Genomic DNA, 57,671 nt, shown 5'->3' on the forward strand with positions numbered 1-57,671 from the left:
GTGCTTCGACGCCATCTCGATCTTGCCACCGAGGTGCATCAGGAACGTACGGTCCGAGACCTTGCCCAGCACCACACCCTCGATACCGCGGAGCTCCTCGACGATCTCCTCGGCGTGGGCGGTGGAGCTCGCGGCGACGGTGACGTCGATCCGCAGCTTCTCGTGGCCGGAAGCGGTGACGTCGAGGCCGGTCACCGATCCGCCGGAGGACTCCACGGCCGTGGTGAGCTGGCTGACCGCGGTCCCGCTCGCGGGGACCTCCAGCCGGACCGTCATCGAGTACGAGACGCTTGGCGCCGTTGCCATGGCCGACTTCCTCTGCTTTCCCTGGTTTCGCTGATGCGCGGCTCGATCGTCCCACCTACCCATCGGTAGGGGTTAACCAGGTCCGGGTTCCGGAAATAAAGTTCCGCAAAAGCCGGCGGGCGCCCCTCCCTGAGGAGGGGCGCCCGTGGCGAACGCCAGGTGACACCGGCCCGCCATGCTCGCCTCGCGGCAAGTGGTCGCTCGTAGCGACGAAGGTTGGGCCCGGGGGCTTGGATCGAGCCGGTGCCACACCCAGGCTAACAAACCGTCCCGGGAAGTCATTCCGCCCCGGCGGATTCACCCTTGGGGCGCATCAACCGGGGGACGGAAGCGCCCAGTCCCGCAGCAGGTCCGGTCAGTCCCGCAGCAGGTCCGGCACGCCGTCGGAGTCCGGGTCGTCCCGCTCGCCGGAGAGCACCGTCAGCCGCTGCGTGGCGCGGGTCAGCGCCACGTACAGCACCCGCAGGCCCGCCGGGGACTCGTCGGCGATCTCGGCGGGCGAGACGACGACCGTCGCGTCGTACTCCAGGCCCTTCGCCTCCAGGCTGCCCAGCACCACGACCCGGTCGCCGAGCCCGGCCAGCCAGCCGCGGGCCTCGGCGCGCCGCCCCATGGGCACGACCACGCCGACGGTGCCCTCGACGTCCGCCAGCAGGTGCTCCGCCTCCGCCCGCACGCTCGGGCCGAGCCCGGCGGTGCCCGCGACGGCGAAGCGCGGCACGACGCCCGTCGAGCGGACGGCCGCGGGCGACTCCATGCCCGGCATCGCCAGCGCCAGCACCTTGGCCGCGAGCTCGGCGATCTCCGCGGGGTTGCGGTAGTTCACGGTGAGCCGGAAGCGGGTGCGGCGACGGGCGCCGAGGGCCTCGTCACGGGCGGCGGCGGCCTCGTCCGGGTCGGACCAGGAGGACTGCGCCGGGTCGCCGACGATCGTCCACGTGGCCGTGCGGCCGCGGCGGCCGACCATCCGCCACTGCATGGGCGTGAGGTCCTGCGCCTCGTCCACGATGACGTGCGCGTAGTCGCGGCGCTCCTCGGCCAGGCGCTCGGCGCGCTCGCGGCGCGACTCCGAGCGCTGGGGCATCAGCTCCTCCAGGCCGGTGAGCTGGTCGAGCGGGTCGTACTCGCGCGGCTTCTTCGGACGGGCCGGGGCGCCGAGGAGCGTCTCCAGCTCGTCCAGCAGGGCCACGTCGTGGACGGACAGCGGGCCGTGGCCACGGGCGTCCAGGCGGCGCAGCGAGCGGGCCAGGAGGCGGTTCTCGCGCGGGTTGAGCACCCGGCGCGAGAAGCGGGCGAGGCGCTTCTCGTCGGCCATGCACGCGAGCACCTGACGCGGCGTCAACTCCGGCCACCAGGCGTCGAGGAAGGCGAGGAAGTCGTCCTCGGTGGTGATGTCCTCGTCGAAGGCGGCGCGGGCCTCGGCGGCGAGCTCGGGGTCGGTGTAGCGCTTGGGGCCGCCGGCCTTGGACCAGAGGGCGTCGAGGATCAGCCGGCGGGCGCGCGGGCGCAGCAGGTTGACGGGCGCGGTGCCGCCGAGGGCGGTGTTGCGGATCCGCTTCAGCTCCTCGGCGCCGAGCTCGATGCGGGCGCCGAAGGCGACGACGCGGAGGCGGTCGGGGACGGGGACGGCGGGGCGTCCGGCGCGGGCGCCGGAGCGGCCGTTCCCACCGGGGCCGCTGAAACCGCCCGAGCCGCCCGAGCCGCCGGCCGGAGCGTCGAACAGGCCGCCGTCGAGCGACAACTGGCCGTCCCGCTCCGCCGGCGCGGTGCTACGGCCGCCCGGTGCGGCGCCGTGGGCCCGGCCGGCCGCCTGGTCCGCGCCGGAGCCCTCCAGCGCGCCCCGTACGGCCTTGCGGAGCACCTTGAGCATGCGGGAGGAGCCCTTGATGCGGGCCACGGCCGGCTCGTCGTACGTGTCGGCCTCGGCGCCGTCGACCAGCGAGCCGACGGCGCGGATGGCGACCTGCCCCTCCTCGCCGAGGGAGGGCAGCACGCCCTCGGTGTAGGCGACGAGGAGCGGGGTCGGGGAGACGACGAGGATGCCGCCCGCGTACCGGCGGCGGTCCTGGTAGAGGAGGTAGGCGGCGCGGTGCAGGGCCACGGCGGTCTTGCCGGTGCCCGGGCCGCCCTCGACCTCGGTCACCGACGCGGCGGGGGCGCGGATGACCATGTCCTGCTCGGCCTGGATGGAGGAGACGATGTCGCGCATCGTGTGGCTGCGGGCCTGGCCGAGCGCGGCCATCAGCGCGCCGTCGCCGACCACCGGCAGGGTGTTCCCGCCGAGGGTGGCGGTCAGCTCCGGGCGCAGCAGGTCGTCCTCGACGCCGAGGACGCGGCGGCCCTTGGAGCGGATGACGCGGCGGCGCACGACGCGGCCGGGCGCGACCGGCGTGGCGCGGTAGAACGGCGCGGCGGCGGGCGCCCGCCAGTCGATGACCAGCGGGGAGTAGTCGGCGTCGAGGACGCCGATGCGACCGATGTGCAGGGTCTCGGCGATCTCGGCCCGGTCGCCGCGGACGGCGTCGTCGGCGGGCTCGACGGAGGTGTAGGCCCCGTCGGGGCCCTTCTTCCCGTCCTTGCCGAGCAGCAGGTCGATGCGGCCGAAGAGGAAGTCCTCGAATTCGCTGTTGAGCCGGTTGAGGTGCACTCCGGCCCGGAAGACCTGGGCGTCCCGCTCGGCGAGCGCGCCGGGCGTGCCGACCTGCCCGCGCTTGGCGGCGTCGTCCATGAGGAACTCGGCCTCGTGGATCTTCTCCTCCAGGCGCCGGTACACCCGGTCCAGATGCTGTTGTTCGGTACCGATCTCGCGGTCGCGGACCCCATCGGGCTCACTCTGCGGTCCGGTCGCCACCTGCGCGTGTGTGGCGTTCTGCGCGGCCACCCAAGCCCCCTTCTGCTGTGCCTAGGGCAGCCGTCAACCGTACGCGAACACAGGTGCTGAGCGCACCTGTCAGGACATGGTTGTTTTTATTGCGTCTGAATGGGTTTTGGTCACACCTTGACGGTCGCGAGGAGCGTGCCGTCGAGGGTCCGCACCTCGAACCGGGAGATGTCATTCCGGTTCAGTGCGGCGCCGCCGTGGGTGTACAGCGGCTCCTTGCCCCACTTGTCGCCCTTGTCGGCCGCGTCCGTCCCGTCGAGGCCGTAGCCGCCCGGCGGGACCGCCCACGTCGTCACCGTCTGCCGCTCCCCGTTCTTGCCCACGGCCACGAGATCGCAGGTCAGCGGGCCCCGGACATGGGCGAGCCGGAGCGCCACGTGGGTCCCCCAGGGCTTCTGCTGCAGCGAGACCGTCGCGTCGACCTTCGTCGTCGGGTCGACGGCGCCGATCTTCTCGCCGTCCTCGTACATCTGCTTGGCCGCGCTCACGCCGCTGTGGTCCGGGGCCTCCTCGGAGAAGACCGCCGCGCCCACCAGCGGGCCGGCGACGATCAGCGCGGCGGCGGCCGCGACCAGGCACAGGCGGCGGGTGCGCTGCGCGCGCCGGGCGGCGGCGACGCGGCCCAGCAGCCGGTCCAGCAGCGCCGGGTCCGGGCGGGGCGCGACGGCCTCCGGGACGGGCGCGGACTCCTTCAGAGCGGCGAGCAGCGGCGTCAGCCCCATCAGCTCGTCGAGCTCGGCGGCGCACTCCGGGCACTCGGCGAGGTGCTCCTCGAACCGGGCCGCGTCCGCCTCGCCGAGGACGCCGAGGGCGTAGGCGCCCACGCCGGTGTGCTGCTCGTGGTCCGGTGCCGGCCGGTTCATGCCGTCACTCCTCGTTCTTCGAGCGAGAGCTTCATCGAGCGCAGTGCGTAGAAGACGCGGGACCGCACGGTCCCCGCCGGCACGCCCAGCACCTCGGCCGCCTCGCTCACGGTACGTCCCCTGAAATAGGTCTCGATCAGCGCCTCCCGGTGGGCGTCCGTCAGGTCGCCGAGCGCGTCGGAGATGGTCATCAGCCGCAGCGCCCGGTCGATCTCGTCCGCCGCGGGGATCAGCTCCAGCGGCCCGGGGTCGACCTCGCGCGGACGCGCCTGCCGGCTGCGGTGGTTGTCGATGACGATGCGCCGGGCGACGGTCACCAGCCAGGGCCGTACGGAGCCGGGGGTCCCGCGCAGCCGGTCGGCGTTGCGCCAGGCGCGCAGCAGCGTCTCCTGGACGACGTCCTCCGCGCGCTGGCGGTCACCGTCGACCAGGCGCAGCACGAAGGCGAGGAGCGGGCCCGCGTGCTCTTCGTAGAGCGCCCGCATCAGGTCCTCGTCGGGGCTCGTCCTGTCAGCCACGGCGGCATCCTTGCGCAAGGCTTCCCCCTGGTCGATAGCGCGCGTCGGCGTTTCGGTCAGTACCCGTGGCCGCCGGTCCCACCGCCCGAGCCGCCGCCCGTGCCTCCGGTGGCCGGGCCGGCCTTCATGCCCGTCGGACTGCTGGCGAACCAGGTGCCGCCGACGCCCTGGCCCTTGGTGTCGCCGGGCCGCGCGTCCTTGGCGAACCGGTACAGCGGCCAGCCGCCCAGGGTGAGCTGCTTGCTGCCGTCGGAGCGGGTGACGGTGCCGACCAGGCTCTTGTCGATGCCCTTGAGCGTCACGCTGCCCGTGGCCGCGGCGGGCGGCCAGGTGATCGCGCACTCGCCGTTGCAGTCCGAGACGGACGGCTTGGGCTTGTCCATGTCGAAGCGGTAGAGCGTGAAGCCTTTCGCGTCGGTGACGAGGGCACCGAGCTTGGGGTCCTCGCTACGGACGAGCGCCGTCTGTCCGCTCCGGGACGGGGTGCTCCCGCCGGACGACGGCGATCCGCCGCCGGAGTCGCAGGCCGTCGCGGTGAGGGCGAGCGCGGCGGCTGCGGGCACCGCGAGGAGGGCCGCCGTCCGTGTGGTTCTGCGCATGGCCATTTCCTCTGTCCCCCCTTTCCGCTGTTCCGGCTGTTCCGGTGGGGGCCGGTGAACCCCTTCGGCCATGAATACGGGCGGGGCGGGCGGACTGTTCAGCGCGCGGCGAGGAATTTCGAGAAGGCCCGGGGGCGGGCGTCAGAGGGACATCCGAGGGAGCCGTGGAGGAAGAGTCCGGCATACGGATCGAATGGCCCGCGCGTTCAGCCGCGGGCCCGTGATGCAGGCCTCAATTCCCGCCTGAACGGGAGCGCGGGCCGGTCCCGTACGACACCCCGAGACCGGTGCAGGGGGCACCGGCTCCGTACGGGGAGGTTCGTCATGAACCGCATCAGCAAGCGCCGGGGCATCGTCGCCGCCACCACCGCTGCCGCCGTCGCCGCGGGGGTCGGCATCGCCTTCGCCGTGGTGCCGGGCGAGGGGGAGGGCGGTGCGGGCAGCGGTTCGCCCGGGGCGGGCAAGGGTTCGCTCGGGGCGGTGAGCAGCCCGAACCGCGCGGGCGCCGTCTTCCTCGCCGGCAGCCTCAACGGCGCGAACGAGGTGCCGGCAGCGGACGGCAAGGCCGTCGGCGACAAGGACGGGCGGGCCCTCGCCTTCCTGCGCGTCCAGGACGACGAAGTGTCCTTCGCGTTCTCCTTCCGCGGCATCGCCCCGCCCACCGCCGCGCACCTCCACCAGGGGGTGCGCGGGAAGAACGGCGATGTACGGATTCCGTTCTTCGCGCAGAAACTGCCCGACGGGCGGAACAGCGCCACCGGCACGGTGAAGGTCACCGACGGCAAACTCCTGGAGGCCCTCAAATCCGGGCCGGACGGCTTCTACCTCAACCTGCACACCGGGGAATTCCCCGGCGGTGCGGTGCGGGGGCAGGTGCACCGGCTGAGCGCGCCGCTCGACATGAACACCGCTGTGAACGCCTTCCGGGCGTCCGTCGTCAAAGGCAGCCAGATCTACGTCTGCACGGAGCGGGACGGCGGCGGGTTCGCCTTCGCCCAGGAGAACGTGTCCGCCACGCTCGACGGCGACATCGTCCACTCGTTCGTCCGGCCCGGAGGCGACCCGCAGTGGGTCGCGCCCGACCGGTCCGCCGTCACCGGCAAGGTCGTCGCCCGGACCCCGAACGGGGACGGGAACGTTCCCGAGCTCGACCTGCGCGCCACGGCGTCCGGCGCGGGAACGGGCGTCCTCGCCGCCACGACCGAGATCCTGCGGCTGAACACGCAGGGCGGCGCGGCCCCCGCCGGGCCCTGCGACCCGCAGCGGCAGCCGAAGGCCGCCGTGCCCTACCGGGCGGACTACGTCTTCATCGGGCGTTGACCGCCCGGCGGCGGTGCCGGGCCACGCGCTCGCGGTTGCCGCAGACCTCGCTGGAGCACCAGCGGCGCCGGCGGCCGCGGGACGTGTCCAGGTAGACCAGGGAACAGGCCTCGCCCTCGCACCGGCGCAGCTGCCCGCGCGCGGCCGGGTCGGTGAGCAGGTCGACGGCGTCGCGGGCGATCTGCCCGAGGAGGGCCCCGCAGTCGGGGTCGCCGACGAGGCTGCGCAGCAGGAGCCCGTCGGCGCCCCTGCCCGCCCTCAGCGCGGGCGGGGCGGTGACGGCGAGGGCGTTCACCCGCTCCAGGTCGGGGTCGGCGGCACGGCCGTCGACCTCGGCGTGGACGACGCGGTGCAGGAGGTCGCGGACGGCGCGGAAGCGGCCCAGCCAGGCGGCGTCCACGGCGGCCAGCGGGGTGCCGTGCGGGACGGCGCCGGAGCCCAGGAGCCAGGCCCGCAGGCGCTCGGGGCTGTCGAGCCGCTCGGCCGGCTCCTCGCCGGGCCGGCCGGCGGCCGTGGCCACCAGATCCAGACAGAGCCGCCCGGCGTCAAACCTCAGTCCGTACGAAGCCCCTGACACCACCCCACCAGAGTGCCTCGCGAGGGGGCGAGGTGTTAACCCCGCGAACGGGTCCGCGCCGCGGGCGACACGGCGGAGGCGGCACCCGCCCCGCCGGCGGGCGCCCGTCACGCCGCCATCAGCGCCGCGTCCCCCGGCGGCAGCCAGGACCGCTCCGGCCGGGTCAGCCAGTCGTGCCGCGCGGCCAGGGTGGACGCCGCGGTGCGGAGGGCGGAGAGGGCCGGGTGGCGCAGGCCCCGGCGCCAGACCATGGAGACCGGCGAGAGCGGCACCGGGCCGGCCAGCGGCCGCAGGACCATCCCCGGCACCTCGATGAAGTCCACGCTCGCCAGGACCGACCACCCCCGCCGCCGCACCACCCGCACGAACTCCCCCTCCCCCTCGATCTCCGGGAACGGCGCGGCGATGCCGATGCCCCGCCCCTCGAAGAGCCGCTCGGCGAGGTCCGTCCACTCGGCGGTGGCCGGGTTCCCGGCGGCGGCGTAGAGCGTCTCGCCCGCGAGCGAGCCCAACGGCACCTCCGGCAGGGCGGCCAGCCGGTGCCCCTCGGGCAGGAGGACGGCCATCGGCTCGTACCGCACGGGGCAGTGCTCCAGCCGCTCCCGCACCGCCGGGCCGAGGCCGGCCACGCGCCCGAAGGAGACGTCCAGCCGGCCCGCGAGGATCTCGGCCGCCGCACCGGTGAGCCCGCTGTGGAAGCGCGCCACCAGCTCGTGCTCCGGCGCCGCACCGCGCGCCGCGGTCAGCACCCGCCACCCCGTGCCGGCCGTGGCCGCGCAGTCCACGATCAGCGGCCGCTCCTCCCGCGCCCAGGCCGCGTCCAGCTCCTCGTGCGCGGCGAGCACCCGCCGCGCGTACGGCAGCAGCCGCTCCCCCTCGGCGGTGAGCGCGACCTGACGCGTCGTCCGGGCGAACAGCTCGCTCCCCAGCCGCCGTTCGAGCCGGCGGATGTCGCGGCTCAGCGCCTGCTGGGCGGTGAACAGCCGGGCCGCGGCCCGGGTGAAGTGCAGTTCCTCGGCGGCCACGGTGAACGCCCGCAGCAACCGCGGCTCTATGTCGTACGGCACGGCCGCAGTCAACAACAGATCCGCGTGAATGGCGACCGTTCAGGTGTTGGACCGCGCACCGGCCCGGCCACGAGGCTTGCCGCATGCCCCCGCACAACCCTTACGCCCGTCTCTTCGCCGTGCCCGGCGCCCGCGCCTTCACCGCCTGGAACCTCCTCGCCCGCCTCCCCATGGGCATGTTCGGCGTCAGCGCCGTCCTGATGATCTCCGCCGCCCGCGGCTCGTACGCCCTCGCCGGCGCCGTCACCGCGACCGGCCTCGCCGCCACGGCGGTCGCCGGCCCGTGGACGGCCCGGCTCGTGGACCGTTACGGGCAGGCCCGCATCACCGTCCCCGCCGCGTCCCTGGCCGCCCTCGGCTCGCTCGCACTGGTGCTGTGCGTGCACGGTGGCGCCCCCGCCTGGACCCTGTTCGCCGCCTACGCGGCGACCGCGACCACCCCCAACACCGGCGGCATGTCCCGCGCCCGCTGGTCGCACCTCCTGCGCGCCGACCCCGCCGCCCTGCACACCGCCAACGCCTTCGAACAGGCCGCGGACGAGGCGTGCTTCATGCTCGGCCCCGTCCTCGCGACGTTCCTGTGCACGTCGTTCTTCCCGGAGGCGGGCACGCTCGCCGCCGCCCTGATGTTCCTCACCGGCGCCGTGCTCTTCTCGGCACAGAAACGCACCGAACCCCCCATATCCGCCACGCCCGTACGCTCCCGCTCCCCCCTCCGCGGAAACCCCGGCCTGATCACGGTCCTCGCGACGTTCCTGTGCACCGGCGCGCTGTTCGGCTCGCTGGAAGTGGTGACCATCGGCTTCGCCGACGCCCAGGGCCACCGCCCGGCCGCGGGAGCCGTCCTGGCCCTGCAGGCCGCGGGCTCCTGCGCGGCGGGCCTGCTCTACGGGCTGGCCCGCCCCTCGGGTCCGGCATCCGCCCGCTTCCCCCGGTGCCTGGCCGCGATGGCCGCCCTCGCCCTGCTACCGCTCCTGACGACGGCCGCGGGCGGCGGCCTGCCCGCCCTCGCCGGCGCACTGCTCCTAGCCGGCATGGCCACGGCACCCACGATGGTCACGGGCATGAACCTCGTCCAGGGCCTGACCCCGCCCGGCAGCCTCAACGAGGGCATGACGCTGGCCGTGACCGGCCTCCTCGCCGGCATAGCCGCCGGTTCGGCGGCGGGCGGCTGGGCCGTCGAGCACCTGGGCGCGGCGGGCTACGCCGTGCCGGCGGCCGCCGCGGCGACCGCGCTGCTCACGGCGACGACGGGCCGCCGGGCGCTCGCCGCGCAGCCCGCCGCCTGAGGAGCACACCGATCCCGGCAGCCGCCAGGACCCCGCCGGTCGTCCCGCCCGCCACGTAGGCCACGGTCATCCCGGAGGCCCCGCCACTCCCGCCCTTGCCGCCGTCCCCGGCAGCCCTGGGCGTCCCGGAGGCCTCCTTAGTCCCTGGGGCCCCTGAGGTCCCGGAAGTACCGGAAGTACCGGAGGAGCTGGACGACGCGGCGGTGGCCGCAGTCACCACCAGGTGCCCCACCTTCGTGACCCGCCCGTGGTGGCTGGCCACCGTGACCGCGTACGTCCCGGGTGCGAGGCCCTGCCGGATCCGCGCGGGCGCGAAGTACCGGGGGTCGTCCCCGTCGCCCGCCTTGCTGTCGTCCCGCCGCAGCCGCACCGGCCGTTCGAACGCCGGGGACGTGGCCGTCAGCCGCTCCTCCTCGCCCGGATCGGGCGAACGGTCCCGCCACAGCACGTTGACGGTGCCGCCGGCCGGGACCCGGTGTCCTTGGTCCCGGGCGCTCTCCGGCGCGGACGCGGGCGACGTCCCGAAGAACGCCGGCCCGCGCGCCCGCCCGACGTAGTCGCGGTCACCGGGCCGCGCCGCCCGCACGGTCAGCGGCTTCTCCCCGACGACCCGACCGCCCGGCCCGTACAGCGTGACCTTGTACGTACCGTCGCGGGTGCCCGGCGGCAGCTCGGCCGCCCCGGAGAAGAGCCGGGGATTGTTCCAGTCGGTGCTCGACGGATCGTGCGCCAGCCGCACCTCCTTGCGGAAGGCGGGCGAGCGCACGGTGAACGATCGCCCGTTCTCCCCCGGGTACAGGTCGTCGTACGCCATCCACAGCCGCTCCCCCGGCCGCAGCACCTCGCCGGGCGAGGCCGCCGTGAAGCTCGGCCGTTGCGAGGGCTTCACCTCGACCCGGTCCTCGGCGACGACCCGGCCGCCCGCCCGGACGGTGAGCGGGTACGTGCCGGGCGCGGTGGTCATCGCGATGGCCGGGCGGGCGTGGTGGGCGTGCTCGCGCACGGCGAGCCGGACGGGGCGCGGGAAGACGGGCGAGGAGACGGTGACGTCGCCCCGCCCCCGGGCACCCTGCACCTCTATGTCGACGAGCTCGCCGGGGCGGTTGCCGAAGGCGCTGTTCAGCAGCAGGTGCACCGCGCCGTGCCCGTCGCGGGCCGGTGCGGCCGCCGCGGGGCCCGCACCGCCCACGAGCAGCAGGGCCCCCGCCACCGCGCTCAGCACGGCGACCGCCGTCCGTGTCCGGTTCACCGGGTCACCACCCCTCGTAGTGGAGCGTCACCTGGAAAGAGGGACGTAAGCGCCTATCGGTTGCCGCGGCACACATGGCAAAAGCCCCTGATCTGCGTTTCCGCAGATCAGGGGCTTTTGCCCACATGGGATGAGTGGAGATGGCGGGAATCGAACCCGCGTCCAACGGTGCAGAATCAGGGCTTCTCCGAGCGCAGTCCGCTGCGATTTTCTCGGCCCCGGAGATCACGCGGACAAGTCTCCGACGGGCTCAGTCACTGTTTGATTTCCCACCAGCCCCCGTGACCGGGGTTAGTGGTTTAGTTCCCTAGCTGATGCCAGGATCCGGGTCGGGAACAGCCCCGGGCTGACACTTCGCAAGTCGCTACTTAGGCAGCGAGGGCGAAGGAATCGCGCTTGGTGTTGGCGATTATTGGTTGCGACATATGGTTTACGAGATCATTGCCGCTTCCTCGGCTCGCTTCCCCTGCTTCGACATCCGCTGTCGAAACCGATCATCCCCATGTTGATTTTTCAAATCGCACACCGGGTACCACCCCGTGTCGTGTGCTACGCCCATCGTACGTGACCGACGGGCGCGCGTGCCAGCGTATTACCGCTGCTGGCCCCGCGCCGCCGTCGCCCGCTGCCTGCGGCGCGCCGCGGCGATGGCGCGGTTCGACTCGCGGGTGTCCTGCTTCTCGCGCAGGGTCTGCCGCTTGTCGTACTCCTTCTTGCCCTTGGCCAGGGCGATCTCGACCTTGGCCCGGCCCTCCTTGAAGTAGATGGCGAGGGGCACGATGGTGTGCCCCGTCTCCTGCGACTTGGAGGCGAGCTTGTCGATCTCGGCCCGGTGCATCAGGAGCTTGCGCTTGCGGCGCGCGCTGTGGTTGGTCCACGTGCCCTGGGTGTACTCGGGGATGTGGGCGTTGTGCAGCCACGCCTCACCGCCGTCGATCTGCACGAAGCCGTCCACCAGCGAGGAGCGCCCCTGGCGCAGCGACTTCACCTCGGTGCCGGTCAGCACCATGCCGCACTCGTAGGTGTCCAGGAGGTGGTAGTCGTGCCGCGCCTTCTTGTTCTGCGCGACGAGCTTGCGCCCCGTCTCTTTCTTGTCCTTAGCCATAGCGCCGCCATTCTCGCACTACGACCCACCCCCGAGGCCACTCAATACCGTGCGGGCCCGCTCCTCCGCATCGCCGCGCACCAGCAGGTCGGGGGCGATGCCCCGGCCGTCGACGGCATGCCCGGCGGGGGTGCGGTAGTGGCCCACGGTGAGCTCGGCGACCGAGCCGTCCGCGAGGCGGCTCGGCATCTGCACGGACCCCTTGCCGAAGGTCCGCGACCCCACGAGGACGGCCCGGCCGCGGTCCTGCAGGGCGCCCGCCAGCAGCTCGGCCGCGCTCATCGTGCCGCCGTCGACCAGGACCACGAGCGGCAAGGGGGTGGCCCCGCCCGGCCGGGCCTCCAGGGTGCGCTGGGCGCCGTCCACGTCGTACGTGGCGACGAGCCCGCCGTCGAGGAAGGCGGAGGCGGCCGTGGCGGCCTCCTCGACCAGACCGCCCGAGTTCCCCCGCAGGTCCAGCAGGATGCCCTCGCCCGGCAGGGCCTGGGCGGCCGCCGCGCGCACCTGCTCGCCGGTGCCTCGCGTGAACGAACCGACCTTGATCCGCACGGCCGCGACGCCGCCCTGGACGAGGTGCTCGGCCGTGACGCTCTCGCTGGTCAGCCGCTCCCGGTACAGCGTGCGCTCCCAGCTGCGGCCGGCGCGCTCCACCCCGACCCGCACGGGCGTGCCCGGGCCGGGCCAGGCGGTGGCGTCCCCCGCGTCGCCGCGCAGCAGGGCGACGACCTCGGTGACGGGGCGGCCGTCGACGGGCGTGCCGTCGACGCTGCGCAGCCGGTCGCCGGAGCGGAGGCCGGCCCGGTCGGCGGGGCTGCCGGGGCGCACGCTGTCGACCTCGGTGCGGCCGCCCGCGGCGCGCCGGGCGGAGAGGCCGACGCCGATGTAGGCGCCGTTCAGGGTGCGCTCCAGGCCCTCGTACTCGCGGGCGCTGTAGACGGCGCTCCAGCGGTCGCCGCTGCGGCCGACCACTTCGGCGGCGGCTTCCGAGCCCGACTTGCCGTCCTGGACGGCGCGGGCCGCGGCGGCCTCGACCTCGCTGTGGTCGACGGGGGCGCCGGTGACGGCGGGGTCCGCGGGTCTGGCCGCCGTGCGGGAGGCGGCGTGGACCTCCGGCGAACGCTTTCGGCCGTCCTGGCCCTCCGGGCTCCAGGAGCCGGCCGCGGCGCCGGTGGCCAGCACGCCCGCGAAGACCAGTGTCAGCGCCGCGCCGCGGCGGGCGCGGCGCTGCGGATGGAACATCGACGGGCCGGGCATGCGCGTGAGTCTAGGACACCAGGGCGCGCCGTACGGGGAGTTGACCGCACAGCCCCCTTGGCTCATCTCACACCTTGAGGTACTTGCGGAGTGCCGCGAACGCCGCCAGGGCGGGCATCAGCAGCCCGATGGCGAGCACCAGCGGCAACTTGGCCAGGACCGCGTCCCAGCCGATGAACTGGATGAGGTCGATCTGGTCGACCAGCCAGTTGTTCACCAGGAAGTAGTGGCCGGCCACGAGCAGCACGCACGCGAGACCCGCGCCGAGCAGCCCCGCGAAGGCGGCCTCCATGATGAACGGGATCTGGATGTAGAAGCTGGACGCACCGACCAGCCGCATGATCCCGGTCTCCCGGCGGCGGCTGAACGCGGAGACGCGGACCGTGTTCACGATCAGCATCAGCGCGACGACGAGCATCAGCGCCATCACGCCGAGCGCCGCGTAGTTCATGCCGTTGACCAGGTTGAAGAGGTTGGACAGGACGTCCTTCTGGTCCTGCACCATCTGCACGCCCGGGCGCTGCGAGAAGGCGGTCGAGATGACCTCGAACTTGGTGGGGTCCTTGAGCTTGACGCGGAAGGACTCCTGCATCTGGTCCGGCGTGACGAAGCCCGCGATCGGCGACTTCTTGTCGAACTGCTCCTTGTAGTGCTTGTACGCCTCGTCGGCCGTCTCGAACTGGACCTTCTGGACGACGCTCATCTTCTCCAGATCGGCGCGGATCTCCTTCTTCTGGTCCTCCGTGGCCGCTCCCTTGGCACAGGAGGGGAAGGACTCCGCGTCGGTCTTGTTGCAGAGGTAGATGGAGACGTTGACCTTGTCGTACCAGTAGCCCTTCATCGTGCTGGCCTGCTCGCGCATGAGCAGGGACCCGCCGAAGAGGGCCAGAGAGAGCGCCACGGAGACGATCACCGCGAAGGTCATCGTGAGATTGCGGCGGAGACCGACGCCGATCTCCGAGAGGACGAACTGGGCGCGCATGGCGTCCTTTCAGTGCTGGTAGCCGTACACGCCGCGCGACTGGTCGCGCACGAGGCGGCCCTTTTCCAATTCGATGACGCGCTTGCGCATCTGGTCCACGATCTGCTGGTCGTGGGTGGCCATGATGACCGTGGTCCCGGTCCGGTTGATCCGGTCGAGGAGCTTCATGATGCCCACCGAGGTCTGCGGGTCGAGGTTGCCCGTCGGCTCGTCCGCGATCAGCAGCATCGGACGGTTGACGAACGCCCGGGCGATGGCCACGCGCTGCTGCTCACCGCCGGAGAGCTCGCCCGGCCGGCGGTCCTCCTTGCCGCCCAGACCCACCAGCTCCAGCACCTGCGGGACGGCCTTCTTGATCTCCCCGCGGGGCTTGCCGATCACCTCCAGCGCGAAGGCGACGTTCTCGCTGACGGTCTTGTTGGGCAGCAGCCGGAAGTCCTGGAAGACCGTGCCCAGCTGGCGGCGCATGTGGGGCACCTTCCAGTTGGACAGCCGGGCCAGGTCCTTGCCCAGCACGTGCACCTGTCCGGTGCTCGCGCGCTCCTCGCGGAGCAGCAGCCTCAGGAAGGTGGACTTGCCCGAGCCCGAGGAACCGACCAGGAAGACGAACTCGCCTTTCTCGATCTCGAGCGAGACGTCGCGGAGCGCCGGACGGTTCTGCTTGGGGTAGGACTTGGAGACGTTGTCGAATCGGATCACGAGTGCACCACGCGTCGACCTGGATAGGGGGCACGGACCGCCGCGCAGGCGGCTCCCGTTCGGTGTGCGTGACCATACGCGAACGAGCCGTGCACGCGCAGGCAGCGACCGGGGTCGGCGCGTTTATTACCGTCATGTTCGGGGACAAAACGAGGACAATCGGCCCGCACGCGCCGTTCGGCGCGGAAGCTGGCACAGTGGTAGGGGGAACCGCTCGGCTCTCCCGCGCGTTGGACGTACCGGAGGAGGAGATCGCATGACATGCGACCGACTGGTGTGCGCCAACTGCGCGGCTCCCGTCAGTGAGGGCCGGTGCCCGGTCTGCCGGGCCAGCAGGGAGCGGCTGCAGCACCAGGAAGGCATCTTCGCCGGCCTGACGCCTGCGGCGCTGATCGTGCTGCTGGCGGCGCTGGTGGCCGTGGCCGTGCTCGCACACGGATTCGCCGGGTAGCCGGGTAGCCGGTCAGCCGGGTACTTGTACCGCCGGGTAGCCGCCGGGCCGCGCAGAGTGATGCGGGTCGTGCGGGTGCCCGCCAAGACGACGCGGGAGGGCCCGGAGCGCTGAGCGCTCCGGGCCCTTTTGTGTGCCTGCTTACGGCGTCGGCCGTGCGGCCTGTGGCTTGTGCGGCCCGCGGCCTATGGCCTGTGACGCTGCGATCAGGCCGCGGCGCCCGCGCTGCGGGTCATGAGGCGGGGCAGCAGCCGGAAGCCGACACCGCCCGCGATCATCGTCGCGGCGCCGATCACCAGGAAGCCGGTCTGCGAGGCACCGGTCTCGGCCAGCTGCTCCTTCGGCTTGGCCTGCTGCACGGGCTTGGAGCCCGCGCTGTCGGTGTCCGTGTTGTTGCCGCAGTTGCTGCTGGTGTCGACGGGGCAGACCTTGCCCTGGTCGCCGGAGTCGCTGCCGCCGGTGGAGCCGGTGGCACCCGTCGAACCGGTGGAGCCGGTCGAACCCGTCGAGCCCGTCGAACCGGTGGTGCCGGAGCCGCCGGTGCCGTTCTGGTCGCCGCTGGTGGAGCCGTGGTCGCCGGTGGAGCCCGTGGAACCGGTGGAGCCGGTCGACCCCGTGCTGCCGGTGGAGCCCGTCGAGCCCGTGCTGCCGGTGGAGCCCGTGGAACCGGTGCTGCCCGTAGACCCGGTGCTGCCGGTGGAGCCCGTCGAGCCGGTGGAACCGGTGGAGCCGGTGGAGCCCGTGGAACCGGTGGAGCCGGTCGACCCCGTGCTGCCGGTGGACCCGGTCGAGCCGGTGGAACCGGTGCTGCCCGTGGAGCCGGTGGAACCGGTGCTGCCGGTCTCGCCCGTGGTGCCGGTGGAGCCGGTCGACCCGGTCGAGCCGGTGGAACCCGTGGAGCCGGTCTCGCCCGTCGTACCGGTGGTACCGGTGCTGCCCGAGCTGCCGGTGGTCTCGCCCGAGCCGCCGACGCCGCCGGTGGAACCCGTCGAGCCGGTGGAACCCGTGGAACCGGTGGAGCCTGTCGACCCGGTGCTGCCGGTCTCACCGGTGGAGCCGGTGGACCCGGTCGAACCAGTGCTGCCCGTGGAACCGGTGCTGCCGGTCTCGCCCGTGGAGCCCGTGCCGCCGGTGCTGCCCGTGTTGCCGCCCGTGGGCGGCTGCGGGATCTGGTCCGGGTCGTCGGGCGAGGCGACTGCGTGAACGCCCGCCTTCACACCGACACCCGCAACCTGGACGTTGACGCCGGCGGCGGATGCCGCGCCGGCGGCAGTCAGCGAAGCGCCTGCGGCGACCACCGCGCCGGCGGCTATCCGCGCGACACGCAGTCGCGTCTTCTTCGTCATATGCCTGCTACCCCCAGTAGCTCACTCGTCATTGGAGCAGCTCCGCACGGGGCGGTGGCGCTACTGGAGGCCGGCACGGCCGGGCGGGCCGGCCGTGTGATGCGGCGGCACTGTCGGCCGGGCCGCGCGCCCCCGCCACACGCGCCCCTGTGCTACGCGTGCCGCTCGCCAGCCTTTCCACTTTTTGACGCAGCGTCAAGCCGGATACGCGGGGGTTGTCCTGCTATAGAGGCCCTTGGGGTTACTTCTCCTGCTGCTTGCGCCAGCGGATTCCGGCCTCCAGGAAGCCGTCGATGTCGCCGTCGAGGACGGAGGTGGGGTTACCGACCTCGAACTCGGTGCGCAGGTCCTTGACCATCTGGTACGGGTGCAGGACGTACGAACGCATCTGGTTGCCCCAGGAGTTGCCGCCGTCGCCCTTGAGGGCGTCCATCTTGGCCTGCTCCTCCTGGCGGCGGCGCTCGAGGAGCTTGGCCTGGAGGACGTTCATGGCGCTCGCCTTGTTCTGGATCTGCGAGCGCTCGTTCTGGCAGGAGACGACGATGCCGGTGGGGATGTGCGTGATGCGCACGGCCGAGTCGGTGGTGTTGACGCCCTGACCGCCGGGGCCGGAGGCGCGGTACACGTCGATGCGCAGCTCGGACTCGTCGATCTCGACGTGGTCGCTCTGCTCGACGACCGGCAGCACCTCGACGCCCGCGAAGGAGGTCTGGCGGCGGCCCTGGTTGTCGAAGGGCGAGATGCGGACGAGCCGGTGCGTGCCCTGCTCGACGGAGAGCGTGCCGTAGGCGTACGGGGCCTTGACGACGAAGGTGGTCGACTTGATGCCGGCCTCTTCGGCGTAGGACGTCTCGTAGATCTCGGTGCTGTAGCCGTGGCGCTCGGCCCAGCGCAGGTACATGCGCTGCAGGCGCTCGGCGAAGTCGGAGGCGTCGACGCCGCCGGCCTCGGCGCGGATGTTGACCAGCGCCTCGCGGGCGTCGTACTCGCCGGAGAGGAGGGTGCGGACCTCCATCTCGTCCAGCGCCTTGCGGACGGAGGCTAGCTCCGCCTCGGCCTCGGCGAGGGTGTCGGCGTCGTCCTCGGCCTCGGCGAGCTCGAAGAGCACCGCGAGGTCGTCGATGCGGCCGCGCAGGGCCTCGGCCTTGCGCAGCTCGGCCTGGAGGTGCGAGAGCTGGCTGGTGATCTTCTGCGCCGCGTCGGGGTCGTCCCACAGGGACGGGGCGGCCGCCTGCTCCTCGAGCACGGCGACGTCGGCCCTCATCCTGTCGAGGTCCAGGACGGCCTCGATCGACCCCATGGTCGAGGAGAGGGACTTCAGCTCTTCGGATACGTCAACGACTGCCACGCACCCAGCCTAACGGCTACGCCGCGCTTCCCGGCCCTCAAGGCCCCGGAGGACCCTCCACAACCCCCGCCCCCTCGGGCCGGGGGCCGGTTCCGGCGGCGCCGGCAACGCCCCGGTGCCGGGCACCCCCGCTCCCGCCGCAGCGGCGACCAGCCACCGCCCTGCAGACCGGCGGTGCCGGACCTGCATCGGCCGGGGGCCGCCCGGCACCGCCGCGGGGGCCGGACGCCGCGGCGGCGGGTCCGAGGTGGACCCGTCCACCTCGACCGTCGCGACCGACCGCACCCCCGCTCCCGCCGCAGACCGGCGGTGCCGAACCCGCACCGGGCCGGGCCGGGCGCCGGGCCCGGGACCGTCAGCGTTGGGGGTCGTGGTGGTGGATGCCCGGTTTGGCGTCGCTCGTGTCGTGGTCGGCCGTGGCGAACCAGCCGCCCACCCCCGCCGCGGCCGCCAGGGCCACCGCCGCCGCGCCGAGGCGGATGCGGCGGCGGCGCTGTTCCGCCGGGGAGCGGTGGCGGGCGGAGCCGGCGCGGCGCTGGCCGGCGGCGCGGGGGGCGCGGGCCGTGCCGTGGGCGCCGCCCGCGAGCTCGGCGGGCGTGGGCACGCGCATGCTGGTGTGGGTGTCCCGGCTGGAGTCCGCGACGCCGCCCGGCACGAGCGGCACCACGCCCCGCCGCCGGGTGGCGGCGGGCACCGCGGGCCCGTCCCCGGGCACGTCCGCGCCGGCGGCGGGCTCCGGCTCGTCGTCCGGCTCGTCGATGTCGAGGGGCGGTATCCCGGCGAGCCCGGGGAGCAGCTCCCGCAGGCGCACGGCGAGCTCGGAGGCGCGCAGCCGGGACGCGGGCCCCTTGGCCAAGCACTGGACGAGGAGCTGCCACAGTTCGTCGGGGATGCCGGGCAGCGGCGCGACGGTCTCGGTGACGTGCCGCCGCAGCACCGCGCCGGGGTGCCCGCCGCCGAAGGGCGTGAAGCCGGCGAGCAGCTCGTAGAGGACGGTGGCGAGGGCGTAGACGTCGACGGAGGCCCGCGGCGGCAGGCCCTCGATGATCTCGGGGGCGAGGTAGTCGGGCGTGCCGATGACGCTGCGGGGGCCGGGCCCGCGGCCGCCCTCCCGGGCGGGCCGGGGGGCGTCCACGAGGCGGGCGATGCCGAAGTCGGTGAGCAGCGCGGGGTGCGCGCCGCCGGGGCCGAGCGGGCCCTGCATGTCGAGCAGGACGTTCTCGGGCTTGACGTCGCGGTGGACGATCCCGGCCGCGTGCGCGGCGGCGAGCCCGTCCGCGACGTCGGCGACGATGGCGACCGCGGCCTCGGGCGCGAGCCGCCGTTCGCGGTCGAGCCGGGTGCGCAGGTCCGTCCCCCGGATCAGGTCCATGACCAGGGCGAGGTCGGCGCCGTCGACGACGAGGTCGCGGACCCCGACCACATGCGGGTGGTCGAGGCCGAGGAGCGCGGCGCGCTCCTGGACGAAGCGGCCGACGAGCTCCTGGTCGGAGGCGAGATCCTCGCGCAGGAGCTTGATGGCGACGGGGCCCTCGGGGCCCTCGCCGAGCCACACCGTGCCGGCACTGCCGCGGCCGAGGACCTGGTGGGCGGTGTACCGGCTACCGATCTTCCGTGCCAAGACTGTTCCCCGACTCCTCGTCTCCGACAGGCGCGCTGGCGACCAAGCTACTGCCAACGGTCACCCCCGAGGCGGAAAACCCCCGCCGGGTGTCGACAAATCGATCACCCGGTCATCTGCTGGAGGCGAGTCCGGAGATCCAGTCCTTGACGTCCGTGACCCAGTCCCAGGCCGCGTCCCAGAAGCTCCTGCCGTCGGCGACCCAGTCCTTCAAGGGAGTGAATTCCCAGATGAGCCACGCACCGATGACCAGGATAACGATCATGAAGAGGCAGCCCTTGAGACAGCCCAGCCCGGGGATCCGCATCGGGTTCGCGCTGCGCTGCCGCGGCGGCCGCGGCTCACGGCGCGGCGCCGGCGGCTCCGGGGCGTACGGCTGCGGCTGGGGCGCCGGGGGCTGCTGATAGCGCGGCTGCCGCTGCTGTCTGCGGGACGCAGGCTGCTGCGGTTGCTGCGGCTGCTGGGGCGCGTACGACTGGGGCGGCGCCGTGTAGTGCTGCGGGGGCGGCGGCCGGTGTCCCTGGGGCGGCTGAGGCGCGTACTGCTGCCCGTACCCCTGGCCCTGCCGGCCGTCGTACCCCTGCTGCCCGTAGCGCTGCTGCCCGTAGCCCGACCCGCCCTGCGGCGGCTGGGGCGGCTGGCCGGACCGCCGCTGGGGGCGGCGGCGCAGCGGGTCCTCGCTCGGGTCGAGGTACTGCACCTGGGTCTGGTCGTTGCGGTCGCGGGCCGCCCGCAGCTGGGTCTGCCACGGGTGCCCGCCGTCGCCCTCCGGGGGCAGCGGCGGCACGGGCGGCATGGCGCGCGTCGGGTCGGCGGAACCGCCGGGGCCGGAGCCGGCCGGCATGACGCGCGTGGCGTCGGCGTCGGGGCCGTTGCCGCCGGGGGACGCGTTCGGCAGGAGGCTGGTCGCGGCGTTCGGGTCGTACCCGCCCGGGGCGTAGCCGCCCGGCGTCGACGGCAGCACCTGCGTGGGGTCGGCGTCGCCCGCCCCCGCGGCGCGGCCGGAGCCCTGGCCCTGGCCGGTGCCCGGCACGACGGCCGGCTCCGGGTCGGGCGCAAGCAGCCCGCCGACCCCGAGGGCGGCCTCGGCCTGCTCCGGGGAAGCGTGCACGCCGACGCCCGCGGCGACGACCCGCAGCGCCCGGGCGAGGTTCTCGGCGCTGGGGCGCTCCTCGGGCCGCTTGCGCAGGCAGCGCTCTATGACCGTCCAGAGGGGCTCCGGGACGGTGGTGGGGCGGCGCGGCTCGGAGCTGAGGTGCTGGTGGAGCACTTCGAGCGCGGTCGCGCCGGCGAACGGCGGGCGGCCGGTGACCAGCTCGTAGAGCAGGATGCCGGCGCCGTAGATGTCGACCGCGGAGGTCTGCGGGCGGCCCTCGGCGGACTCGGGCGCGACGTACGCGGGCGTGCCGACGAACTCGTGGGTACGGGTCAGGCCCGGGGAGTCCGCGAGGCGCGCGATGCCGAAGTCCGTGAGCATCGGGTGCATCCGGCCGCCGTCGCTCTCGAGGAGCACGTTGGCGGGCTTGAGGTCCCGGTGGACGATGCCGTCGGCGTGGCTCGCGGCGAGCGCGTCGGCGATCTGGGCCGTGAGGAGCGAGGCGGCGACCGGCGTGAAGGGGCCGTTGTCGCGCAGGTAGTGGTGCAGGTCCGGGCCGTCGACGAGGTCCATGACCAGGGCGAGCAGATCCCCCTCGACGACGAGGTCGCGGGTGCGGACGATGTTGGGGTGGGTGAGCCGGAGGAGGACGGAGCGCTCGCGCAGGAAGCGCATGACGACGTCCGCGTCGTTGGCCAGCTCTTCCTTGAGCACCTTGATCGCGACGGTCTCGCCCGGCCGGCCGGACACGGCCGCCTCGGCGCCCGCGGCCTCCCGCTGGCGTGCTCGCCAGACGGTGCCGGTCGCTCCGCGTCCGAGCACCTCCTCGAGCAGGTACTTGCTGCCTACCGGCCGCACGTCATGCGCTCCCTGATCGTCATCGTCGTCATGCTTAGCGATGGCCTCTCTCGTGCCCGGCCTTGCGCCCACTGTAGTGCCGTCGTACGGACCTCCGGTTTGCCGAATCCGCGGGGCTGGGAGGAAGACGCGGGCGGGGGGCGGTTGGTTGCCGCGCGGCGCGCGGAAGGCGCGTACGGGCTGCTCGCGCGGGGCGCCCGCGGAATGCCGGTGGGGCGCCTGCGGGGGCTCGCCGGCCGTCCGGAGGCCGTCTGCCGGCCGGTCGGTGGACGATCCGCGGCGCGTCCCGGAGCGAAAGAAAATCTGTACGACGTGTTCGAAAACCGACGGAGATGGCGCCCGAGCGAACCGATCACGAGGTGACCTCGAAAGGTTTCGATCACCTTCCGCTTTCTTCCCACCCTCCCGCGGTCTTTCAAGATCACGAATTGACTGTCGCCGGGCGCGTCGTCCCCGGCAGGTGCGAGGATGCTCGCAGCACGATGCGGAGGGGCGGGGCCGGTGCTTCCGGTACGTTCCGCGCGCCGTGGTGACCTGTACGTGCCGAAGCGCCCGTGCACCGGTGGGGGAAGGCTGCGGAACGCCTCCTGTCCCCGCCCGCGCACCGGGGCAGAAGGGACCGTTGACGGCGATGCAGATCAGGCTGACCGTCCTCGGGCCGCTCAGCGGCCACCACGCCACTGCGTCCACCGCGCCCCTCGCGACGTGCGCCTGCGACGTGCTGGTGACCGCCCCCGCGGGGACCGCCCTGGCCGGGGTGACCAGCGGCCTGGCCGCCGCCGCGGCAGCGGCCGGCTGCGACCTCGGCACCGGGGCCGTCGTGGTCTACGCCGGAGCCGAGCGGCTGGACCCGCAGCGCAGCGCGCTCGGCGAGCCGCCGCTGATCGACGGCGCCGTCCTGTCCCTGTGCGCCCCGGCCGACCCCGAGCGGCACGCCGGCGTGCTCCTCTCCGGCGTCCCGGAGGCCGCGGCCCGGCTGCACGTCGTCTCCGGGCCGGACGCGGGCGGCGTGCACCTGCTGCACGGCGGCGAGGTCCACGTGGGGCGCTCCGCGCAGGCGGACATCCCCCTGGACGACCCCGACGTCTCCCGCCTGCACTGCGCGGTCGCCCTCCACGACGACGGCACGATCACCCTGCGGGACCTGGGCTCCACGAACGGAACGGTCCTCGCGGGCGAGCCGGTCGGCGCGGAGCCGGTGCGGTTCCCCGCCGGGGAGCTGCTGCGGGTGGGCGAGTCGGTCCTGACCCTGCACGCCGCGGACGACGCCTCCCCGCGCGTCCTGCCGGCCGCCCCCGACGGCGAGGGTCACCTGCGCGTGGGCGGCAGCGCCCCCGGGACTCCCCCTGCGGCCACGCCCCCGACGGGCACGGTCGCCCCGCCGGCGCGCGGCGCGTGGCTGGGCGCACCGACGGGCGTGACGGGTCTGACGGCGGGCGCGGACGCCGGCATGCCGGGCGGGGCCGGTGGAAGCAGCGGCCTTGGTGGCGGTGGACTTGCTGACGGTGGACTTGGCAGTGGTGGCCTGGATAGCGGTGGCGGGCTCGGCGGCACCGGTGCGCCCGGCCCCGGGGACGCGGTGACGCACGGAGGCCGCGGCTTCCCGTTGCGGGACGCGGGCCCGGGCGGCCTGTCCGTCCGCGTACCGGCCCAGCCGGGACCGTCCGGAACGGCAGCTCCAGTGGACGCCCGGACGGGCCGGCCGGTCCGGCAGGGCGGCGCGGGACAGGCAGGGCACCCGGACGGCCGGGCCGGTACGGGCCAGGAGGACCCGTACGGCCGGCAGAACCCGCACGGGCAGGCAGGCGGGCCGGATGGTTCCGGGCACTCCGGCGGGGCCTTCGGCTCCGGCCAGCCGGACCGCTCCGGCGAAGACGCCCCCCGCAACCGCGCAGGGCAGGCGGACCAGGAGGGCGCCTCCGGACGGGCTGACGGTTACGCCGGGGCGGGGTACACGAACCAGCCCGGCGAGGCGCGCAACCACGCGGGGCATGCCGGGCAGACGGGCCGACCGGGCAACACCGGACAGGCCGACACCTACACCGGCACGGGGCACACGAACCAGCCCGGCGAGGCACGCCACCACGGGGGACATACCGGGCAGACGGGCCGACCGGGCAACACCGGACAGGCCGACGCGTACGCCCGCACGGGGCACACCCACCAGCCCGGCGAGACACACAGCCACGCCGGGCCGACCGGACCGGCCGGGCAGCCCGGCGGCTCCCGGCACTCCGGTGGTTACTCCGCAGCCGGCCACGCTCCGGGCGGGAACGTGTCCCCCCAGGGCGACGCCCGCCCCGGCCACTCCGGCAACCCGTACGACACCGACCGCCCCGGCAACCCCGACGCCACGGGCTATCCGGACGCCACCGGCTATCCCGGCAAACCCGGCGCCCACCACCCCGGCCGACCGGGCAGCGGCCCCGGTCAACCCGGTCAGCCCGGTCAGCCCGGCCGGTTCGACCCCTTCGGCCGGCCCGCCGACGGCGGCCACGCGCCCGGCGACGCCGCGGCCGGGCACTCCGGCGCGACCGGCCACGGCATCACGGCCGCCCCCGGCTCCTCCGGTGCCTCCCCCTCCCCCGAGCCCCCCGCCGGCGAAGCCGGTAAGCGGTCCCGGGGGCGGGGCATAGGCGCGTGGGCACGGCGGCTTGCGGGCGGGCGTGGCGGGGGGCGCGGGGGCGACGGGGACGCGTGGGGCGATCCCGCGGACGACGCGGGCGTCGTGGAGCGGGCTCGCGCCGAGGCCGCCGCGCTGCGCGAGCGCTGGCCCGACCCCGCGGAGACGCTGCTCACCGTCCTCGGCCCCGGCCCCCGGCTGTGGGAGCGCGGGCCGGGCCACCCCGACCTGCTGACCGTACGGCTGGGCACGGCCGACCGGCACTCGGCCGGGAGCGGCGCGCTGCTGCCCTCGGTGCCGGTGACGGTGGGGCTGCGCGAAGCCGGTTCGCTGGGGCTCGCCGGGCCGCGGGGGCGGCTGTCCGCGCTGGCCCGCTCGGTGCTGGCGCAGCTGGCGGCGCTGCACGCCCCGGGGTCCCTGGAGTTCGTGCTGATCAGCGCGGACCGGGCGCGCCCGGTGGAGGAGCGTCTGGCGGAGTGGTCGTGGCTGGGCTGGCTGCCGCAGCTGCGGCCGGTGCGCGGGCAGGACTGCCGGCTGCTGGTGGCGTACGACCGGGAGCAGGCCGCGGCCCGCACGGCGGAGCTGGTGCGCCGCCTGGACGAGGGCCCGCTGGGCCCGCACTGGGCGTCGGCCGCCCCGCAGGCCGTGGCGGCCGTGGCCGAGCGCCACTCCGGGCCGTACACGGTGGTGATCGTGGACGGCGACCCCGGTTCGGCGGATCTGCGGGAGACGGTGTCCCGGCTGGCCGTGGGCGGCGCGGCGGCGGGCATCCATCTGCTGTGCCTGGCGGACGCGCCCGCGACCACTCCGGCGTCGCCGGTCCCGTCGACGCTGGCCACGGCCCGTACGGCGGCTCCGGCGTTCCCGTACTGCGGCGCGGTGGCGCTGCTGAGCGGTGACGTGGCCACGGTGGTGCAGGTGATCCACCGCTCGCCGGCGCAGGCCGGCGGCCCCGAGGCCGAGGCCTCACCGGTCGCGGCCGGGCCGGCCGTCATCGCGGCCGTGGACGCGGTGTCGCGCGCGTGGGCCGAGCGGTTCGCGCGGGCGCTGGCGCCGCTGCGGATGGCGGACGGCGTGGCGGGCGGGGCGGCCGCGCGGGTGGCGGCGGCGCTGCCGCGCAGCGCGCGCCTGCTGGACGAGCTGGGCCTGGCCCGGGCCACCCCGGCCTCGCTGACGGCGCGCTGGGCGGCGGCGACGGACCGCGGGGCGCGCCCCGGGGGCCGCGCCGTGGCGGTGCTGGGCGCGGGCCCGCACGGGCCGCTGGCCGTGGACCTGGCGGCGGACGGGCCGCACTTGCTGGTGGAGGGCTCCCCCGGCAGCGGCAAGACGGAGCTGCTGCGCTCGCTCGCCGCGTCGCTGGCGGCGGCCGACCGGCCCGACCGGCTCTCGCTGGTGCTGGTGGACGGCGCGGGCGCGGAGCGCGGCGAGGGGCTGCGGCTGTGCACGGACCTGCCGCACGTGTCGACGTATCTGGCGGCCGCGGATCCGGTGCGCATGCGGGAGTTCGCCCAGGCGCTCACGTCGGAGCTCAAGCGGCGCGCGGAGCTGCTGGGGCGGCTGGACTTCACCGCCTGGCACACGCAGCACGCCGCCGCGTCGGCCGCGCAGGTCGTCGCGCCCCGCCGCCCGGTGGACGGCTCGGGCGACCTGGACTCCCTGCCGACGGGGACGCTGAAGCTGCGCACGCAGAAGGACGGCCCGTCGCTCACGGCCCAGACGGCGCTGCCGCGCCTGGTGGTCCTCGTGGACGACTTCGACGCGCTGGTGGCCCCGGCCCTGGGCAGCACGGGCCGCCCCGCGGCGGGCTCGGTCGTCCGGGCGCTGGAGGCGGTGGCGCGGGACGGCGAGCGGCTCGGCGTCCACCTGGTGGCGGCGTCGGGGCGGCCGGACCGTACGGCCGACACGGCGGCGGTCGAGCGGGCCGGGCTGCGGGCGACGCTGGAGATCGCCCCGGCGTCGGCGGACGGCACGCCGGGCGACGGGAGCGGCGCGGGCGAGCCGGCGCCCGGCCGCGGGCGGCTGATGCGGCCGGACGACGATGCGACGACGCCGTTCCAGGCGGGCCGGGTGACGGGCCGCATTCCGCGGACGGCGACGCTCCGCCCGACGGTCGTGCCCGTCGACTGGCAGCGCATGGGCGACCCGCCGACCCGGCGCCCGCTGCGCGAACTGGGCAACGGCCCGACGGACCTGGCGTTGCTGGCGAGCGCCCTGCAGCGCGCCGCGCAGTCGGCGGGAGCGGAGGCCGCGCCACCGCTGCTCTAAGGCGCGGCCGGTGCTCCCGCGCCGCGTGCCCCGCGCAGGTGACTCCTCATCACAGCCCGGTCACGATCGGTGATTTGTGCCGGGTGACGGTATTGCGGCGGCTCCCGGGCGGGCGTAGGACTGTCGCACGGGAGGCGGGCGCGTGCGGGGCCGGCGTGCGGGGCGGTCGCCGACGGGGAGCTCGTACGGGAGGGGCGGCAATGCGGACATCGCTTCGTTCGGTGCGCGGGGCGCGCGGCGCTCTGGCACTCCTCGCGGCCGGGACCCTGGCCCTGTCGGCCGCGGGGTGCAGCGACGGCGGCACGGACGGCGGCGGCCCGCCGGGCGGCGGCAGAGGCACGCCGGACGCGATCCGGCAGACCGTCCGGCTCCCGCAGCTCAGCGGGCAGAGGCTCAAGGTGACGGCGGTCTGGACGGGTGCCGAGCAGAAGGGCTTCACGAAGGTCCTGGACGAGTTCTCCCGGCGGACGGGCGCCGAGGTGGCCTACGTGCCCAGCGGCGACGACATGTCCGCCTTCGTCGGCTCGAAGATCGCGGGTGGTGACCCGCCGGACGTGGCGCTGCTGCAGCAGCCCGGCGCCCTGCGGGAGTTCGCGCAGAAGGGCTGGCTCAAGCCGCTGGGCAGCGAAGCCACGGCCGAGCTGGGCAAGAACTTCAGCAAGGGGTGGCAGGAGCTCGGCTCGTACGAGGGCAAGAGCTACGGGGTCTACTTCAAGGTCAGCAACAAGTCCCTGGTCTGGTACAACACCAAGGTCTTCGAGGGGGCCGGGGCGAAGGAGCCGAAGACCTGGCCGGAGTTCCTGAGGACCGCGCAGCTGATCGCCGACTACGGCATCGGGCCGGTCTCGGTGGGCGGGGCGGACGGCTGGACGCTCACCGACTGGTTCGAGAACGTCTACCTCTCCCAGGCCGGCCCCGAGAAGTACGACCAGCTGGCGCAGCACCGGATCCCGTGGACGGACCCGTCCGTGAAGGACGCGCTGACGACGCTCGGGCAGCTCTTCGGCGGGAAGGGCCTGCTGGCGGACGGCACCGAGGGGGCCATCCAGACGCAGTTCCCCACGTCGGTCACCCAGACCTTCACCGGAGGGGAGGAGCCGAAGGCCGCCATGGTCTTCGAGGGCGACTTCGCGGCGGCCAACGTCACCGGGGCCGGGGCGCGGATCGGCAAGGAGGCCAAGGTCTTCCCCTTCCCCGCGGTGGGGGCGAAGGCGCCGGTGGTGACCGGCGGCGACGTGGGGGTGGCGCTGAAGGACGGGCCGGCGGCGCAGGCCCTGCTGACCTTCCTCGCCTCGCCCGACGCGGCGCAGGTGTGGGCCCGGCAGGGCGGCTTCCTGTCGGCCAACAGGAATCTCGGCCTCGCCGCCTACCCCGACGACGTGCTGCGCTCCATCGCCGGGGCCGTGGTCGCGGCGGGCGACGGCTTCCGCTTCGACATGTCCGACCTGGCGCCCGCCTCCTTCGGCGGCAAGCCGGGCCAGGGCGAATGGAAGGACCTCCAGGATTTCCTGAAGAACCCCGGTGACGTGGCGGGCACCCAGCAGAAGCTGGAGTCCGACGCGGCCAAGGCGTTCAAGAGCTGACGGGAGCCCCGCACCATGTCGACCGCGACCGCGGGCGGCGCTGCGGCCTCCGGGCCGCCCGCCCCGCCCATCCCCCCCTCGAAGAAGATCCGGGGCACGTCGGCCACCCGGCTCTGGGTGGCCGGCCTCTTCCTGCTGCCCGCGCTGGCGCTGCTCGGCGCGCTCGTCGTCTATCCCATCGGCTACTCGGTCTACCGCAGCCTCTTCGACGCGAGCGGCAACGGATTCGTGGGCGTGGACAACTACCACGAGGTGTTCACCGACGACCGGATCCGCACGGCCCTGAAGAACAACGTCATCTGGGTGGTCGTGGCCCCGTCGGTGGCCACGGCGCTGGGCCTGGTCTTCGCGGTGCTCACCGAACGGGTGCGCTGGGGCACGGCGTTCAAGCTGGTCGTCTTCATGCCGATGGCGATCTCGATGCTGGCCTCGGGCATCATCTTCCGGCTGGTGTACGAGCAGAACCCCGACCGCGGCGTCGCGAACGCGGTGTGGGTGGGCGTCCACGACACGTTCTCGCCGCCGGCGCCCTTCCCCGGCGCGCACCCCAGGGACGGCAGCCTGCTGACGGAGAGCCACGGGGCGTTCACGACGCGGGCGGCGGTGCGGGCCGGCACCGCGACCGTCCTGCCGCTCGTGGGCGCGAAGCCCGCGGACATGAAGGGCGCCAAGGACGCCATTCCGGCGCGGGACGTCGCCGGGAAGGTCACCGGCACGGTGTGGCGGGACTTCACGCGCGGCGGCGGTGGCACGCCGGGCAAGATCGACCAGGGCGAGAAGGCCCTGGAGGGCCTGACGGTGGAGGCGGTCAAGGACGGCCGGACCGTGGCCTCGGCCACCTCGGCCGCCGACGGCACCTTCACGCTGCCCGCGGCGGCGGACGGCGCCCTGCTGCGCCTGCCCGCCTCCGACTTCGCCGCGCCCTACGGCGGCGTCGACTGGCTGGGCCCCTCGCTCGTCACCCCGGCCATCATCGGCGCGTACATCTGGATGTGGGCGGGCTTCGCGATGGTGCTGATCGCGGCGGGGCTCGCGAGCGTGCCGCGGGAGCTGCTGGAGGCGGCGCGGGTCGACGGCGCGAACGAGTGGCAGGTCTTCCGGAGGGTGACGGTGCCGCTGCTGGCGCCGGTGCTCGCCGTCGTGATGGTCACGCTGATGATCAACGTGCTGAAGATCTTCGACCTCGTCTACATCATCGCGCCGGGCGCGAGCCTGGACAAGGCGAACGTGCTGGCCCTGCAGCTGTACCAGTCGTCCTTCGGCACGGACGTCAACCAGGGCGTGGGCAGCGCGATCGCGGTCTTCCTGCTGGTGCTCGTGCTGCCGGTGATGTACGTGAACCTGCGGCGGATCCGGCGGGAGCGGCAGCGGTGACGGGGACGGCTGCGAGGACGGGGGACGCCGCGACGACGGGGAGGGCCGCGGTGCCGGGCCCCGCGGCGGTGCTCCCGAGGGGACGGCGCCGATGACCACGAGGGGGCGGCAGGGATGACCACGCTGGACACGGCCGTACGGGCCAGGCAGTCGCTGCCCGCGCGGATCGCCGCGCGGCTGGGCGGCGGGGCGGTGCGGTTCTTCCTCGTCGCCGTCGGGCTGTTCTGGCTGACGCCGACGGTGGGGCTGCTCCTGTCCTCGCTGCGGGACAAGAGGGACATCGCGGCCTCGGGCTGGTGGGAGGTCTTCGCCCACCCGGCGCAGCTGACCACCGACAGCTACAGCAAGCTCTTCGACAACGACACCGTGATGGAGTCCCTCGGCACCACGGCCCTGATCACCGTGCCGGCGACGGTGCTGGTGATCCTCGTCGGCGCGCTCGCCGGCTACGCCTTCGCCTGGCTCGACTTCCCGGGCCGCGACTGGTGGTTCATGGCCGTGGTGGGGCTGCTGGTGGTGCCGGTGCAGGTGGCGCTGATCCCGGTGGCCAAGCTCTTCAACGCCCTCGGCATCTTCGAGAGCACGCCGGGCGTGGTGCTCTTCCACACCGCCTTCGGCCTGCCCTTCGCGGTCTTCCTGCTGCGGAACTTCTTCGCGGAGATCCCCCGCGAGCTGCTGGAGGCCGCCCGGCTGGACGGCGCGGGCGAACTGCGGCTGTTCCTGCGGGTGGTGCTGCCGCTGGGCGGGCCGGCCATCGCCTCGCTGGGGATCTTCCAGTTCCTGTGGGTGTGGAACGACATGCTGATCGCGCTGATCTTCGCGGACAGCGGGCATCCGCCGGTCACGGTCGCCCTGCAGCAGCAGGTGCGCCAGTTCGGCGACAACATCGACATCCTCGCCTCGGGGGCCTTCCTGTCGATGGCCGTGCCGCTCGCGGTGTTCTTCGCCTTCCAGCGGCAGTTCGTGAGCGGAGTGATGGCGGGTGCGGTGAAATAGCCTCATCCTCGTCTCCTCAGCGGCGCAGGTAGAGCGATACGGAGCCGCCCCGTACGAACACGGCAGCTCCGGTCTCCTCGCGGCAGAACTCCTCCAGCGCGGCCGTCTTCGCGCGCTCGGCGCGCTGCCCCCGGAACCACCGGGTGCCGACGGCGTTGGTGTCCCCCACGACCCACACCCGGCTCCCGGACGGCAGCCGGGCCAGGCGGTCGCGCAGCTCGCCGGCCCCGGTCTCCGTGCCGAAGAGCGTGCCGGAGGCGGCGGGTGACCGTTCGAGGGTGAGGTCGTGCAGCCCGGTGAAGCCGCGCGGATAGGCGAGGGCCACGCGGCGCTCGTACATCGGCAGGAACAGCACCGCGTCACCCGGCCTCGCCAGCCGGCCGGCCGCCGAGGCAACGGGGGCCAGTTCGTCGCCGCGGCTGGTGGGCAGGCGCTCGTGCTCCTGCAGCGGCAGCTGCACCGCGAACGCGGCCAGCACGGCCGCGGCGCCGGCGGCCGTCACCACCCGCCGCCCGGGCAGCAGGCCCAGGAGCCGGCCGGCTCCGGCCGCGGCGAGCAGGGGGACGCCGGCCAGGCAGAACAGCAGATAGCGGTCGAGGAACAGCGGCTGGTACTGGGCGGCGGCGTAGAGCAGGACGGGCGGGACGAGCGCCCAGGGCAGCGCGACCGCGGTGAGGGAGAGCGCCCCGCGGCGGGGCGCCGGGGCGAGCACGGCGACAGCGGCCAGGAGGAGCACGGCGCCCAGGACGGGCTGCTCCGGACCGGCGAACGCCTTCACGAGCGCCTTCGCCTCGGGGAGGCCGGGGGTGCGGATCCAGGAGACCTGGGCGCTCTGCCCGCGGGAGACGACCGCCAGAGGGGCCAGCAGCAGGCAGGCAGCGGCAGCGGCGCACCCCCAGCGCCGCCAGGTCCGCCACGGCACGCGGGAGAGCAGGAGCGTCACGGCGTGCGCCGCGAGCAGCAGGACCGCGAACTCGTGCAGGAGCGCCGTGCCGGCCACCACCGCGCCGTAGCCGGCCCACCGCCCGTACGAGCCGTGCTCCACGGCGCGGACCAGCAGCCAGGTGGCGAGCGCGGCGCCCGTCGCGACGAGGGCGTACGAACGGCCCTCCTGGGCGTAGTGGCTGACGAAGGGGGTGGCCGCGTAGAGCAGCCCGGCCCACAGGCCGGTGCGGGGGCGGGCGAGCCGGCATCCCAGGGCGCCGACGAGCGCGGCGGTGGCGGCGGACGCGGCGACGGACGGCAGCCGCAGCGCGACCTCGTCGGCGCGCACGGCGAGGACGGCGTGCATCAGCAGGTAGTACAGGCCGTGGACGGCGTCGATCGTGCCGAGCACGTGCCACATCTCCGGCAGGGACCGGCGGGCCACCTGGAACGTGGCGCTCTCGTCCCGCCACATCGTCCCCCGGTCGAGCCCCCACAGCCCGAGGAGGAGCATGGCCGCGGCGGGGACGGCCGCGGCCAGGACGGCGGCGGGCGCGGGGCGGGCGCGGGCCGGCGGCGGCTGCGCGGCCTCCGGCGCGGCGGTGCCGGGCGGCGCCTGCTCGGTCAGACCCATTGCTCCGTCCCCTCCCCGGTCCTGACGGACCCGGCCCGGACACCCGGCCACACCCGGGCGCCCCAATGCCCCGCTTTATACCTATTCATCGGTAAAACTGTCTTTCGTGACAGTGAACGAGAGCGGAACCCTGCCCGCCGCGCAGGTCGGCGTCATCGTCATCGGGTTCAACGACGCCGCCCACATCCGCGACGCCGTCCGCTCCGCTCTCGGCCAGGGCCCGGTCGTCGCCGAGGTCATCGCCGTCGACGACGCCTCCACGGACGGCACCGCCGCGATCCTCGACGAACTGGCCGACGGCGACCCCCGCCTGCGCGTCATCCACCGCGCGGCCAACAGCGGCGGCTGCGGCACCCCCCGCAACGACGGCGTACGGGCCGCCACCGCGCCGTACGTCATGTTCCTCGACAGCGACGACATGCTGCCCGAGGGCGCCGCCGACGCCCTCCTCGGCGCGGCCCTGCGCCACCGCGCGCCCGTGGCGGCCGGCCTGTGCGTGCGCCGCGAGCTCCCCCAGCGGCGCGACACCGGGTGGCAGCCCGCCCTCTACCGGCGCGCGGCCGTGCTCGCCGGCCCCGAAGCCCGCCCGGCGCTGCTGCGCGACACCCTGTGCGTCAACAAGCTCTACGCGCGGGACTTCCTCACCGAGCACGGCATCACCTTCCCCGAAGGCCGCTTCATCTACGAGGACTTCGTCTTCACCGCCCGCGTCATGGCGGCCGCGCCGCGCGTGGCGACGGTGCCCGACACCGTCTACATCTGGCACGTGCGGCGCGACGCCGCCGCGCCGTCCATCTCCCTGGGCCGCGAGCGCATCGCCAACTGGCAGGCGCGCGTCTCCGCGCACCGCCGCAGCGTGGAGGTCTTCCTCGACGCGGGCAGCAAGCCGCTGGCCCGCGCCGCACGGGTGAAGTTCCTCGACCACGACCTGCGGATGTACGTCCGCGAGCTGCCCGCCCGCAGCGCCGGCTACCGGCACGCCTGGTGGCGCGTCACCCGCGGCTACCTCGCCGACTTCGACGAGGCCGAGCTGAGCGCCGCCCGGCCGCCCGCCCGCTGGATCGCCCGGGTCGTCCTGGCCGCGGAGGCCCCGCGCGACCTGGAGCGGCTTGCCCAGCTCGCCGCCCGCCCGGCCCGGCTCCTGCCGCCCTACGCGGAGGACCCGGCCGCCCTGCCCGTCTGGTCGGCGGACCTGCCCCGGGCCGTCCTGGACGGCGTCCTCGGGCCGGACGCCGTGCCGCCGCACCACCTGCCGGTGACCGTGGACGCCGAACTGCGCCTCGCGGCCCGGGCCCGCGCCCGGCTGCGCCTGCGCGTCCACGACCTCTACGGGCGCCTCGCCACGATCCGGCCGGAGGCCGCGGAGGTCGAACTGCGGCGCAGGGACGGCGGGCCCGTGCTGCGCCGGGCCGTGCCGCTGACGGACGAGGGCACGGCCTGGACCGCGCGCGTCGTCCTGCCGCTGTCCCTGCTGGCGGACCGCGACCGCCGCGACGGCGCCGCCCCGCCGCAGGCGTGGGACGTGCGCGTACGGGTGCAGTGCGCGGGCGGGGCCTTCCGCACGACCGTCCGGGCCGTGGGGCGCGGCCTCCACCGCGCGGCCCTCCCGAGCCTGCGCCACGGCGTCCTGCTGGCCCGCCCGTACGCCACGACGAACGGCTCCCTGGCCCTGCGCCTCGCCTCGGGCGCACGCGGCGCGTGGGCGGTGACGGGACACGGCTAGGAGACGCCCCCCGAAAGGGGCGCGGGGAACTGCGCGACCAGCCCCGGCCGGCCCGCAGCCGCACTCCGTCCTCATACGTCCCCCCTCATCCGTCCCCCTCGCGCATCACCCCGGTGGGTGATTCCGTCAGCGATCGATCTCTTCGAACAGGGCCTCCCACCGGTCCAGCACGGCCGGCAGCCGCAACGGCGCCACGTGCTCCCGCGCGGCACCCCCGTACCGCTCGCGCAGCGCACCGTCCGCCATCAGCTCCCCCAGCGCCGCGGCGAAGGCCCCGACCTCGCCGGGCGGCACGAGCGTGCCCGTCCGGCCGTGCCGGACCAGCTCGCGGATGCCGCCCGACAGGTCGAAGCTCACGCACGGCACCCCCGCGGCGGACGCTTCGGCGAGGGCCATGGGGCGCCCTTCGCGCTCGCTGGTGAGGGCGAGGACGGACAGCTCGCGGTACGCCGCGGCCATGTCCCGCACGCTGCCGCGGAAGCGGACGCGGGCGGCGATGCCCAGCCGCTCGGCCCGGGCGCGCAGCTCCGGCTCCAGCGGGCCGTCGCCGAAGAAGTGCAGCTCCCACTCCGGCCGGCCGGCGGCGGCCGCGGCGAAGGCGTCCAGCAGCCGGTCCAGGCGTTTGACGGCCTCCAGCCGGCCGACCGCCCCGACGCGCCGCGTGTCGAGGGCGGCGGCCGGCCCGGCGGGCGCGAAGGGCAGCGGGTTGGGCAGGACGGCCGCGTTGGGCAGCCGCCGGCGCCGGAACTCGGCGGCGTCCGGCTCGCTGAGGAAGAGCGCCTTCTCCAGGGCCGGGTAGTGACGCAGGATCAGCTGGAGGTTCTCGGAGGTGCACGCCTGGTGGAAGGACTCGTGGTACTGCCCGACGGCCCTCAGGTGCGGCCGCTCGACCGGCTCCAGCCAGGCCGCCGCCCAGGGCGAGCCGATGACGACCATGCCGTCGCGCACGGCCCCGAACCGGCGGGCCAGCAGCTGCCGGGCCCGCTCCCGGTCCTGCCGCTCGGCGCGCGCCGACCGCAGCCGCGCGGGGCTGAACCGCTCGGCGAAGGAGGTGGCCCGCCAGGCGGGCGCGGCGGGGCGGCGGTAGAGCGTGAGGTGCCGGTAGGCGGGGGCGGCGAGGTAGGTGTGGGGCTCGGGGCTGGGGCGGATCCCGATGAGCTCGACGTGGTGGCCGCGCTCCGCGAACCCCTGGGCGAGGGTGTGCAGGACGCGCTGCGAGCCGCCCATGGAGTCGACGTCGATCCCGACGAGGAAGAGGTTGCGCCGTTTCACCGTGGGTCTCCCTCTGTGCGGGCCCCGGTGAAGAACAGGTCGACCACGGCCGCGCTCGACCGGCCCGTCTCGTAGGGGTTGAACCGTTCCCGGAAGCGGGCGTAGGCGCCGGCCCACTCCTCCTGTACGGCCTTCAGGTCGCGCAGGGCGGCGACCAGCTCGCCGGTCGTGCCGAGCATCGGGCCGGGCGCGATGTCGGGCAGGTCGTAGTACGTGCCGCGGGCGGTGGCGCGGTAGTGCTCGTAGTCGTCGGTGAAGAACAGGATGGGCCGGCCGAGGTTGGCGTAGTCGAACATCACGGAGGAGTAGTCGGTGAGGAGGGCGTCGGAGGCGAGCAGCAGGTCGTTGAGGTCGGGGAACTCGCGTCCGTCGCGCACGGCGTGGCCCAGCTCGCGGGGGACGGTGTACCGCTCGTAGTAGTGCGGGCGGACGACGATCGTCCACTCCTCGCCGAGGTGGCGCACCAGCTCGGCGAGGTCGGCCCGGACGGAGTCGCCGCTGCCGCGCGCGCCGTCGCGGAACGTGGGGGCGTACAGCAGGACGCGGCGGCCGTCGGGGATCTGCAGGCGCTCGCGGGTGGCGGCGGCGCGCTCGCGGCGGCCGGGCTCGTCCCGGCGGACGAGGTCGTCGTTGCGGGGCAGGCCGGTGCGCAGGAGCTCGCCCCGGTACTCGTTGGCGCGGACGAAGGTGCGCTCGAACTCCTCGCTGGGCGCGATGAGGGCGTCCCAGCGGGCGATCGTCTCGCGGTGCCGCTGCTGCCGCTGGGCGTTGGCCAGCCGCAGCTCCGGCACGTCGAAGCCCATGTGCTTGAACGCCTGCCCGTGCCAGGTCTGCAGATAGCGGGTGGCCGGCCGTTTGCCGTAGAGGGTGGGGAAGCCGTGGGAGTCGACCCAGTAGCGGGCGCGGGCGAGGGCGTGGACGTACTCCCAGCTGCCGCGGCGCACGAGCGGCACGCCTTCGGGGTAGGAGGAGCGGTTGCCGGAGTACGACCAGACGGCGCGCAGCGGCAGGCCGCGCCGCTGGATCTCCTCGTGGATGGCGCGGGGGCTGTCGGCGTAGCCGCGGCCCTCCAGGGCCTCGAAGACGACCAGGTCGTTGTCCACGGGCAGCTTCTGCAGCTCGTGGTAGGTGAGGGCTTTGATGCGGGGGCCGGTGACGCGGCGGGTGAGCCGCTGGACGCCGCGGCGGACGGGCTCCACCCGGGCGGCCGCGGCCTCGGCGCGGCCGAGGGCGCCGGCGCGCTCCCAGGACAGCTCCAGCCGGCCGGCGCCGTGCCCCTCGCAGCTCACGCGCACGGTGTGGGCGGAGAGGGGGCCGCACTGGGGGATCCGTGCCTGCAGCGGGGCGAGGCCGGCCGGCGCCAGCAGCGGGTCGGAGCGGGTGAGGCCGAGCCGTTCGAGGACGACGAGGGGGTGCCGGCGCCCGTGGAAGCCCTTGGGGCCGAGGGGGATGCGGCGGGGGTCGAGGACGGCTTCGGCGGTGCGGCAGGCGGCCCGGTCGTCCTCGCCGGGGGCGGCCGGCTCGTACGCGAAGGGCACGGCGAGCGGCTCGCCGGTGGTGGCGATGCGCAGCTCGGCGGTGACCCGGGCCGGTGCGGCGAGCAGGAGGGCGGGGTCGTAGGTGCGCAGCCGGATCCGCAGCAGGGGCCCGTCGGTGACGATGTCCGCCACTTCGTGGCGCAGGGGGCCGGCGGTGAAGGGCTGGTCGTCCAGGCGCCAGGCGGTGATGTCGAGGCCGGCGGCCTCCTCGGCGTCCAGCGGCGGGGTGCGGCCCCAGTACGTGCGGCCGGCCTCGCGGACGACGTGGCGGGGGGCGAGCCGGGGCCGGTCGAGGGTGCGGGCGCACTCGGCGGCCTCCTCGTACCGCCCGGCGCACAGCAGGTACTGGCAGATCTGCTGCTCGCGGGGCATGGCGGCGAGCGCCTCGGGGGCGATCTCCGCGAGGTAGGGGGTGACGGCGGCGGCGAAGCCGGCGATCCACTCGGGGTCGCGGAAGGGCAGGTCGCCGAGGTAGAGGCGGAAGTCGTGGCGGAGGAACTTCTCGTCCTTCGCGGGCCGCAGGGCGGCGTTGCCGGACTCCTCCAGGAAGGCGTCGATGAGCCGGGCGGCCTTGATGCGGTCGACGGCGTTGCGCAGCTTGTGCCGGCTGGAGGAGATGGAGAGGACGGCGGGGTCGGCGGTGAGCCGCCAGGTGTAGACGGGCCAGGGGACGACGGCGAAGGAGCGGGCGAGGGTGAGGGCGCGGGCGGTGAAGAGCTGGTCCTCGTAGTGCATGTCCTCCGGGAAGCGGAGGTCGTGGCGGGCGAGGAAGTCCGCGCGGTAGAGCTTGTTCGTGGAGAGGTGGTCGAGGAAGAACTCGGGGGCGGAGCGGATGCCGTGGACGACGCGGACGTCCTCGAACAGCTCCGGGTACCACAGGCCGGTGGTGCCGGATTCCTCGAAGAGGCGGGTGACTTCGCCGGTGACGAGGTCGGCGCCGGTCTCCTCGGCGGTGAGCAGCAGGGACTTGCAGGCGTGGTAGGGAAGTTCGTCGTCGCTGTCGAGGAACATGAGGTGGGGGGCGCGGGCCGCGTCGATGCCGGTGTTGCGCGGGGCGCCGCAGCCGCCGCTGTTGACGGGCAGCCGGATGAGCCGCACCCGGGGATCGGTGGTGGTCAGCCGCTCGGCGGCGGCGAACGTGCCGTCCGTCGAGCAGTCGTCGACGATGATCACTTCGAGGTTGCGCAGGGACTGGGCGAGGACCGACCGCACGGCACGCGGCAGGCGTTCGGCGTCGTTGTGGACGATCACGACGACACTGACATCGGGGCCGGGGGCGGGATGTGCGGCGGTCACGGTCACCTCGTCTCGGTGCGGTCCGGCGCATCGCGGGCACGCTCGGGCGGCCCGCCATCCGCGCGGGCGGATTCACGATTACCCACAGCGTAGATGCGAGCACTGACAGTCACCTCCCGCGAGGGGTCCGAGCGGGTGCGCCAGGCGTGCAGGGCGAGGGCCGCGGTCACCCCGGTGATCAGGACGACGTCGCGGAACGCATGCCTCCGGGCCGTCTCCAGGTACGGCCAGGTGACCCCGGCGGCCTCGGGAAGCAACGGCAGCCACAACCACACCGAACGCGCGGCGGCGCCGCGCACCACCAGCGACGCGGCGAGCGAGGGCAGCACGACCAGCATGTAGTGCTGGAACGACGGCCTCGACACCAGGAACGCCGCGAGCATCAGCAGCGAAGCGCACTCCACCAGCCGCAGGGCCGGATCGCCCCCGGCCCGCCACCGGCACCGCGCACAGAGCAGCACCGCCACCGCCGCGCCGGCCGCGAGGGCCAGCGCCAGGGGCTGCGGCACTCCGAGGCGAGGCAGGACCGACGGCCACGCGGCGTCGAACGGGCGGGCGTACGCGTCCTGGCCGTGCATCAGGAACGGCAGCGTCCGGGTGAAGAACATCCCCGGCCGGGGCATCGCGAGCGCCGCCGCCAGCGACACCGCGGCGGGGACGCCCACGGCCCAGGCCAGCGCCCGCCATCGCCGGGCCAGCACGAACAGCAGCAGCAGCGGTACGAGCATCGGCTTCAGTGCCAGGGCCGCGCCCACCACTCCCCCCGCCGCCCGCCAGCGCCCGTCGCGCGCGAGCAGGAGGGCGGCGGGGAAGGCGACGGCCGACAGGACCGTCCAGTTGCCGAGGTAGACGACGCCGTGGAAGGGCTCGAAGACGCCGAGCCCGGCGGTGATGCCCGCCGCGAGGAGGCTGTCGGGCCGCACCCCGAAGACCCGCAGGGCGAGCACCACCCCGGCGAGGACGAACAGCGCGGTGACCACCGGCACCGCCATGGCCAGCACGTCCTTGGAGACCACCGTCTCCGGGACCGCCGCGAACACCGCCCCCGGCAGATAGAGGAACCGCTTGTCCGCGTAGGGCGAGCCGCCGTGGAGCAGGGCCTGCGCCGCGCGGACCACGACCCCGTTGTCGGTCCCGGGCGTCCGGGCGGCCCGCAGCACGTGCACGACGTCCAGCGCGAGGACCAGCCACGCGGCGAGCAGCACCGGCCACGGCGCCCGTGCGCGCAGCCGGCGGCCGAAGATGTCGGCGCCCGGGGTGCTCACAGCGCCACCTCGGAGAGCGTGAACCCGGCCGGGCCGCGGACGGTCCGGCGCACCGCCGGGTCGCCCCGGTCCAGGCCCGGTCCGCCGTTCTCCTGCAGCACCCAGCGCACGCGGTACTCCTTCAGGATGCCGAGCCGCTCGGCCCGGGAGGCGTCCGGGGCGAAGTAGCGGCGGGTCGCGGCGCGGCGGCGGGCCGCGTCGGGGAGGAAGACGTCGGGATAGGCGGGGGCGACGGTGTACGGCCCGTACGCGGGGAGCGTCCGCAGCGCGTAGTAGTTGTCGGTCATCACCGTCTGCCGGGCGGGCACTTCACGCGCCGCCCACGTGAACCGTGGCCAGAGCGCGACGGTGTGGAGGTGGCGCAAGGTGGGCGGGAGCGCCTGAGGGCGCAGGACGTACGTGAGCACCCCGGCCTGCGTCCACGCGCCCGCCAGCAGGGCGACGGCCGTCAGCGGGACGAGGGCGGCCCGCACCCGGCGCCCGGCGCCCGCCGTCTCCAGGGCGAGCGCGAGCTGGGCCGGGACGAGGACGGCGGGCAGGATCCTGCCCCACGCCTGGTGCCCGGTCAGCCCGCCGGCGGCGAAGACGGCGAGCCCCAGCCCGAAGAAGAGCACCAGCGGGTCGCGCCGGTCGCGCCGCGCCCTCAGCACCAGCGCGGCCGCACCGAGGGCCGTCAGGCAGAACTTCGTCGCGAGGTGGTCGTAGAGCGGCCGGTGGATGTCGTCCAGGCCGCTGCCGCTGCCGAGCAGGGAGAAGAACGCGTAGTACGGCCAGCAGGCGAGCACAGCCGCGGCCAGGGCGCAGGCAGCGGTCACCCGCAGCCACACCGTGCGACCCGGCCAGGGGCGGGCGCCCAGCAGCATCGCGGCGCAGCCCAGCACGGCCACGGCGCCGGTGAACTGATGGGTGAGCAGGATCCCGGCGAGCAGCAGCCCCAGCCCGAGGAAGGCGGCGGTGCCCCGGCGGCCCGTCAGGGCGCGCCGGAGCAGCGCCCACAGGTGGAAGGCCGCTCCGAAGGCGAACGTGCTCGGATAGGCGAGAGTGAGCGAGATCGACGTAAGCCCCAGGACGCCGCTCCACGCGAAAAGCCTCACTCCGTACAGCAGGAGCAGGCACAGCAGCGCCAGCGGCACCGCCGCCCTGCCGCGGGTGAACGTCCGTACGAAGGCGTGGACGCCCGTGCCGAGCAGCACGAGGGCGGCGAGCGCGCCCAGGCGCAGCACGGTGAAGGTGCCCCAGCCGGTGGCCGAGCCGGTGAGCGCGAGCAGGACGGTCCACGGCGAGTAGTAGGGGCTCGGGGTGGCGGCGTCGACCAGAGGGTTGCCGGGATGGACCGGGTCGGCGCGCAGCCGTTCGAGGACGGCCGCGTGCATGCCGAGGTCGCCGGACCAGGGCAGCCGTACGGTCATGAACAGCAGGAGCACGGCCAGCAGCAGGACGCAGGCCGCGGCGGGCAGGTGGTGCGCCGTTCCGCGGGCCGGTGGGGCGGCCCCGGGCGGGGCCGCCCGGTCAGCGGGCGCGGTGACCGGAAGCACGGGCCGGCCTCGTGCGCAGCCGCCACGGCATGACCACGGATTCGAGCTGGACGGCCAGGTTCATCTTCGACTCGCCGGCGGCCCGGTCCTCGAAGTGGATCGGCACCTCCATGACGGTGTGCCCGGCCTTCAGCGCCCGGTACTTCATCTCCACCTGGAAGCTGTAGCCGGCGCTGTCGACGGTCTCCAGGTCGAGGGCGTCCAGGACGGCGGCGGACCACAGGTTGAAGCCGCCGGTGATGTCCCGGACGCGGGTGCCCAGGATGGTGCTGGCGTAGGCGTTGGCCCAGCGGGAGAGCACCTTGCGGTGCATGCTCCAGGCGTCCGAAAGGGAGCCGCCGGGCACGTACCGGCTGCCGACGACGACGTCCGCGCCGGTGGCGAGGGCGACCCCGAGCAGTTCTGGGACCTTCTCCACGGGGTGGCTGCCGTCGGCGTCCATCTGCAGGACGTAGGCGGCGCCTTCGGAGACGGCTCTCGCCATGCCCGCGGCGTAGGCGCGGCCGAGGCCGTCCTTGGTGGTGCGGTGCAGGACGCCCACGCGGGTGCGGCCGGGCTCGTTGTACTTCTCGGCCAGCTGCTCGGCGATGGCGCCGGTGCCGTCGGGGCTGTTGTCGTCGACGACCAGCAGCCGCAGGCCCTCCAGGGGCAGGGCCATGAGCGCCTCGGCCATGGTGGCCAGGTTCGCGGCCTCGTTGTAGGTGGGCATGACGACGGTCGTCGCGGTGCGGCCCCACTCGGCGGGCAGCGGGGGCGCCGTGGCGGGGGTGTGTGGTGCGCTCATGGGCTGATCCTCGGGGGTCGTCGGACGGGGGGAGAGCCGGGCGCGCCGGGAGGGGCACGGAGCGCCGGGGCGCATGAAGGGGGCGGGCGGCCCCGGGGCCTCAGGCGGCGGAGAAGCGGATGGCCGCGTCGGGGATGACCGAGCCGCACCAGATGCGGGCGCCGTCGCACAGTTCGTTGTCGGCGCCGACCTCGGCATGGTCGCCGATCACGACGCCGTCGAGGACGGTGCGCGGGCCGACCCGGGCGCCCCGGCCGATCATGCTCGCGCGGATCCGGGCGCCGGCCTCGATGCGGGCGCCGTCCAGAACGACGGACCCGTCGACCTCCGCGCCGGCCGCGACGTACGCCCCGGCGCCGACGGCCGTGCCGCCGGTCAGCCGGGCCCCGGCCTCGACGCGGGCGCCGGGCAGCAGCAGGTGTTCACCCGGCTCCCCGGGGACGGCGGGCGAGCGGACGACGCCCCGGACGAGGTCGGCCGACGCCTGCACGAAGGAGGCGGGGCGGCCGAGGTCGAGCCAGTACGAGGCGTCGACCACGCCGTGCAGCACCGCACCGGATTCCAGCAGGCCGGGGAAGGTCTCGCGTTCGACGGAGACCGGGCGGCCGGCGGGGATGGTGTCGATGACGTCGCGCCGGAAGACGTAGGCGCCGGCGTTGATCTGGTCGGTGACGATCTCCTCGGGGCGCCGGGGCTTCTCGGTGAAGGCCAGGACGCGCCCGCCGGCGTCGGTGGGGACGAGCCCGAAGGCCCTCGGGTCGGCCACCCGGGTCAGGTGCAGGGTGACGTCGGCCTGCGCCCGTTCGTGGCGGCGCAGCAGGCCTGCGATGTCGAGGCCGGTGAGGATGTCGCCGTTGAAGACGAGGACGGGGCCCGTGGGGCCGGTGGTGAGGGCGTCCGCCGCGCTGCGGATGGCGCCGCCGGTGCCGAGCGGCTCCTTCTCGGTGACGTAGGTCAGGCGCAGGCCGTGGGCGGAGCCGTCGCCGAAGTAGGGCTCGAAGACCTCGGCGAGGTAGGAGGTGGCCAGGACGACGTGGCGGACGCCGGCGGCGCGGGCGCGGGCCAGCTGGTGGGCGATGAACGGTACTCCCGCGGCCGGGACCATCGGCTTCGGCGTGTTGAGGGTGAGCGGGCGGAGCCGCGTTCCCTTGCCGCCGACGAGCAGTACCGCCTCTGTCATGCCACTGTCCTCGCCGTCGTCGTCGCACTGTGTCAGTTTTTGCGGCAATTTACACTACAATCAGTTCTCTGCGCTAAATGTCTGATTTGCGTGGCGGCCATCACCGGGACGACCGTAATGGGAGAGGCCCTTGCGACCCTTGCGACCAGCGGCGACGTCGGGGCTCGCGGCCCTCGGCCGGGAGTTCGCCAAATTCGGCACCGTGGGCGGCCTCGGCATCGTCGTCAACCTCGCGGTCTTCAACCTCTGCCGTACGGTCACCGGGCTGCCGGTCGTGCGCTGCAGCGTGATCGCGACGGTGGTCGCCATCACCTTCAACTACCTGGGGCTGCGTCACTTCGCCTACCGGGACCGCGACAAGAGCCGGCGCAGCCGCCAGGTCGCCCTCTTCGCCGCGTTCAGCGCCGTCGGGCTGGTCATCGAGAACGGGGTGCTCTACGCGGCCACGTACTCCTTCGGCTGGGACACCCCGTTCGAGAACAACCTCTTCAAGTTCCTGGGCATCGGCGCGGCCACGCTCTTCCGCTTCTGGTCCTACCGGGCCTGGGTGTTCAAGACCCTGCTCCCCGGCGGACCCGGCGGACCCGGCGGCCCGGACGACCCCGGCGGCGGCCCGGATCACGGCGACCCTTCGAACAGCACGAGCAACCCCGCCGCGTACCACCCCGAGACCACCGCACCTCCACCGTAGAGACACACCCGCACCCCAAGCGGAGCACGCGCGAGCGGCCTGGCCGCCAACAGCAGCAGAACCGGCAGGAACGGCAGCATGAAGCGCGGCTTGGACAGCGGCGAACCCGGCGTTCCCACTATCAGCACCCACGCCAGCGCGACCGTCGCCACCAGCGGCCACGGGACGCGCCGGTCCCGCGCCAGCGCCCACACCCCGATCGCCCCCAGCACCAGCACCGCGAGCACCGCCGCCGTGCGCAGGTCGGCCACCCGCCCCGCGTGCCGGTACAGCAGCATGTCCTTCAGCACGTGCGCCGTCCCCGCACCGAAGTCGAACGACTGCCCCCACGCGCGCTCGGCCTCGAACCAGCCGTCGACGCGCCCCACCTTGCTCCCCAGGAACAGCCAGCTGGCGAGTATCCCCAGAGGGGCCGTCAGCAGGGCGGCCCAGGCGCGCCAGGCGTGTCTGCCGCCCCGCTCCCGGACCAGCTCCCACCCGGCCGCCAGCACCACCGTGCCCACCAGCACCGACGCGGACGGCCGCACCGCACCCGCCACGGCGCACAGCGCCCCCGCCGTCAGCCAGCGGCGCTCCAGCACGGCCAGCAGCGTCCAGATCAGCGCCGCGCTGAAGACGGCCTCCGAGTAGGGCACCCACAGCGCGAACGCGTACGGCGAGCACGCCCACAGCGCCACGCACGCGTACCCGGCGCCCGGCCGCCCGCCGGCCGCCCGCACCAGCCGGAACACGCCCGCAGCGGCCACGGACGCTGCCGTCCACGACACCACCACCCCGGCCCAGACCACGGGCAGCCCCGCCACCACGTGCACCGCCCGGATCAGCGCGGGCACCAGCGGGAAGAACGCCAGCCTGCTGAACTTGGGCTCGCCGTCCGGGCCGTACGGAATTTCCCCCGGATAGCCGTGCTGCGCGATGTGCAGGTAGTGGCCGCTGTCCCAGCGGCGCAGCACCACCTCCGGTGCCCGCCCGAAGTGCCGGCTGACCAGCAGCATGACCGCGAAGCCGGCGGCTGCCACCAGCAGGTAGAGAGCCACTGCCCGGGCGGTCTGGTGCCGGGCGTACGCCGGTGGGCCCGGCCGGCCGGGGCTCCCGGCGGCGGTCCTCCCGGCGACGGCCGGAGCGGAGGGGGAAAGGGCTGCTGAGGAGGGGGACGCGGGCCCCGAGGGGCCGGACGTCAACCGGGAAACGGCCTTCATTCGTCCCTCATAGCACGCCAAAAGGACGACCCCGGGGGATTTGTCCCCGGGGCCGTCCCTTGTTCACTCCGGCGTCAGCGGTGCGTCACTTCTCCCGCGCCTCCGCCGCCGGCGCGGCGCTCGCCCGCCGTCAGGAGTGCGTGCGCAGCAGCGTGCGCATCGTCCGCATGGCGACCGACAGGTTGGCCAGGTCGAAGGCGTCCGAACCGCGGATCTCGTCGAGCGTGGTGCGCGCCCGGCCGAGGATCGCCGCGTTCTTCTCCTCCCAGGCCCCGAAGCGCTGCTCCGGCGACGAGGAGCCGTTGCCCGCCGACAGGATGTCCGCGGTGAGCGCGGCGTGGGCCGCGTACAGGTCCTCGCGGATGGAGGCACGGGCCATGGACTGCCAGCGGTCGGACCGCGGCAGCTCGATGATCCGGTCCATCAGCTGGCTGATGTGCAGCCGGTCGGCGAGGTCGTAGTAGACCTCCGCCACGGCCAGCGGCTCCTTGCCCGTGCGGTCGGCGACGGCGACGACGTCCAGCGCCGGGAAGACGGAGGAGAAGCCCGCCACGCGCACGGCCAGCTCGTCCGGGACCCCGGCCTCCACCAGCTCGTCGTGGATGGACTGCCACCACTCCATGTCCGCGCCCTTGAGCAGCTTGGGCAGCTCGTCCCAGACGCGGGCCACGCCGTCGCGGAAGAACTCGATCGTCCCGGCCAGCTCCAGCGGCTGCGGCCGGTTGTTCAGCAGCCAGCGGGTGCCGCGCTCGACCAGGCGCCGCGAGTGCAGCCGGATCCGGGTCTGGACGTCCGCCGCGACCACGTTGTCCAGGCCCTCGACGGCGTCCCACACGGAGCCCAGGCCGAAGATGGCGCGGGCGGCGGCCTGCGCCCGGACGATCTCCTCCAGCGAGGCCCCGGTCTCCTCCCGCAGGCGGTGCAGGAAGGTCGAGCCGCCGCTGTTGACGGTGTCGTTGACCAGGACGGTCGTGATGATCTCCCGGCGCAGGGCGTGGGCGTCGACCTGCTCGCAGTAGCCGGTGCGCAGCGCCTGCGGGAAGTAGGCGTGCAGCAGCCGCTCCAGGTACGGGTCGTCGGGCAGCTCGGTGGCGAGCAGCTCCTCCGCCGTGGTGATCTTGATGTAGGCGAGGAGGACGGCCAGCTCCGGCTGGGTCAGGCCACGCCCGGCGGAGAGCCGCTCGCGGATCTGCCGGTCGGTGGGCAGGAACTCCAGGGCCCGGTCCAGGTGGCCGTCGCGGCCCAGCCGACGCATGATCCGCTGGTGGGCGTGGAGCAGGCTGGGGGCCTGCTCGACGGCGTTGGCCAGGGCCACGTTCTGGGCGTAGTTGTTGCGCAGGACGAGCTCGCCGACCTCGTCGGTCATCTCCGCGAGGAGCTTGTTGCGCTGCTTGACGGTCATGTCGCCGTCGATGACGAGCGCGTTGAGCAGGATCTTGATGTTCACCTCGTGGTCGGAGGTGTCCACGCCGGCGCTGTTGTCGATCGCGTCGGTGTTGATCCGGCCGCCGCTCGTGGCGAACTCGATCCGGCCGAGCTGGGTCAGGCCCAGGTTGCCGCCCTCGCCGACGACCTTGACGCGCAGGTCCTGGCCGTCGACGCGGATGGCGTCGTTGGCCTTGTCGCCGACGTCCGCGTGGGACTCGGTGGAGGCCTTGACGTACGTGCCGATGCCGCCGTTCCACAGCAGGTCGACCGGCGCGCGCAGGATGGCCTTCATCAACTCGGCGGGGGTCATCTTGGTGACGCCCGCCTCGATGCCGAGGGCCGCCCGGACGTGCGCGTTGACCGGGATCGACTTGGCGGAACGGGGGTGGATGCCGCCGCCCGGGGACAGCAGCTCCTTGTCGTAGTCGGCCCAGGACGAGCGGGGCAGCTCGAACAGGCGGCGCCGCTCGGCGTAGGAGACGGCCGCGTCCGGGGTGGGGTCGAGGAAGATGTGCCGGTGGTCGAAGGCGGCGACCAGGCGGATGTGCTCGGAGAGCAGCATGCCGTTGCCGAAGACGTCACCGGACATGTCACCGACGCCGACGACCGTGAAGTCCTCGGTCTGGGTGTTGTGGCCCAGCTCGCGGAAGTGGCGCTTGACCGACTCCCAGGCGCCGCGGGCGGTGATGCCCATGCCCTTGTGGTCGTAGCCGGCGGAGCCGCCGGAGGCGAAGGCGTCGCCGAGCCAGAACCCGTACGACTGGGCGACCTCGTTGGCGATGTCCGAGAACGTCGCGGTGCCCTTGTCGGCGGCGACGACGAGATAGGTGTCGTCCTCGTCGTGGCGGACGACGTCCTTCGGGGGCACGACCTCGCCGCCGACCATGTTGTCGGTGATGTCGAGGAGGCCGGAGATGAACGTCTTGTACGAGGCGATGCCCTCGGCCAGCCACGCGTCGCGGTCCACGGACGGGTCGGGCAGGCGCTTGCCGACGAAGCCGCCCTTGGCGCCCACCGGCACGATGACGGTGTTCTTCACCATCTGGGCCTTGACCAGGCCGAGGATCTCCGTGCGGAAGTCCTCGCGGCGGTCGGACCAGCGCAGACCGCCTCGGGCAACCTTGCCGAAGCGCAGGTGCACGCCCTCGACGCGCGGCGAGTACACCCAGATCTCGAAGGCCGGGCGGGGCGCCGGCAGCTCGGGGATGGCCTGCGGGTCGAGCTTGAGGGACAGGTACGGGCGCGGCTGCCCGTCCGCGTCGCGCTGGAAGTGGTTGGTGCGCAGCGTGGCCTTGATGACGGTGAGGAAGGCCCGCAGGATGCGGTCCTCGTCCAGGCTCGCGACCTGGTCCAGGGCGCCGTCCAGCTCCTCCAGCAGGCCGTCGATCAGCTCGTTGCCGGCGCGCTGGAGCGCGGGCGACATCCGGGCCTCGAAGAGGTTGACCAGCAGGCGGGTGGTGTGGACGTTGTTGCTGAGGGTGTCCTCCATGTACGCCTGGCTGAACGGCCAGGCGGCCTGCCGCAAGTACTTGGCGTAGGCGCGCAGCACCATGGCCTGCCGCCAGTCGAGACCGGCCCGCAGCACCAGGTTGTTGAAGTTGTCGTTCTCCGCGGCGCCGGTCCACACGGCCGCGAAGGCCTCCTGGAAGCGGGTGCGGGCGTCGTCGCCCTCGATCCGCTCGGGCATGCGCAGCCCGAAGTCGTAGATCCAGGCGGTGGTCCGGTCCGAGCAGCGCAGCTCGTACGGGCGCTCGTCGACGACCTCGACGCCGAGGCGCTGGAGCACCGGCAGGACCGCCGACAGGGAGACCGGCTCGCCCGTGCGGTAGATCTTGAAGCGGCGCTCGCCGGGGCCCGCGCCGACCGGCTCGTAGAGGCTGAGCGCGAAGTCGCGGTCGCCGCCGGCGGTGGTCAGCTGCTCCAGGTGGCCGAGGTCGGCGACGGCGGCGTGGGGGGTGTGGTCGGCCTTGTAGCCCTCGGGGAAGGCCTGGCCGTAGCGGCGCAGAAGCTCGGCGGCGCGCTCCTCGCCGACCTCGGCGCTCAGCGTCTCGGCGAAGCCGTCGGCCCACGAGCGGGCGGCCTCGACGAGGCGGGCCTCGATGCGGTCGACGTCGGCGTCGGTAAGGTCGGGCAGGGTGGCGCCCGGCGCGACGCGGACGACGAAGTGCAGCCGGGAGAGGACCGACTCGGTGTTCCAGGCGGTGAAGTCGACGCTGGTGCCGCCGAGCTCCTCCTTGAGGATGTCGATCAGGCGCAGCCGCACGCCGGTGGTGTAGCGGTCGCGCGGGAGGTAGACCAGCGCCGAGTAGTAGCGCCCGTACTCCTCCTGGCGCAGGTACAGCCGCAGCCGGCGGCGCTCCTGCAGGTAGAGCACGCTGGTGGCGATGGAGCGCAGCTGGTCGGCGGAGATCTGGAAGAGCTCGTCGCGCGGGTAGGTCTCCAGGATCTGGAGCAGGTCGCGGCCGTCGTGGCTGTCGGGGGTGAAACCGGCGTCGGCGAGGACCTGCTGGACCTTGCGGCGGACCACCGGCACGCGGCGCACGGACTCGGTGTACGCGGCCGAGGAGAACAGGCCCAGGAAGCGGCGCTCGCCGACCACGTTGCCGTCGGCGTCGAACTTCTTCACGCCGACGTAGTCGAGGTACGAGGGGCGGTGGACCGTGGCGCGGCTGTTGGCCTTGGTGAGGACGAGCCGCTTGTGCTCGCGGGCCTTGGCGCGGGCGTCGGCGGGCAGCCGGTTGAACGACGGGGAGGCCGGGCGCGGCAGGTGCGAGTGCGGGCCGTGCCGGTCCTCGTCGTGGTGCGAGGGGTCGGAGCGCAGGATGCCGAGGCCGGTGCCGGGGACGGCGGTGAGCACGTCCTCCTCGCCGCCGTCGGTGGAGAGCTTCGTCAGCTCGTACTCGCGGTAGCCGAGGAAGGTGAAGTGGTCGGCGGCCAGCCAGCGCAGCAGCTCGCGGGCCTCGGTGGTCTCCGACGCGGCGACGTCGCCCGGGGCGGGCTCCTCGGGCAGGGCGTCGGCGATGCGCAGGGCGGTGTCGCGCATCTTGGACCAGTCCTCGACGGCCTCGCGGACGTCGGAGAGGACGCGCAGCAGGTCGGCGGCGATCTGCTTGAGGTCGTCGCGGTCGGCCTCGCGGTCGATCTCGACGTGGATCCAGGACTCGGTGACCGCGTCGTGCGGCAGCACGGCGTCCTTGCCGCTGCCGTGGGCGTCGCAGCTGGAGCCGAGCACCTCGAGCAGCCGGCCGGTGACGTCGCGGCGCACGACCACCTGCGGGTGGATCACGACGTGGATGCCGCGGCCCTGGCGGGAGAGCTCGTTGGTGACCGAGTCGACCAGGAAGGGCATGTCGTCGGTGACGACCTCGACGACGGAGTGGCTGCAGGTCCAGCCGTTCTCCTCGACGGTCGGGGTGTGCACCCGGACGTTGGCCGTGCCCTGCGGGCGGTTCTCGGCGAGGCGGTAGTGGGAGACGGCCGCGCCGAAGACGTCGACCGGGTCGCGACCGGCCAGGTCCTCCGGCGCTGTGTGCAGGTAGTAGCGCTGGAGATACGCGGTCAGGGTCTCCGGGTCGAGCCCCGCCTCGCTCTTCGGCCCCGTCGGTTGCTGCCCCCCGGCCGGGCTGTTCTCAGCGACGCGGGCCGCCCTCTCCAGCAGCTCTGCCTTGGCTTCGTCCAGCTTGGTCTGCATGTCCTCTGGCTCCTGTCGCGCGCCGTTGCGTGACATAGGTGGTGAAGGCATCACGTCGCGACGCGGGGTCTCCGGTCGTCTTCGACGGTATGCCGGAATGAGGGGTGACCGGGGCGATCGTGGCCAAGTTCATGGGACGGGCCCCGCCCGGGCGAACAGCGGCTCCCCGGGTGCCGTGGCACTCCGGGCGCAGGACAGGAGCGCCGTCGCCCCTGCTGGATATCGCGCTGATCACCTGGTAAGGCTATCGCCCTTCACGGGGGAGGCGTCATGAGCCGTTTGTGTACAAAACCCGGGCCCGAACTTTGACACTCTGCACAGCGCGGTCAGACGACGAGACGCTCCGCCTCGGCAACCGCCTCCACCAGCGTGTCCACGACGGGCACCCCGGCCCCCATGAGCCCGGCACGGTCGTGCGAGCCCCCGGTGTACAGCACGGCGTGCGCCCCCACGTGGGCCGCTGCCACGGCGTCGTCGAGCGCGTCGCCGATGACGACCGTGCGCCGCGCCGGTATGCCCTCCAGGCCGGCGATGTGGCGCGCCATGTGCTCGGCCTTGCTGCCGCCCGAGGGGCCGGTGCGGCCGTCGATCCGGACGAACCTGCGCTCGATGCCGAAGGTGCGCACGAGCGGCAGCAGGTTCTCGTGCCCGTACATCGACATGATCGACTGGGTGCCGCCGCCCTCCTGCCAGTGCTCCAGCAGCTTCTCGGCGCCCTCCGCCAGGCCGCAGCGCACGTGGTGGGAGTGGTAGTGCCGCTGGAAGACCCCGTCCATGTGCTCCCACTCCGCCTCGGTGGGCAGGCGGCCCATGAGCCGCTCGTAGAAGCGCGGGATGGGGACGCAGTAGAGCGCGCGGTAGCGCTCCAGGGTGATCGGCTCCAGCCCTATCTCCGCGAAGGCGGCGTTCGTCGCCGCCATGACCGCGTCGACGTCGTGGAAGAGCGTGCCGTTCCAGTCCCAGACGATGTGCGCGCCGCGTGCGCCGTGCTTCCCCATGCGAAAACTGTACGGGCCCCCTGTGACAAAGCCCGCGGCAGCACCCCCTGACCTGCGGCTTCGAGCTAGCGGATCAGGTTGGGGATCTCCTGCACGCCGAACCACATCAGGTCGTGGTCCTCGGCTCCGTCCACCGTGAACTGCGCGTCGTCGTCGCCGCGGTCCGCGGCGCCCAGCGCGGCGGCGGCCGCCGCGACGTCCTCCTCGGCGTCGCCGGCGTCCACGTGCACGGCGGCGGCCTTCGACAGCGGCACGGCGGCCGAGAGCCGCACCTCGCCGTACGCGGCCTGGTCCAGCCCGCGCTCGGGGTCGGTGACCACGGCGCCCTCGGGGACGTCGACGGCGACGACCACGCGGCGGCGCGGCGCCTCCGGGTCGGCGGCGAGCATGCGCAGCGAACCCTGGGCGGCGCGGCCCAGGGCCGCGTACTCGAGTTCCTCGATGTCGTCGGAGCGGTACCACTCGCGCAGGGCGGGGGTGACGGCGTAGGCGTCCAGCGGGGCCGGGCCCAGCGCTCCCGCCTTGTGCACCTCGGCGAGACCGGGGAGGGTCAGGGGGACGTAGACGCGCATGACCGCCGCTTTCCTTCGATCCTGGGGACTTTTCGGTTGCGAGGTCAGCATACGGGCGCGGGTCCCCCTTCGAAGTGCAGGTGAGGCGCGTGCGGGCGGCTCTGCGGCACCGTGCGCGACGCCGGATGACGGCCGGCCGCCCCGTACGGCCCGCGAGTCACCCGAATAGGTGAACCGCCGAGGGGGTGACGCGGGCGGTCCGCCGTCCTTGAGGGCCTCCGGCGGCCTCGGTAGAAGATCACCCACGGAAGCTACCGCCCGGTAATCATCCGGGCCGGCACCCCAGGGGGATCACGGTGAAGAGCGGGAAGAGCGGGAAGAGCAGCGCGAACGGCCCCGCCGGCCGGAGCACGGGACGGGCCACGGACAGAATCGCCGACAGGAGCGCAGGCAGGGGCGCCGGCAGGACCTCGGCCACGGCCGCGGGCAGGACGCCGCTCGGCAGGCCGCCCGGCCGGCCCGCCGCCGCCACCGCGCCGCCGCGGCGCACCGACCTCCGCCGCCCCCGCCCGGACGCCGCCGCCCGCCGCCGCGAACGCGAGCGCCTGCCCCGCTACTGGTTCGCCGAACGGCTCCTGCTCACCCTCAGCGGGCAGAAACCCGTCCACTGGATGCTCGGCCACACCCTGGGCGCCGCGTACGACCAGCTGGCCTCCCTGGCCCCCTACGCGCCCCTGCGGCCCGCGCCGCCGGGCCGCAGCCCCGCCGTCCGGCACTGCGACGAGTTCCGGCCCTCCCCCGGCGTCATCGAAGCCTTCGCCAGGATCACGACCGGGGACCGGCTCCTCGCCCTCGCCTTCCGCCTGGAGCACTGCACCGACCAGCGGTGGCGCTGCTCGGCCGTGGAGCTCGGCGGCACCCGGCACTGACCGCGCGACGCCACCGGCCGCGCACACGCGCGAGGCGGGGCGGGACGCCCGGTCCTCCGGGTGTCCCGCCCCGCCTCGGTCCCGCACGCGCGGGTTACTTCTCCCGCGCGGTTACGTCCCGCGGGTTACTTCTTACGGCGACGGCCGCCGCTGTTCTTCTGCGCCTTGCGGCGCTCGGCGCGGGTCATGCCGTCCGCGGCCGAACGGAACTCGCCGGTGTCGTCGCTCGCGTAGTCGGTCTCGATCGTGCCGCCCGCACCGTCCACCGTCGGGGCGGAGAAGTGCAGCCGGTCCGGCCGCTGCGGCTGCGTGAGGCCCTTCGCACGGATCTCGGGGCGAGCGGCGGGGATGGTGTCGTGGACCTTCTCCTGCGCCGGCGCGGCCTCCTCGACCGGCACCTCCTCCAGCTGCTGGTCGACCTGGACCTCCAGGTTGAACAGATAGCCGACGGACTCCTCCTTGATGCCCTCCATCATGGCCTGGAACATGTCGAAGCCCTCGCGCTGGTACTCGACCAGCGGGTCCTTCTGGGCCATGGCCCGCAGGCCGATGCCCTCCTGGAGGTAGTCCATCTCGTAGAGGTGCTCACGCCACTTGCGGTCCAGCACCGACAGCACCACGCGCCGCTCCAGCTCACGCATGATGTCGGAGCCCAGCTGCTCCTCGCGCGCCGCGTACTGCTCGTGGATGTCGTCCTTGATGGACTCGGCGATGAACTCGGCCGTGATGCCCGCGCGGTCGCCCGCCGCCTCCTCCAGCTCCTCGATGGTGACCTTCACGGGGTAGAGCTGCTTGAAGGCGCCCCACAGCCGCTCCAGGTCCCACTCCTCGGCGAAGCCCTCGACGGTCTCCTGGCGGATGTAGTCGTCGATGGTGTCGTCCATGAAGTGCTGGATCTGCTCCCGCAGGTCCTCGCCCTCCAGGACGCGGCGGCGCTCGCCGTAGATGACCTCGCGCTGGCGGTTGAGCACCTCGTCGTACTTCAGGACGTTCTTACGCGTCTCGAAGTTCTGCTGCTCGACCTGGGACTGGGCCGAGGCGATGGCCCGGGTGACCATCTTGTTCTCGATCGGCACGTCGTCGGGAACGTTGGCCATGGCCATCACGCGCTCGACCATCTGGGCCTTGAACAGACGCATCAGGTCGTCGCCCAGCGACAGGTAGAAGCGGGACTCGCCCGGGTCGCCCTGACGGCCGGAGCGGCCGCGGAGCTGGTTGTCGATGCGGCGCGACTCGTGGCGCTCCGTGCCGAGCACGTAGAGGCCGCCGAGCGCCTTGACCTCCTCGAACTCGGCCTTCACCGCGGCCTCGGCACGCTCCAGGGCGCCGGGCAGCGCGGCCGCCCACTCCTCGACGTGCTCCACCGGGTCGAGGCCCATCTGGCGCAGCTCCGCCTCGGCCAGGTCGTCCGGATTGCCGCCGAGCTTGATGTCCGTACCACGGCCGGCCATGTTCGTGGCGACCGTGACGGCGCCCTTGCGGCCGGCCTGCGCGACGATCGAGGCCTCGCGCTCGTGGTGCTTGGCGTTGAGGACCTCGTGCTGGATGCCGCGCTTGGCGAGCTGCTGCGAGAGGTACTCGGACTTCTCCACGGAGGTGGTGCCGACCAGGATCGGCTGCCCCTTCTCGTGCTTCTCCGCGATGTCCTTGACCACGGCGTCGAACTTGGCGACCTCGGTGCGGTAGATGAGGTCGGACTGGTCCATGCGGACCATCGGCCGGTTGGTCGGGATCGGCACCACGCCGAGCTTGTAGATCTGGTGGAACTCGGCGGCCTCGGTCATGGCCGTACCGGTCATGCCGGACAGCTTGCTGTAGAGGCGGAAGAAGTTCTGCAGGGTGATCGTGGCGAGCGTCTGGTTCTCGTCCTTGATGTCCACCCCTTCCTTCGCCTCGATGGCCTGGTGCATGCCCTCGTTGTAGCGGCGGCCGGCGAGGATACGGCCGGTGTGCTCGTCGACGATCATGACCTCGCCGTCCATGACGACGTAGTCCTTGTCGCGCTTGAAGAGCTCCTTCGCCTTGATGGCGTTGTTGAGGTAGCCCACGAGCGGGGTGTTGACCGACTCGTAGAGGTTGTCGATGCCCAGCCAGTCCTCGACCTTGCTGACACCGGCCTCGTGGATGGCGACCGTGCGCTTCTTCTCGTCGACCTCGTAGTCGCCGGTCTCCTCGATGCCCTTCTGCGGGTTGGCCGGCTCACCCTTGGTCAGCCGCGTGACCAGCTTGGCGAAGTCGCCGTACCACTTGGTGGCCTGGTCGGCCGGACCGGAGATGATCAGCGGCGTACGCGCCTCGTCGACCAGGATCGAGTCGACCTCGTCGACCACGGCGAAGTTGTGCCCGCGCTGGACCAGCTCCTCCTGCGACCACGCCATGTTGTCGCGCAGGTAGTCGAAGCCGAACTCGTTGTTCGTGCCGTACGTGATGTCGCAGTTGTACTGCTCGCGGCGCTGCGCCGGCGTCATGTTCGCCAGGATGCAGCCGACCGACAGGCCCAGGAACTTGTGCACCCGGCCCATCAGCTCGGAGTCGCGCTCGGCCAGGTAGTCGTTGACCGTGATCAGGTGGACGCCCTTGCCCGAGAGGGCGTTGAGGTAGGCGGGGAGGGTGCCGACGAGGGTCTTGCCCTCACCGGTCTTCATCTCGGCCACGTACCCCAGGTGCAGGGCGGCGCCGCCCATGAGCTGGACGTCGTAGTGACGCTGGCCGAGGACGCGCTTGGCCGCCTCGCGGACGGTCGCGAACGCCTCGGGGAGGAGGTCGTCCAGGCTCTCACCGTCGGCATAGCGCTGCTTGTACTCGTCGGTCAGGGCGCGCAGCTCGGCGTCGGAGAGGGACAGGAAGTCCTCTTCGATGGAATTGACCTGGTCCGCGATGCGGTGCAGCTTGCGCAGGATCTTGCCTTCTCCTGCACGCATGATCTTGCCGAAGACGGACACGTAGGCTAGCTCCTTGCCGGTCGGGCCTGGCACCGGTTCTCCCCCGCCGTGGGCAGGGGGCGGGTACGCGGGCACGACGGGACAGTCCCCGCCGCAACGGCCATCGTAAGCGAGGACCCCGCCGCGCCGGGAGGTCCGTCATCACCCGGGCCGGGTGTCACCCGCGGTGTCACCCGTCCTTGGAACGAGCGAACCGCCCGGGGGGTGCCCCGCCACGGGTCCTTACACTCCGCCCATGGAGCCCGTGAGCCTCACCACCGCGCGTCTGCTGCTGCGCCCCTTCACCGCCGCCGACGCGGACGCCGTGCACGCCGCCTGCCAGGACCCGGAGATCCCGCGCTACACGAGCGTGCCCTCTCCGTACACGCCCGGGCACGCCCGGTCCTTCGTCACCGAGGTCTGCCCGGCCGGCTGGCGCGACGACTCCATGTACACGTGGGGCGTGTTCACCCGCGAGGAGGGCAGGCTGACCGGTTCCATGGGCCTGATGCGGCTCACGTCGCACCCCTCCGAGAACGAGGCGGCCATCGGCTACTGGACCGCCAAGGAGCAGCGCGGCCGCGGCTACACCGTGGAGGCCGCCCGCGAGGTGGTCCGGTGGGCCTTCGCGGACCTCGGCGCCGGGCGCGTCGAGTGGTACGCGGAAGCGGGCAACGAGGCCTCCCGCGCCGTGGCCCTGAAGGCCGGCTTCCGGATGGAGGGGACCATGCGATCGAAGATCGCGCACGCGGGCACACGCCGCGACGCATGGGTCGGCTCCGTGCTCCCCTCCGATCTGGGGCTCCCCTCCACCGCCCCCTACCTGCCCTTTCCCGGACGCGGCTGACGGTTCCCGGGGCGTTGTCAGTGCCTCCGCCTAAGGTGATCGCCATGACAACTGCCGCCTCCGCCAAGGGCCGTAAGCCCGGCAAGGACCGTAAGCCCGAGCACCACCTGTCGGCCGATGACGCCCGCCGGCTGGCGCTGCGCGCCCAGGGCCTGCTCGGCGCCCCGGACCGGCGGGCGGGCACGCGCGGGGTGCTGCGCCGGCTGGGGGCCGTCCAGCTGGACACGATCTCGGTGCTGGCCCGCTCGCACGAGCTCGTGCCGTACGCACGGCTGGGCGCGGTCGGGCGGGGCACGGTCGAGGCGGCGTACTGGTCGGGGGATCACGCTTTCGAGTACTGGTCGCACGCGGCGTGCATCCTGCCCGTCGAGGAGTGGCCGCTGTTCGCCTTCCGGCGCCGGGCCTTCCAGGCCCGCGGCCACCGCTGGCACGTGATGGAGGACGCCGAGCGCTCGTGCGCCGCCGTCCGCGACCGCCTCAAGGCCGACGGCCCCCTGACGGCCACGGAGCTGGGCGGCGCCAAGAACGGCGGGGAGTGGTACGACTGGTCCGAGACGAAGATCGCGGTGGAGTGGCTGCTCGACACCGGCGAGGTGGTGTGCACCCGCCGGCGCGGCTGGAAGCGCGTCTACGACCTCGCCGAGCGCGCCGTGCCCTCCGCCCTCTTCCACGACGACCTGGACGACGCCGCGTGCATACGCCGCCTGGTGGCGCAGGCGGGCGCCGCGATGGGCGTGGCGACGCGGGCCGACCTCGCGGACTACCACCGCCTGAAGGGCGAGCAGGTGGACGCCGTCATCGACGACACGGGCCTGGTGCCCGTGGAGGTGGCGGGCTGGTCGAAGCCGGCCTGGGCCGATCCGGCGGCCCTCGCCGCACCGCCGCGCGGCCGCCACCGCACGACGCTGCTGTCGCCGTTCGACTCCCTGGTGTGGGACCGCCCCCGTACGGAGCGGATCTTCGGCTTCACCCACCGCCTGGAGGCGTACGTGCCGAAGGCCAAGCGCATACACGGCTACTTCGCGATGCCCCTGCTGGCGGGCGGCCGGCTGCTGGGCCGCGTCGACCCGGCGCGCGACGGCAGCACGCTGGTGGCCCGGCAGGTCTCCCTCGACGGGCCCGGGGCCGTGGCGCCGATGGCCCAGGCTCTCCGGGAGGCGGCGGAGTGGGTGGGCTGCGACAGCGTACGGATCGAGCGCTGCGACGACGCGAGGCTGGCGGCGGAGCTGGTGGAGGCCCTGGACTGAGGCCCTTGGCCGAGATGCCGGTCCCGCCGGCGTGCCGCTAGCGGATCTCCAGGATCTTCTCCCGCATCGCGTAGACCACCGCTTCCATCCGGGAGTGCAGCTGCAGCTTCTCCAGGATGTTCCGCACGTGGTTCTTGACGGTGTTCTCGGAGATGAACAACTCCTTGGCGATGTCGCGGTTGTTCATCCCCGTGGCCACGAGCTTGAGGACCTCCAGCTCACGGTCGGTCAGCCGGGGCGCCGGCACCAGCCGCCGCTCGTCGGTGCGCTGGATCATCGACTTGAACTCGGTGAGCAGCTTGGAGGCCATCGAGGGGCTGATCTGCGACTGCCCGTCCGCCACCGCGCGGATCGCCGTCGCGACCTCGTCGGTGGAGATCTCCTTGAGGAGATAGCCGGTCGCACCGGCCTTGATGGCGTCGTAGAGGTCGGCTTCCTCATCGCTGATCGTCAGCATGATGATCTTCGCGCTGGGGGCCACCTCCTTGATGGAGGTGCAGGCCTCGATGCCGCCGCGCTTGGGCATGCGGACATCCATCAGCACGATGTCGGGCAGCAGGTCGGCGGCCTTGTCCACGGCCTCCGCGCCGTCCCCGGCCTCGCCGACGACCTGGATGTCCTCCTCCTGCGCCAGGACGATCTCCAGGCCCCGGCGGAAGAGCGCGTGGTCGTCCACGACCAGGACCCGGATGGGCTCCTCGCGCGCCACGCCCCTGTCGGTGCAGGATCCTTCGTCGTCATCGTCGCCGGGCTCGAGTACGGGCCCGAACCTGTCCGCCATTGTTCC

General features: G+C 73.9%; 40 protein-coding genes, 1 other RNA gene and 1 pseudogene. 12 read left to right on the plus strand and 30 right to left on the minus strand.

Features of this window, described 5'->3' with window-relative positions; translation table 11 throughout:
- From ACFZCD_RS32160 to ACFZCD_RS32180, 5 genes and pseudogenes are all read right to left on the minus strand, one after another.
- Window positions 1–306: pseudogene (locus tag ACFZCD_RS32160) on the minus strand (NAD-dependent malic enzyme); the annotation flags it as partial.
- A gap of 355 nt (window positions 307–661) precedes the next feature.
- Complete coding sequence (locus ACFZCD_RS32165; RefSeq protein WP_391836595.1) at window positions 662–3,187, minus strand: HelD family protein; 2,526 nt, start codon at window positions 3,185–3,187, stop codon at window positions 662–664.
- Window positions 3,188–3,297: 110 nt separating this feature from the next.
- Window positions 3,298–4,050 carry an anti-sigma factor family protein gene (locus ACFZCD_RS32170; protein WP_391836596.1) on the minus strand — a complete coding sequence of 251 codons (753 nt, stop codon included), beginning with the start codon at window positions 4,048–4,050 and terminating at the stop codon, window positions 3,298–3,300.
- On the minus strand, window positions 4,047–4,586 hold the full coding sequence (locus ACFZCD_RS32175; RefSeq protein WP_391836597.1) for a sigma-70 family RNA polymerase sigma factor: 540 nt from the start codon (window positions 4,584–4,586) through the stop codon (window positions 4,047–4,049). Before ACFZCD_RS32175 ends, ACFZCD_RS32170 begins: the two co-directional genes overlap by 4 nt.
- A 38-nt stretch (window positions 4,587–4,624) precedes the next feature.
- Window positions 4,625–5,167 (minus strand): hypothetical protein, encoded by a 543-nt coding sequence (locus ACFZCD_RS32180; RefSeq protein WP_391836598.1) that lies wholly within the window; start codon window positions 5,165–5,167, stop codon window positions 4,625–4,627.
- 324 nt (window positions 5,168–5,491) lie between these two features.
- On the opposite strand from ACFZCD_RS32180, the gene ACFZCD_RS32185 reads away from it, so the two are divergent.
- Window positions 5,492–6,487, plus strand: coding sequence for a CHRD domain-containing protein (locus ACFZCD_RS32185; protein WP_391836599.1), 996 nt, complete (start codon window positions 5,492–5,494; stop codon window positions 6,485–6,487).
- Here the strand turns inward: ACFZCD_RS32185 and ACFZCD_RS32190 are convergent.
- On the minus strand, window positions 6,474–7,067 hold the full coding sequence (locus tag ACFZCD_RS32190; protein WP_391836600.1) for a CGNR zinc finger domain-containing protein: 594 nt from the start codon (window positions 7,065–7,067) through the stop codon (window positions 6,474–6,476). The genes ACFZCD_RS32185 and ACFZCD_RS32190 overlap by 14 nt on opposite strands.
- Window positions 7,068–7,171: 104 nt before the next feature.
- Window positions 7,172–8,131, minus strand: a complete 960-nt coding sequence (locus tag ACFZCD_RS32195) for a LysR family transcriptional regulator (RefSeq protein ID WP_391836601.1) — start codon at window positions 8,129–8,131, stop codon at window positions 7,172–7,174.
- Between the two features lie 83 nt (window positions 8,132–8,214).
- Here ACFZCD_RS32195 and ACFZCD_RS32200 point away from each other — a divergent pair, with 83 nt between their 5' ends.
- Window positions 8,215–9,420 (plus strand): MFS transporter, encoded by a 1,206-nt coding sequence (locus ACFZCD_RS32200; protein WP_391836602.1) that lies wholly within the window; start codon window positions 8,215–8,217, stop codon window positions 9,418–9,420.
- Here ACFZCD_RS32200 and ACFZCD_RS32205 read toward each other — a convergent pair.
- The 6 genes from ACFZCD_RS32205 to ftsE all read right to left on the minus strand — a co-directional run bounded on the left by ACFZCD_RS32205 (window position 9,371) and on the right by ftsE (window position 14,709).
- Entirely contained in the window at window positions 9,371–10,669 is a 1,299-nt protein-coding gene (locus ACFZCD_RS32205; protein WP_391836603.1) for a hypothetical protein, read from the minus strand. The genes ACFZCD_RS32200 and ACFZCD_RS32205 overlap by 50 nt on opposite strands.
- Before the next feature lie 132 nt (window positions 10,670–10,801).
- Window positions 10,802–11,171: a transfer-messenger RNA gene (gene ssrA, locus ACFZCD_RS32210) on the minus strand.
- A 90-nt stretch (window positions 11,172–11,261) separates the two neighbouring features.
- Complete coding sequence (smpB, locus tag ACFZCD_RS32215) at window positions 11,262–11,774, minus strand: SsrA-binding protein SmpB (RefSeq protein WP_391836604.1); 513 nt, start codon at window positions 11,772–11,774, stop codon at window positions 11,262–11,264.
- 18 nt (window positions 11,775–11,792) lie between these two features.
- Window positions 11,793–13,028 (minus strand): S41 family peptidase, encoded by a 1,236-nt coding sequence (locus tag ACFZCD_RS32220; protein WP_391836605.1) that lies wholly within the window; start codon window positions 13,026–13,028, stop codon window positions 11,793–11,795.
- A 67-nt stretch (window positions 13,029–13,095) separates the two neighbouring features.
- Entirely contained in the window at window positions 13,096–14,010 is a 915-nt protein-coding gene (ftsX, locus tag ACFZCD_RS32225) for a permease-like cell division protein FtsX (RefSeq protein ID WP_106682122.1), read from the minus strand.
- 9 nt (window positions 14,011–14,019) lie between these two features.
- On the minus strand, window positions 14,020–14,709 hold the full coding sequence (ftsE, locus tag ACFZCD_RS32230) for a cell division ATP-binding protein FtsE (RefSeq protein ID WP_391836606.1): 690 nt from the start codon (window positions 14,707–14,709) through the stop codon (window positions 14,020–14,022).
- Between the two features lie 256 nt (window positions 14,710–14,965).
- Here ftsE and ACFZCD_RS32235 point away from each other — a divergent pair, with 256 nt between their 5' ends.
- Window positions 14,966–15,160: a hypothetical protein gene (locus ACFZCD_RS32235; RefSeq protein ID WP_391836607.1), complete on the plus strand. Its 195-nt coding sequence runs from the start codon at window positions 14,966–14,968 to the stop codon at window positions 15,158–15,160.
- A gap of 206 nt (window positions 15,161–15,366) precedes the next feature.
- Here the strand turns inward: ACFZCD_RS32235 and ACFZCD_RS32240 are convergent, their stop codons facing one another.
- From ACFZCD_RS32240 to ACFZCD_RS32255, 4 genes are all read right to left on the minus strand, one after another.
- Window positions 15,367–16,506, minus strand: a complete 1,140-nt coding sequence (locus tag ACFZCD_RS32240; RefSeq protein ID WP_391836608.1) for a hypothetical protein — start codon at window positions 16,504–16,506, stop codon at window positions 15,367–15,369.
- Window positions 16,507–16,747: 241 nt separating this feature from the next.
- A complete protein-coding gene (gene prfB / locus ACFZCD_RS32245) occupies window positions 16,748–17,854 on the minus strand; it encodes a peptide chain release factor 2 (RefSeq protein WP_391836609.1) in 1,107 nt (368 codons plus the stop codon).
- Between the two features lie 355 nt (window positions 17,855–18,209).
- Window positions 18,210–19,475, minus strand: a complete 1,266-nt coding sequence (locus ACFZCD_RS32250) for a serine/threonine-protein kinase (RefSeq protein WP_391836610.1) — start codon at window positions 19,473–19,475, stop codon at window positions 18,210–18,212.
- Between the two features lie 112 nt (window positions 19,476–19,587).
- The gene (locus ACFZCD_RS32255; RefSeq protein WP_391836611.1) at window positions 19,588–21,429 is read right to left on the minus strand and encodes a serine/threonine-protein kinase; all 1,842 of its coding nucleotides are present in this window, start codon (window positions 21,427–21,429) and stop codon (window positions 19,588–19,590) included.
- A 631-nt stretch (window positions 21,430–22,060) separates the two neighbouring features.
- Between ACFZCD_RS32255 and ACFZCD_RS32260 the strand changes: the two genes are divergently transcribed.
- The 4 genes from ACFZCD_RS32260 (at window position 22,061) to ACFZCD_RS32275 (ending at window position 30,270) form a co-directional block, all read left to right on the plus strand.
- A complete protein-coding gene (locus tag ACFZCD_RS32260) occupies window positions 22,061–26,317 on the plus strand; it encodes an FtsK/SpoIIIE domain-containing protein (protein ID WP_391836612.1) in 4,257 nt (1,418 codons plus the stop codon).
- 200 nt (window positions 26,318–26,517) lie between these two features.
- Window positions 26,518–27,900 carry an ABC transporter substrate-binding protein gene (locus ACFZCD_RS32265; RefSeq protein WP_391836613.1) on the plus strand — a complete coding sequence of 461 codons (1,383 nt, stop codon included), beginning with the start codon at window positions 26,518–26,520 and terminating at the stop codon, window positions 27,898–27,900.
- Between the two features lie 15 nt (window positions 27,901–27,915).
- Window positions 27,916–29,274, plus strand: a complete 1,359-nt coding sequence (locus ACFZCD_RS32270) for a carbohydrate ABC transporter permease (protein WP_391836614.1) — start codon at window positions 27,916–27,918, stop codon at window positions 29,272–29,274.
- Between the two features lie 114 nt (window positions 29,275–29,388).
- The gene (locus tag ACFZCD_RS32275; protein ID WP_391836615.1) at window positions 29,389–30,270 is read left to right on the plus strand and encodes a carbohydrate ABC transporter permease; all 882 of its coding nucleotides are present in this window, start codon (window positions 29,389–29,391) and stop codon (window positions 30,268–30,270) included.
- Between the two features lie 16 nt (window positions 30,271–30,286).
- Here the strand turns inward: ACFZCD_RS32275 and ACFZCD_RS32280 are convergent, their stop codons facing one another.
- Window positions 30,287–31,828, minus strand: a complete 1,542-nt coding sequence (locus ACFZCD_RS32280) for a glycosyltransferase family 39 protein (RefSeq protein WP_391836616.1) — start codon at window positions 31,826–31,828, stop codon at window positions 30,287–30,289.
- A 106-nt stretch (window positions 31,829–31,934) separates the two neighbouring features.
- Here ACFZCD_RS32280 and ACFZCD_RS32285 point away from each other — a divergent pair, with 106 nt between their 5' ends.
- Window positions 31,935–33,551 (plus strand): glycosyltransferase, encoded by a 1,617-nt coding sequence (locus tag ACFZCD_RS32285; protein ID WP_391836617.1) that lies wholly within the window; start codon window positions 31,935–31,937, stop codon window positions 33,549–33,551.
- A 126-nt stretch (window positions 33,552–33,677) separates the two neighbouring features.
- Here ACFZCD_RS32285 and ACFZCD_RS32290 read toward each other — a convergent pair whose 3' ends face one another.
- The 6 genes from ACFZCD_RS32290 to ACFZCD_RS32315 all read right to left on the minus strand — a co-directional run bounded on the left by ACFZCD_RS32290 (window position 33,678) and on the right by ACFZCD_RS32315 (window position 42,421).
- The gene (locus tag ACFZCD_RS32290) at window positions 33,678–34,823 is read right to left on the minus strand and encodes a glycosyltransferase (RefSeq protein WP_391836618.1); all 1,146 of its coding nucleotides are present in this window, start codon (window positions 34,821–34,823) and stop codon (window positions 33,678–33,680) included.
- Window positions 34,820–37,657: a CDP-glycerol glycerophosphotransferase family protein gene (locus ACFZCD_RS32295; protein ID WP_391836619.1), complete on the minus strand. Its 2,838-nt coding sequence runs from the start codon at window positions 37,655–37,657 to the stop codon at window positions 34,820–34,822. The genes ACFZCD_RS32290 and ACFZCD_RS32295 overlap by 4 nt, the downstream gene beginning before the upstream one ends.
- A 2-nt stretch (window positions 37,658–37,659) precedes the next feature.
- The gene (locus ACFZCD_RS32300; protein ID WP_391836620.1) at window positions 37,660–38,922 is read right to left on the minus strand and encodes a glycosyltransferase family 87 protein; all 1,263 of its coding nucleotides are present in this window, start codon (window positions 38,920–38,922) and stop codon (window positions 37,660–37,662) included.
- Window positions 38,919–40,331, minus strand: coding sequence for a hypothetical protein (locus tag ACFZCD_RS32305; RefSeq protein WP_391836639.1), 1,413 nt, complete (start codon window positions 40,329–40,331; stop codon window positions 38,919–38,921). The genes ACFZCD_RS32300 and ACFZCD_RS32305 overlap by 4 nt, the downstream gene beginning before the upstream one ends.
- A 100-nt stretch (window positions 40,332–40,431) precedes the next feature.
- Window positions 40,432–41,241 carry a polyprenol monophosphomannose synthase gene (locus ACFZCD_RS32310; protein WP_391836621.1) on the minus strand — a complete coding sequence of 270 codons (810 nt, stop codon included), beginning with the start codon at window positions 41,239–41,241 and terminating at the stop codon, window positions 40,432–40,434.
- A 100-nt stretch (window positions 41,242–41,341) separates the two neighbouring features.
- Window positions 41,342–42,421: a sugar phosphate nucleotidyltransferase gene (locus ACFZCD_RS32315; RefSeq protein ID WP_391836622.1), complete on the minus strand. Its 1,080-nt coding sequence runs from the start codon at window positions 42,419–42,421 to the stop codon at window positions 41,342–41,344.
- 130 nt (window positions 42,422–42,551) lie between these two features.
- Between ACFZCD_RS32315 and ACFZCD_RS32320 the strand changes: the two genes are divergently transcribed.
- Complete coding sequence (locus ACFZCD_RS32320) at window positions 42,552–43,112, plus strand: GtrA family protein (RefSeq protein ID WP_391836623.1); 561 nt, start codon at window positions 42,552–42,554, stop codon at window positions 43,110–43,112.
- On the opposite strand, the gene ACFZCD_RS32325 is transcribed toward ACFZCD_RS32320, so the two are convergent.
- The 4 genes from ACFZCD_RS32325 to ACFZCD_RS32340 all read right to left on the minus strand — a co-directional run bounded on the left by ACFZCD_RS32325 (window position 43,040) and on the right by ACFZCD_RS32340 (window position 51,000).
- Entirely contained in the window at window positions 43,040–44,149 is a 1,110-nt protein-coding gene (locus tag ACFZCD_RS32325; protein WP_391836624.1) for a hypothetical protein, read from the minus strand. The genes ACFZCD_RS32320 and ACFZCD_RS32325 overlap by 73 nt on opposite strands.
- A 292-nt stretch (window positions 44,150–44,441) precedes the next feature.
- Window positions 44,442–49,430 (minus strand): NAD-glutamate dehydrogenase, encoded by a 4,989-nt coding sequence (locus ACFZCD_RS32330; protein WP_391836625.1) that lies wholly within the window; start codon window positions 49,428–49,430, stop codon window positions 44,442–44,444.
- 326 nt (window positions 49,431–49,756) lie between these two features.
- Window positions 49,757–50,428: an HAD family hydrolase gene (locus ACFZCD_RS32335; RefSeq protein WP_391836626.1), complete on the minus strand. Its 672-nt coding sequence runs from the start codon at window positions 50,426–50,428 to the stop codon at window positions 49,757–49,759.
- Window positions 50,429–50,493: 65 nt separating this feature from the next.
- A complete protein-coding gene (locus tag ACFZCD_RS32340) occupies window positions 50,494–51,000 on the minus strand; it encodes a DUF6912 family protein (RefSeq protein WP_391836627.1) in 507 nt (168 codons plus the stop codon).
- Between the two features lie 296 nt (window positions 51,001–51,296).
- Here ACFZCD_RS32340 and ACFZCD_RS32345 point away from each other — a divergent pair, with 296 nt between their 5' ends.
- Window positions 51,297–51,869: an Rv3235 family protein gene (locus ACFZCD_RS32345; protein WP_391836628.1), complete on the plus strand. Its 573-nt coding sequence runs from the start codon at window positions 51,297–51,299 to the stop codon at window positions 51,867–51,869.
- 125 nt (window positions 51,870–51,994) lie between these two features.
- On the opposite strand, the gene secA is transcribed toward ACFZCD_RS32345, so the two are convergent.
- On the minus strand, window positions 51,995–54,811 hold the full coding sequence (gene secA / locus ACFZCD_RS32350) for a preprotein translocase subunit SecA (RefSeq protein ID WP_391836629.1): 2,817 nt from the start codon (window positions 54,809–54,811) through the stop codon (window positions 51,995–51,997).
- A 235-nt stretch (window positions 54,812–55,046) separates the two neighbouring features.
- Between secA and ACFZCD_RS32355 the strand changes: the two genes are divergently transcribed.
- Complete coding sequence (locus tag ACFZCD_RS32355; protein WP_391836630.1) at window positions 55,047–55,637, plus strand: GNAT family N-acetyltransferase; 591 nt, start codon at window positions 55,047–55,049, stop codon at window positions 55,635–55,637.
- 44 nt (window positions 55,638–55,681) lie between these two features.
- Window positions 55,682–56,884, plus strand: coding sequence for a winged helix-turn-helix domain-containing protein (locus ACFZCD_RS32360; protein ID WP_391836631.1), 1,203 nt, complete (start codon window positions 55,682–55,684; stop codon window positions 56,882–56,884).
- A 37-nt stretch (window positions 56,885–56,921) separates the two neighbouring features.
- Here ACFZCD_RS32360 and ACFZCD_RS32365 read toward each other — a convergent pair whose 3' ends face one another.
- A complete protein-coding gene (locus tag ACFZCD_RS32365) occupies window positions 56,922–57,665 on the minus strand; it encodes a response regulator (RefSeq protein WP_391836632.1) in 744 nt (247 codons plus the stop codon).
- Window positions 57,666–57,671 lie beyond the last annotated feature (6 nt).

The sequence above is a fragment of the Streptomyces sp. NPDC008001 genome, from assembly GCF_042958085.1.
In the GTDB taxonomy this organism is placed as follows: Bacteria; Actinomycetota; Actinomycetes; order Streptomycetales; family Streptomycetaceae; genus Streptomyces.

What these genes read in the sequence shown, in the direction of transcription:
- ACFZCD_RS32265 (WP_391836613.1), top strand. Translation starts at nt 26,518, where the DNA reads ATGCGGACATCGCTTCGTTCGGTGCGCGGGGCGCGCGGCGCTCTGGCA.
- ACFZCD_RS32220 (WP_391836605.1), bottom strand. Translation starts at nt 13,028, where the DNA reads ATGCCCGGCCCGTCGATGTTCCATCCGCAGCGCCGCGCCCGCCGCGGC.
- ACFZCD_RS32260 (WP_391836612.1), top strand. Translation starts at nt 22,061, where the DNA reads ATGCAGATCAGGCTGACCGTCCTCGGGCCGCTCAGCGGCCACCACGCC.
- ACFZCD_RS32330 (WP_391836625.1), bottom strand. Translation starts at nt 49,430, where the DNA reads ATGCAGACCAAGCTGGACGAAGCCAAGGCAGAGCTGCTGGAGAGGGCG.
- ACFZCD_RS32315 (WP_391836622.1), bottom strand. Translation starts at nt 42,421, where the DNA reads ATGACAGAGGCGGTACTGCTCGTCGGCGGCAAGGGAACGCGGCTCCGC.
- ACFZCD_RS32200 (WP_391836602.1), top strand. Translation starts at nt 8,215, where the DNA reads ATGCCCCCGCACAACCCTTACGCCCGTCTCTTCGCCGTGCCCGGCGCC.
- ACFZCD_RS32275 (WP_391836615.1), top strand. Translation starts at nt 29,389, where the DNA reads ATGACCACGCTGGACACGGCCGTACGGGCCAGGCAGTCGCTGCCCGCG.
- ACFZCD_RS32335 (WP_391836626.1), bottom strand. Translation starts at nt 50,428, where the DNA reads ATGGGGAAGCACGGCGCACGCGGCGCGCACATCGTCTGGGACTGGAAC.
- ACFZCD_RS32235 (WP_391836607.1), top strand. Translation starts at nt 14,966, where the DNA reads ATGACATGCGACCGACTGGTGTGCGCCAACTGCGCGGCTCCCGTCAGT.
- ACFZCD_RS32310 (WP_391836621.1), bottom strand. Translation starts at nt 41,241, where the DNA reads ATGAGCGCACCACACACCCCCGCCACGGCGCCCCCGCTGCCCGCCGAG.
- ACFZCD_RS32185 (WP_391836599.1), top strand. Translation starts at nt 5,492, where the DNA reads ATGAACCGCATCAGCAAGCGCCGGGGCATCGTCGCCGCCACCACCGCT.
- ftsX (WP_106682122.1), bottom strand. Translation starts at nt 14,010, where the DNA reads ATGCGCGCCCAGTTCGTCCTCTCGGAGATCGGCGTCGGTCTCCGCCGC.
- ACFZCD_RS32280 (WP_391836616.1), bottom strand. Translation starts at nt 31,828, where the DNA reads ATGGGTCTGACCGAGCAGGCGCCGCCCGGCACCGCCGCGCCGGAGGCC.
- ACFZCD_RS32170 (WP_391836596.1), bottom strand. Translation starts at nt 4,050, where the DNA reads ATGAACCGGCCGGCACCGGACCACGAGCAGCACACCGGCGTGGGCGCC.
- ACFZCD_RS32240 (WP_391836608.1), bottom strand. Translation starts at nt 16,506, where the DNA reads ATGACGAAGAAGACGCGACTGCGTGTCGCGCGGATAGCCGCCGGCGCG.
- smpB (WP_391836604.1), bottom strand. Translation starts at nt 11,774, where the DNA reads ATGGCTAAGGACAAGAAAGAGACGGGGCGCAAGCTCGTCGCGCAGAAC.
- ACFZCD_RS32360 (WP_391836631.1), top strand. Translation starts at nt 55,682, where the DNA reads ATGACAACTGCCGCCTCCGCCAAGGGCCGTAAGCCCGGCAAGGACCGT.
- ACFZCD_RS32365 (WP_391836632.1), bottom strand. Translation starts at nt 57,665, where the DNA reads ATGGCGGACAGGTTCGGGCCCGTACTCGAGCCCGGCGACGATGACGAC.
- ACFZCD_RS32340 (WP_391836627.1), bottom strand. Translation starts at nt 51,000, where the DNA reads ATGCGCGTCTACGTCCCCCTGACCCTCCCCGGTCTCGCCGAGGTGCAC.
- ACFZCD_RS32180 (WP_391836598.1), bottom strand. Translation starts at nt 5,167, where the DNA reads ATGCGCAGAACCACACGGACGGCGGCCCTCCTCGCGGTGCCCGCAGCC.
- ACFZCD_RS32305 (WP_391836639.1), bottom strand. Translation starts at nt 40,331, where the DNA reads ATGACCGTACGGCTGCCCTGGTCCGGCGACCTCGGCATGCACGCGGCC.
- ACFZCD_RS32355 (WP_391836630.1), top strand. Translation starts at nt 55,047, where the DNA reads ATGGAGCCCGTGAGCCTCACCACCGCGCGTCTGCTGCTGCGCCCCTTC.
- ACFZCD_RS32270 (WP_391836614.1), top strand. Translation starts at nt 27,916, where the DNA reads ATGTCGACCGCGACCGCGGGCGGCGCTGCGGCCTCCGGGCCGCCCGCC.